A 48,420-nucleotide genomic window follows, 5' to 3' on the forward strand; every position below is an offset into this window, starting at 1 on the left:
GAACACCGCCGACAGCACCAGCGCGATGCCGATCAGCGCGCCGCTGATCTGGCCCATGCTCTTTTCCGTGGCCTCGACCGGGCCAAGCCCGTCCTCTTCCATCACCCGCTCGACGTTTTCGACCACGACGATGGCGTCGTCCACCAAAAGGCCGATGGCCAGCACCATCGCGAACATGGTCAGCGTGTTGACCGAATAGCCCAGGGCCGCCAGCATGCCGAAAGTGCCCAGCAGCACGACCGGAATCGCGATGATCGGGATCAGCGTCGCGCGCCAGTTCTGCAAGAAGATCAGGATGACCAGGAAAACCAGGCCGATGGCCTCGATCAGCGTGTGATAGACCTTTTCGATCGACAGTTCGACAAAGGGCGCGGTGTCATAGGCGATATGCACCTCGACCCCCTGGGGCAGGGCGCTTTTCAGCCCCTCCAGCGTGGCGCGCACGCCGCTTGCCGTCTCGACCGCATTGGCCCCCGTGGCCAGGTTCACGGCAAAGCCCGAGGCGTTCATGCCGTTGAAGCGCGAATCGCGGCCATAGCGGGTCTGGCCGATCTCGACCTGGGCCACGTCGCCCAGGCGCACGGTGGCGCCGTCCTCGCCGGTCTTCAGCAGGATGTTGCGGAAATCCTCGACCGAGGTAAGCTGGCTTTGCGCGGTGATGTTGGCGGTAAATTGCTGGCCTGTCACGACCGGCTGTTCCCCCAGCGCACCGACCGAAACGGTGCTGTTTTGCTGCGCGACAGCGGTGGTCAGGTCGGTGGGGGTCAACTGGAACTGCGCCAGCCGCAGCGGGTCCATCCAGATTCGCATGGCATAGCCCGAGCCGAAGACATTGACCCCGCCCACGCCCTCGGTGCGCTTGACCGGGCCTTCGACCACCTGTTCCAGCAGGTTGCCCAGCTCGATGGTGGAATGCTGCCCGGTGGTCGAGACCAGCGAGCCGACCATCAGGATCGACGAGGACGAGCGCGTGACCGAAACGCCGTCATTCTGCACCGCGGAGGGCAGGCGGCTTTCGACCGAGCGCACCTTGGATTGCACCTCGTTGAGCGCATCGACCGGGTCCACGCTGTCGTCGAAGGTCAGTTCAAGCGAACTGCGCCCGGTCGAGGATGACGAGACCGTGTAAAGCAGCCCGTCGAGCCCGGTCAGCGCATCCTCGATCGGTGTCGTGACCGAGTTCTGCACCGCCCGCGCCGTCGCGCCGGAATAATTGGCGCTGATGCGGATGGTGGTCGGCGCGATGTCGGGATATTGCGAAACCGGCAGGCTGATCAGCGACCAGGTGCCGATGAGCATGGTGACGATGGCCAGCACCCAGGCAAAGACCGGGCGGTGAATGAAGAATTGCGCCATGCCTAGCCTTCCCCGCGATCCGCGGCCTCGCGCACGACGCCCTGGGCGTCGATGACGACGGGGATGGTCGCGACCTCGGCGCCGGGGCGCAGGTCCTCCAGCCCGTCCACGATCAGCTCTTCGCCCGGACTGATGCCTTGGGTCACGATCCAGTTGTTGCGATAGCTGCCCTGCTCGCTCAGCGTGACCTGCTGGGCCTGGCCGTCGCGGGCGACAAAGGCGGTCAGCGTCCCGTCCGAGGCGCGGTTGGTGGCGCGCTGCGGCACCAGCACGGCGCGGGTGGTGCCCAGCGTCAGCTTGACGCGCAGGAACTGGCCCGGCAGGATCATCCGGTCGGGATTGTCGAATTTCAGCCGGATCGGCACGGTGCCGGTGGTGGGCGAAACCGTGATGCCAGGGCTGACGATGCGCCCTTCGCCCTGGTATTCCTCGCCAGTTTCCAGGATCAGTTGCGTAGCGACCGTGCCGTTGACCACCAAAAGCCCGGCCCGGATGCTTTCGCGCACACGCAGCATGCGGGCGCTGGATTCCGAAACGTCCACATAGATCGGGTCAAGCTGGGTGACGGTGGTCAGCGATTCGGACTGGTTGGCCGTCACCAGGTCGCCGACCGAAACCGCGGCGACATCGGCCACCCCGTCCAGCGGGCTTTTGATCTCGGTGCGCTGCAAGATCAGGCGGGCCGCGTCCCGCGCGGCTTCGCTCGATTTCAATTGGGCTTCGGCCTGTTTCAGCGCCACCTCGGCATCGGCGCGGTCCACGGCCGAGACGCCCGACCCCTCCAGCCGGCGATAGCGGGTGACGGTGTTCTGCGCCTGGGTCAGGCTGGCTTCGGCCCCGGCCACGGCGGCCTCGGCGGCAGCCAGGGCCGCGGCCGAGGTCTCGGGGTCCAGCCGGAACAGCACGTCGCCGGCCTTGACCGGCTTGCCCTGTTCATAGGCGATCTCGCGCACCTCGCCGCCGACCTGGGGGCGGATGCCGGTCTGCTGAAAGGCGATGGCGCGGCCGGGCAGGGTGACGGTATAGGGCACGTCCTCTTCGGCGGTGACGACCACGCCGACTTCGGTCGGCCCCTGCGGCCCGGCCCCGCCCGGCCCCTGCTGCGCGAAAGCCTGCCCTGCCAGCAGCATCGCCAGCGCCGCCCATCTCATGATCCCCTGCCCAAAGGCCATCTGCCGTTCCTTGCGGTTTGGTGGTCGGGACATTGTTTAGACGCCAAACCCCAATGGCAAGTAAACGGCGGGCCCATAACCGATCACGGATTCGCCAGCGGCCCGGCTTTCACCGTTTTCCAAATACTCCGGCAACCGGGCGGCCGGGCGCCGCGCCTCAGAAATCGACGCAAAGCCCTTTTTTCTCGTAATCGCCATAGCGCACCGGCTCGGGGCCGTCGCGGCCGCCCAGTTCGACCGGCAGGTCCTGGGGCTTGGCCTTGCGCCGGCGCTCTTCGGCCTCGGCCAGGGCGCGCTGCGCGGCGGGGGGCAGATCCTTGCGGTCGGTCATGGCGGTTTTCCTTGCTTCGCGCTAGACGGGGTCAATCTAGGCAAGGGACAGGCTTTGGACAAGTCACAGGGCAAACCGGTAAAGGATGCGGCGCGTGCGGGGGCCCTGCGCCTGCTGGCCGCCGTGGACGAGGGCGCGACGCTGGACGAGGCCGGCGCGCTCAACGACCGCCTGGCCCCGGCCGAGCGTGCCCGCGCCCGCCGGCTGGCGCTGGAGGTGCTGCGGCGCGAGGGTCGCGCCGACCTGGCGCTGGTGCCGATGCTGGCCCGCCGCCCGCGCCCCGAGATCATGCGCATCCTGCGCCTTGCCACCGTCGAGATGCTGGCTTTGGGCGAAGCGCCGCATGGCGCGGTGAATGCCGCGGTGGCGCTGGCCCGCGCCTCGGGGCGCAAGGGGCAGGCGGCGGCCGGCATGGTGAATGCGGTGCTGCGCAAGGTCGCGGTCGCTGGCGACGCCTGGGCGCGGCTTCCGCCGCAAAGGATGCCGCCCTGGCTGCGCGGGCCCGTCGTCTCTGCCTGGGGCGAGGATGCTGCCCGCGCCATCGAGGCCGCGCATGAGGCCGGCGCGGCCCTGGACCTGACGCCGAAATCCGGGGATTGCCCCGGCGAGGCGCTGCCTACCGGCTCGCATCGGCTGCCGTCCGGCACCCAGGTTTCCGCCCTGCCCGGCTATGCCGAAGGCGACTGGTGGGTGCAGGACGCCGCCGCCGCGCTGGCGGTGCGGGTGCTGGACCCCCGGCCGGGCGAGGTGGTCGCCGATCTTTGCGCCGCGCCGGGCGGCAAGACGTTGCAGCTTTCGGCCGCCGGGGCCACGGTGACGGCGGTGGACATCTCGGAGCCGCGCCTGGCGCGGGTGGCGGAAAACCTGGCCCGCTGCGGGCTTTCGGCGCATCTTGTCGCGGCCGACGCGCTGGACTGGCGGCCCGGCCAGCCGCTGGACGCGGTGCTGCTTGACGCGCCCTGTTCGGCCACCGGCACCATTCGCCGCCATCCCGAACTGCCGCGCATCCGCGACGGCGAGGGGCTGGCCGAACTGACCCGGTTGCAGGCCCGCCTGATCGACCATGCGCTGTCCTTGCTCAAGCCCGGCGGCCGCCTGGTCTATGCCACCTGCTCGCTTCTGCCGGCCGAGGGCGAGGCGCAGCTTGCCGCCGCCCTGGACCGCCATCCCGGCCTGGCGGTCGAGCCGCCCGCCGCGCCCGGCATCGAGCCGGGCTGGGTCACGCCCCAGGGCGGCTTGCGGCTGCGCCCGGACCTGTGGCCGGAACGCGGCGGCATGGACGGGTTCTTCATCGCGCGCTTGCGGAAATCCGCCGACCAGACCTAAGGTTGCGCCGTCCTAGTGAATGCGTTGCCCATGACCGAACGTTCCGCCGCGCCCAGGGGGTTCTTGCGCCGCCCCGAACCCAAAGCCATCGGCCATCCCGGCCGCGGCGAACAGATCGCCGCGGGCACGCTGCATCTGGGCGGCATCAGCCTTTGCGGCGATTTCTTCGCGGCCGAGCCGCCGCCCAGCCTGGCTGGGGAACTGCACGGGTTCGGCTGGCTGGACGATCTGGCGGCGGTGGGCACGCCGCGCGCCCGCGCCGTCGCCCAGGATCATGTCCTGCGCTGGATGCGCCGGCACCCCGAACCGCGGCCCGGCGCGCCGGAATGGGCGCCCGAGGTGGCGGGGCGGCGGCTGCTGCGCTGGATTTTCCACGCGGGGATGATCCTGCCGGGGCTGGATCGCGACGGGGCCGGCCCCTATTTCCACGCCCTCGACCAGCATCTGACCCATCTGCGCGACAGTTGGTATGACAGCACCGACGGGTTGTGGCGGCTGGAGGCGCTGGCGGGGCTGGCCATCGGCGCCATGTCGCTGCGCGACCGCCAGGCCATGGCCCAGCCGGCGCTGATCGCCCTGGCCGAAGAGGCCGATGCCATGGGCGTTGCGACCCTGTCCGAAGCCCGCTCGCCCGAAGCCCTGCTGGAGGCGATGGCGCTGCTGGTCTGGGCCCAGGAAATCGCCGAAGAGGTCGGGCTGGACGGCCCGCCCGAACTGGGTGCCACCATCGCCGAAATCGCGCCGATCCTGCGGGCGCTGCGCCATGCCGATGGCGGCCTGCCCAGCTTTCACGGCGGTGGCCGCGGCGCGGCCGGGCGGCTGGACCGCTGCCTGCGCGCGGCCCAGGGTCCGGCCTTGCCGGTCAGCGGGCTGGCCATGGGCTTTGTCCGCATGGCGCGGGCCCGCACCACGCTGAGCCTGGACGCGGCGCCTCCGCCTGGCGGTCCGGCGGCGGTGCGCGCCCATGCCTCGACCCTGGCCTTCGAACTGACGGTGGCGCGCCAGCCCTTGATCGTGAATTGCGGCCCCGGCGACGGTTTCGGCCCGCTTTGGGCCAGGGCCAGCCGCGCCACGCCCTGCCATTCGGCGCTGTGCCTGGCCGGCCTTTCGTCGTCGCGGCTGAACCCGAACCGGCAAGAGGGCGAGCCCGACATCCTGACCGAGCGCCCGGACCTGGTCTGGGCCGGCGATTGTGATGCGCTGGGCAACCTGACCGCGCCCGATTGCGGCCCGGCGCATTCGCCGGAACCTGCGCATCTGCTGGCCGGCCATGACGGCTGGCTGGCCAGCCACGGGCTGACGCATCTGCGCGAGCTTTGGCTTGATCCCGACGGCATGGCGCTGCGGGGCGAGGATTCGCTGGCGGCGCTGGACGCCAGCGCCCAGGCCCGCCTGGACCAGGCCCGCCCGGACGAGGGGCTGGATTTCGACATCCGCTTTCACCTGCATCCCGAAATCGAGGCCCGGCAAGAGGGGCAAGAGATCCACCTGACCCTGCCTGGGGGCGAGGAATGGCGGTTCAGCCATGACGGGGTCGGGCAGGCGCGGCTAGAGGCATCCTGCCTTCTGGACCGCGCCATGGCCGAGCCGCGCCCGTCGCGGCAGATGGTGATTTCCGCCCGCCTGCTGGGCCGGGCGATCCAGATCGGCTGGACCTTGGCGCGTTCCGGGGTTAGGTGACGCGCCATATCATCCATGCCACGGGACCCGAACCGATGACCGACCGCATTCCGCTGAAGCGCGCGCTGATTTCCGTTTCCGACAAGACCGGGCTGGTCGATTTCGCGCGGGCGCTTTCGGCGCGGGGGGTCGAGATCCTGTCGACCGGCGGCACCGCCAAGGCCCTGCGCGAGGCCGGGCTGGCCGTGGTGGACGTGGCCGACGTGACCGGCTTTCCGGAAATGATGGACGGCCGCGTCAAGACGCTGCACCCGGTGGTCCATGGCGGCCTGCTGGCGCTGCGCGACAATGACGAACACATGGCCGCCGCGAAATCGCACAGGATCGGCATGATCGACCTGCTGGTCGTGAACCTCTATCCGTTCGAGGCGACGGTGGCCAAGGGCGCCGCCTATGACGATTGCATCGAGAATATCGACATCGGCGGCCCGGCGATGATCCGCGCCGCCGCCAAGAACCACGCCTTCGTGACCGTGGTGGTCGATGTCCAGGACTACGCCGCCGTGCTGGCCGAACTGGACGCGGGCGACGACACCACCGGCCTTGGCTTTCGCCAGCGGCAGGCGCAGATCGCCTATGCCAGGACGGCGGCCTATGACGCGGCCGTCTCGACCTGGATGGCCGGGGCCATCGGCGAGGAAACGCCCCGCCGCCGCGCTTTTGCCGGCACCTTGGCGCAAAGCCTGCGCTATGGCGAGAACCCGCACCAGTCCGCCGCCTTCTACACGGACGGCTCGGACCGGCCGGGCGTCGCCACCGCGCGGCAATGGCAGGGCAAGGAACTTTCCTACAACAACATCAACGACACCGACGCCGCCTTTGAACTGGTGGCCGAGTTCGACCCGGCCCAAGGCCCGGCGGTGGCGATCATCAAGCACGCCAACCCCTGCGGCGTGGCCCGCGGCGACAGCGCCGTCGATGCCTATCGGCGCGCCTTCGACTGCGACCGCACCTCGGCCTTTGGCGGTATCATCGCGCTGAACACCACGCTTGATGGCGAAACCGCGCAGGCGATTGCCGAGATCTTTACCGAACTGGTCATCGCCCCCGACGCCACCGACGAGGCGAAGGCGGTCTTCGCCGCCAAGAAGAACCTGCGCCTCTTGACCACCGGCGGGCTGCCCGATCCGGCCGCGCGGGGGCTGGCCTTTCGCCAGGTCGCCGGCGGCTTCCTGGTGCAGGGCCGCGACAACGGCCGCATCCGGCGCGCCGACCTGAAGGTGGTGACGAAACGCCAGCCGACCGACCAGGAACTGGACGACCTGCTTTTCGCCTGGACCGTGGCCAAGCATGTGAAATCGAACGCCATCGTCTATGCCCGCGACCTGGCCACCGTCGGCATCGGCGCCGGCCAGATGAGCCGCGTCGATTCCACCCGCATCGGCAAGCGCAAGTCCGAGGACATGGCCGAGGCGCTGGGCCTTGCGCAGGCGCCGGCGATCGGTTCCTCGGTCGCCTCGGACGCCTTCTTCCCCTTCGCCGACGGGGTCGAGGCGCTGGCCCAGGCCGGCGCGCGGGCGGTGATCCAGCCCGGCGGCTCGATGCGCGACGCCGAGGTGATCGAGGCCGCAGACCGGCTGGGCCTGGCCATGGTCTTTACCGGCCAGCGGCATTTCCGTCACTGATGGCCGAGACCGCGACCCCCAAGCCGCGCAAAAGCCCGCCGGCCCGCAAGCGGCGCCCGAAAAAGCCGCAACCGCGCGTCTGGCGCAATGTGGCGCTGGTGGCCGGGCTGGTCTTTCTGCTGGACCAGGCGCTGAAATACCTGGTCGTGCATGTGCTGCGGCTGGACCAGCTGCGCGAGATCGACGTGATCGACCCCTGGCTGAACCTGCGCATGGCCTGGAACCAGGGCATGAATTTCGGCCTGTTCGCCAGCGATGTCGATGTGATGCGCTGGGTGCTGATCGCCATCGCCCTGGCCGTCTGCCTGTGGGTGGGGATCTGGGTCGGGCGGGCCAAGCCCTCGCGCTTTGCGCAAATCTCGGCCGGGCTGCTGATCGGGGGCGCGCTGGGCAATGTCGTGGACCGGCTGACCTATGGCGCGGTCGCGGATTTCCTGAACATGTCGCTGCCGGGCTGGCGCAACCCCTATAGCTTCAACGTGGCCGACATCGCCATCTTCCTGGGCGCGATGGGCCTGGTGCTGCTGCCGCCGGACAAGAAGCCGGCGAAAAAGCGCAAGGGCCCCGCCAAGCCGCGCCCGGCCCAGCCCCGCGCATCCCAGGCCCCGCCGCCGCCCCAGCCGCAAGGCGAAGCGGCACCGGACGACAAGGCCCGTGACGAAGGCGGCAATACGCGCTAAGAACGGCGCGGACGAACAAGAGGGACGCAAGATGCGGGCGATCGCGCTGACCATGACCATGCTGCTGCTGGCCGCCTGTAGCAGCGATCCGCGCCTGATGAACACCAGCGCCGGAGGCTCGGGCCCCGACGAGTTCTCGATCCTGCCCACCAAGCCCTTGCAGATGCCCGCCGACCTGAACGTGCTGCCGCCCCCGACGCCGGGCGGCGGCAATATCACCGACCCGACGCCCCATGCCGATGCGGTCCTGGCCCTGGGCGGCAATCCCGCGCAGCTTTCCGCGCAGGGGATCGGCGCGGCGGATGTCGGGCTGGTCAACCATGCCTCGCGGCTGGGCCGCGATCCGGCGATCCGCCAGACCCTGGCTGACGAGGATCTTGCCTGGCGCAGCCGGCATTCCCGCCGCGCGCTGGAGGTGCTGGCGCGGACCAATGTTTATTACCGCGCCTATGACCCGATGACGCTGGATAGCTGGGCGGAACTGGAACGCTGGCGCCCGACCGGCGCGCAGTTGCCCGCAGCCCCGCCCCGCGGCATGAGCGGCGGCAAGCCCGCGCGGCCCAGCCTGTTCGACCGGGTGCCGACCCTGCGCGACGACTAGCGCCCCCGCACCCCGATCACGCCGAGATGAGCGGGGACAGGCTTGCGCGCCCGCCCCCGCCAATGCAGGTTCAGGACGCGACCCCGAACCGGAGCCTGCCATGACCATATTGACCCGTCTTGCGCCCCTTGCCCTGGTGCTGGCCGCGGCCCCCGCCCTGGCCTATATGCCCAAGGGGATCAGCAATTTCACCCTGAACAACGGCCTTGAGGTCGTGGTGATCGAGGATCACCGCGCCCCCGTGGTCGTGCAGATGCTGTGGTATCGCATCGGTTCGGCCGACGAACAGCCGGGCAAGTCGGGCATCGCGCATTACCTGGAACACCTGATGTTCAAGGGCACCGACAAGCTGGGGCCGGGGGAACTCAGCCGGACAGTGACCGCGAATGGCGGCATGGACAATGCCTTTACCAGCTACGATTTCACCACCTATTTCCAGCGCATTGCCAGCGACCGCCTGCCGCTGGTGATGGAGATGGAGGCCGACCGCATGGCCAACCTGAAGATCGGCGAGGATGACTGGCAGGCCGAACGCCAGGTGGTTCTGGAAGAACGCTCGCAGCGCACCGACAGCGATCCCGGCGCGCAGTTTTCCGAGGAACGCAATGCGGTGCAGTTCTACAACCACCCCTATGGCCGCCCGGTGATCGGCTGGCGCCAGGAAATGGAGAGGCTGACGCGCGAAGACGCCATCGCCTGGTATGATGCGCATTACGCCCCCAACGCCGCGGTGCTGGTCATCGCCGGCGACGTGACGGCCGACAAGGTGCGCGAACTGGCCCAGGACCATTACGGGCCGGTGCCGCCCAAGCCCGATGCGGCGCGCAAGGCGCGCCCGCAGGAACCGATCCAGCGCTCGCCCCGCCGGATGGAGCGGGTGGACCCCCGCGTCGCCCAGCCGGTGATGATCCGCACCGCGATCGCGCCCGAGCGCAACCGGGGCGACCAGCAGACCGCCGCGGCGCTGAGCGTGCTGGCCGACCTGCTGGCGGGGTCCAGCCAGACTTCGGTCCTGGCCCGCGATCTGGTGCTGACCGGCAAGGCGCTTTACGTCAATGCGTTCTATGACGGGTTCGCGGTCGATCCCACCAGCTTCGCCCTCTCTATGGTGCCGGCGCCGGGTGTGTCGAATGCCGAGGCCGAGGCGGCGCTGGACGCGGCGCTGGCGAAGTTCTTGGCCGATGGCCCCGACCCGGCGCAACTGGAGCGCGTCAAGACCCGCCTGCGCGCCGCCCGCATCTATGCCCAGGATTCGGCGCATGGCCGGGCCTATGATTATGGCCAGGGTCTGGCCACGGGCCTGAGCATCGAGGACGTGAACGACTGGCCCGACATCCTGGCGGCCGTGACGCCCGATGACATTCGCGCCGCTGCGCAACGCGTTTTGGACAGCAAGGCCAGCGTGACCGGCTGGCTTTTGCCCGAGACGCTGCCTGACGCGCCGCAGCCGGTCTCTGCCGACGCCACCAATCCGGGGAAAGCCGAATGATCCGCGCCCTTGCCACCTTCGTTTTCGTCGCGCTGGCCAGCCTGCCGGCCCGCGCCATCGACATCCAGCAGATCACCTCGCCCGGCGGGACCCGCGCCTGGCTGGTCGAGGATCACTCGATCCCCTTTACCGCGCTGTCCCTGATGTTCCGCGGCGGCGCCAGCCTGGACGCGCCGGGCAAGCGCGGCGAGATGAGCCTGATGACCGCGCTTCTGGAAGAAGGCTCGGGCCAGATGGACTCGGTGCAATATGCCGAAGCGGTCGAGGGGCTGGGCGCGCAATTCCGCTTTGACGTGGGCGACGACGCGCTGACCGTCAGCGCCCGCATGCTGACCGAAAACCGCGACCAGGCGGCCGACCTGTTGCGCCAGGCCCTGGCCGAGCCGCGCTTTGATCCCGACGCGATCGAGCGGGTGCGGGCGCAGCTTCAGGCGGCGATCCGGGCCGAGGCGACCGATCCCAACGCCATCGCCAGCAAGGAACTGGCGCGGCTGGCCTGGGGGTCGCACCCCTATGCCACCTCGATCAACGGCACGCCGGAATCGGTTGCGGCCCTGACGCGGGACGACCTGATCGCGGCCAAGGACCGCATCCTGGCCCGCGACCGCATCGTGGTGGCCGCGGCCGGCGACATCACGGCCCAGGAACTGGGCCGGCTGGTCGACATGATCCTGGGCGAACTGCCCCAGCAGGGCAGCGCGCCGCTGCCCGGCAAGGCCGAATTGCAACTGACCGGCGGGGTCACGGTGATCGACTGGGACAGCCCGCAGACCGTGGTCAGCTTTGCCCAGCCCGGCCTGCCCATGTCGGACCCGGATTATTTCGCCGCTTTCGTCGCCGATCACATCCTGGGCGGCGGCGGCTTTTCGTCGCGGCTGATGGACGAGATCCGCGAAAAGCGCGGGCTGACCTATGGCGTCGGCACCGGCCTGGCCAATGGCGTCTATGGCGAGACCTGGCAGGGCGGCATGGCCAGCGCCAATGACAGGGTGGCCGAGGCGGTCGGGCTGATCCGCCAGGAATGGGACCGCTTTGCCGAAGGCGGCGTGACCGACCGGGAACTGGCCGATGCCAAGACCTATCTGACCGGCGAATACCCGCTGCGCTTCGACGGCAATGGCAAGATCGCCGGCATCCTGGCGGGGATGCAGCTAATCGGCCTGCCGGCGGATTACGTCAACACCCGCAACGGCAAGATCGAGACGGTGACCGCCCAGGACGTGCAGCGCGTGGCCCGCCGCCTGCTGCATTCCGACCAGATCCGCTTCGTGCTGGTCGGTCGGCCCGAAGGCGTGACCGCCGATTGACCGGCGCGGTCGCGGGGGTATTTGGAAAACGGAGAAAGCCTGGGCGGGCCGCGGGGGCGCGCGGTTCCGCCTAGCGAATCTGCCGGCGAGATGCTAGATCTGGGGGCATGAACAATCACGACCCCCAGATGCGCCCCGTGATCCGGCAACTGGACGAGGCTGCTGCCAACCGCATTGCCGCGGGCGAGGTGGTCGAGCGTCCGGCCTCGGCCGTCAAGGAACTGGTCGAGAACGCGCTGGATGCCGGGGCCGCGCGGGTGGATATCGCCATCGCCAAGGGCGGCAAGGCGCTGATCCGGGTCAGCGACGACGGCTGCGGCATGGCGGCGCAGGACCTGCCGCTGGCCCTGGCCCGGCATGCGACCAGCAAGATCGACGGCAGCGACCTGCTGGACATCCGCAGCTTCGGCTTTCGCGGCGAGGCGCTGCCCAGCCTGGGCGCGGTGGGCCGGCTGTCGATCACCAGCCGCGCCGCCGGCCATGACGGCGCGCAGATCGCCGTCGCGGGCGGGCGCATCGGCCCGGTCAAGCCGGCCGCCGGCAATCGCGGCACGATGGTGGAACTGCGCGACCTGTTCTTTGCCACGCCGGCGCGGCTGAAATTCCTGCGCAGCGACCGGGCCGAGACCCAGGCCGTGGCCGAGGCGGTCCGCCGCCTTGCCATGGCCGAGCCCTATGTCGCCTTCACCCTGACCGACGAGGACGAGGGCCGGGTGCTGTTTCGCGCCGATGCCGAGCAGGGCGAGCTGTTCGGCGCCTTGCAGACCCGGCTGGCCCGCGTCATGGGCCGCGATTTCATCGACAATGCGCTGCCGATCGACGCGACGCGCGACGGCATCACCCTGACCGGCTTTGCGGCGCTGCCGACCTATTCGCGCGGCGCGGCGGTGGCGCAGCATCTTTACGTCAATGGCCGGCCGGTGCGCGACAAGCTGCTGACCGGCGCGCTGCGGGCGGGCTATATGGACGTGCTGGCATCCGGCCGGCATCCGGCGGCGGTGCTGTTTCTGACCTGCGACCCGCATCAGGTCGACGTGAACGTGCATCCCGCCAAGGCCGAGGTCCGCTTTCGCGAACCCGGCATCGCCCGCGGCCTGGTGGTTTCGGCGCTGCGCCATGCGCTGGCGGGGGCGGGGCATCGCGCCTCGACGACCGTGGCGGCGGCGGCCTTGGGGGCGGCGCGTCCTGAAACCGCGCCGCCGCGCCCCTATCAGGCCGGCCATGCGGCCGTCCGCTCCTCGGCCCCGGCCATCGCCGCCAGCCTGGCCTTTCAGGCCCCCGGCTTTGCCGAGGCCCCGGCCGCGCGGGTCGAGCCGGCGCCCCAGGACGACGGCGCCACCGATGCACCGCTGGGCGCCGCCCGCGCGCAATTGCACCAGAACTGGATCGTCGCCCAGACTGCCGACGGCATCGTCATCGTCGATCAGCATGCCGCGCATGAGCGGCTGGTCTATGAACGGCTGAAGGCGCAGCGCGATGCGAACGGTATCGCCACCCAGGCGCTGCTGATCCCCGAGATCGTCGAACTGTCCGAAGCCGACGCCCACCGCATCCTGGCCATCGCCGATGAACTGGCGGCGCTGGGGCTGGTGATCGAACCCTTCGGCGGTGGCGCAGTCGCGGTGCGAGAGGTGCCGGCGCTGCTTCAGCGACTGAATGCCGCGGCCCTGATCCGCGACATCCTGGACGATCTGGCCGACCAGGGCGCCTCGGACCGGCTGCGGGCGCGGGTCGATGCGGTCCTGTCCTCGATGGCCTGCCATGGGTCGATCCGTTCGGGCCGGCGCATGACGGCGGACGAGATGAACGCGCTGTTGCGCGAGATGGAGCGGGTGCCGAAATCCGGCCAGTGCAACCATGGCCGGCCGACCTGGATCGAGCTGAAGCTGGCCGATATCGAGCGCCTTTTCGGGCGATGATCGTCTCGCACCGGCATCGCTATGTCTTTGGGCGCGGGCGCCGAGTTATTATTCCTGGCTGCGCGGTCAGGGGTTTGCGAATCCCCGGTGCGGCTGGCCAAGGCGACGACCTGCCGCAGCTTGAGACCCGGCTGGGCTTTCCCCTGCACCCGCTGCCGCATGAGAACCGTTCGGACCATGGCGACTGGCGCGCGGCCTATGACGCCGAAACCGCGGGCATCGTCGCGCGCGCCGCGGCCGAGGACATCGCCCGCTTCGGCTATCGCTTTGATCCCGATTGACCTGGGCGCCCGTCGGGGCGACAAATGCAAAGAGACCCGAGGTGCCGCCATGCTGGAAATCAGTCCCGACAAGATCGCCCATGTCATCATCCGCGCCCGCGAATATGACAGCGGGGTGAACCCCTGGGCGCATAGCGGGCATCGCACCGGCCACGGCACCCAGGCCGAGCTGGCCGAATTCATCGCCGGCCTGAACGAGGATGAACAGGCCAGCCTGGTCGCGGTCATGTGGATCGGCCGCGATACCTATGGACCCGAGGATCTGGACGAAGCGATCCAGACCGCCAAGGCCGAACGCAGCGCCCCGACCGAGGACTACCTGATGGGCGAGCCGCAACTTGCCGATTACCTGGAGGCCGGGATGGAGGCGCTGGGGATTTCCCCCGAAGAGGTCGAGGACGACCTGCAACGCCCGGTCTGAAAATCAGCCGCGCGCCAACCGGATCAGTTCGCCCGCATCGGTCAGGACCAGCAGCGCGCCGTCGGGCGCGATCTCGATGTCGCGGACCCGGCCGATGCCTTGCAGCAGGCGCTGTTCGCCGGTGACGCGGTCGCCCTGGATTTGCAGCCGCACCAGCGCCCCGGCCTGCAAGCCGCCGATCAGCGCATCGCCCGAAAGTTCGGGGAACATCGCGCCGTCATAGAACACCATGCCGCTGGGCGCGATGACCGGGTCCCAGTAATAGACCGGCTGCTCCATCCCCTCGTGCCGGGTGATTCCCTGCCCGATGGGGGCGCCGCTGTAGTCTTGACCATAGGTGATCACCGGCCAGCCATAGTTGCGACCGGCCTGGGGGCGGTTCAATTCGTCCCCGCCTTGCGGCCCATGCTCGACCGTCCAAAGCCTGCCCTGGCCGTCCAGGGCGGCCGCCTGGATGTTGCGATGGCCCCAGGACCAGATTTCAGGCCGGGCCTGGCTGTCCCGCAGCGGATTGCCGGCGGCTGGCCCCCCGGTTTCGGGGTCGATCCGCAGCACCTTGCCCAGATGGGTGGTCAGATCCTGCGCCAGTTGCCGCGGCTCGGGAAGCGAGCGTTCGCCGGTGGTGACGAATAGCTGGCCCTGGCCGTCAAAGACCAGGCGCGACCCGAAATGCAGGGTCGAGGCCCAGGCCGGTTCCTGCTGGAAGATCACCCGCATCTCTTCCAGCGCCAGGCCATCGGCAGACAGCCTTGCGGTGGCGACCGCGGTTGCATTGCGCCCCCCGCCCCGCGGCTGGGAAAAGCTGAACCAGACCTGCCGCGTGCGGCGGAAATCTGGGGCCACCGCCACGTCCAGCAGCCCGCCCTGGCCGCGCGCGTCCACCTGGGGCAAGCCCTTGATGGGCTGGGATAACTGCCCGTCGCGGTAAAGGCGCAGCTTTCCGGCGCGCTCGGTGATCAGCAAGCCGCCGTCGGGCAACAGCGCCATGCCCCAGGGATTGGCCAGCCCGCGGATCACCGGGCTAGGGACGATGGGGACCTGCTGGCGGATCTCGGGGGCGCGGGTCTGGCCGGGAAAGGCCGGCTCCTGTCCCTTGGCATTGGGCGGCTGGTCGTTCACCTGGGCCAGCACCGAGGCCGCGGGCCACAGGCAGGTCGCGGCGGCAAGGAACAGGGCGGCAGGGGCGCGTGGCGGCATCATGGGCACAGCTCCGGCTGACAGGGGTTTGCGGGGCAACGCCCCAGCCGCCGCTTGCGTTCCGCCAAGCGCCCGCAGGCCTGTCCGGTGCCTGGTCCCGAAAGCTGGCGGGGGCGCGCGGCCGGCCCGCCAGGCCCGGATCGTCCCCCGCATCGCCAGCCGATCAGGGGAAAGCGCCCGGCCGACCCGGCCAGGGCCGGCGGCGGCTGCGCAGCGGACCTTGGCCCGCGGCCTCGATCCGGGTGATGGCTTGGTCGATCGGCTCGACGATCACCGCCATGGCAAAGGCGGTGGCATGGATCATCCGTTCGGCATCCAGCGCCAGCGCGACATGGCCGGGCCAGAACAGTAGGTCGTTGCGGCGAATCGCCCCCTCGGCCAGGGGAAAGGCGGCTTCCTGCATGTCGCTGTCGCCGGGACAGGGCAGGGCGCAGGCCCCCAGCGCCGCCTGCACCAGGCCCGAGCAGTCGATGCCGTTGCGGCTGTTGCCGCCCCACAGATAGGGCGTGCCCAGAAAACGCGCGGCAACGGTCGCGGGGTCGTCGTCCGGCTGGTCGGCAACATGCTGCACCGGCACCCAGCCGCCTTGTGCCAGCCGGGCGAATTGGCCCTGCATGGCTGTGACGGATAGCCGCGCACCCAGCGACAACTGCGCCAGTTCCGGCGACTTCATGTCCGGCTGGGCATAGACATGGGTGGCGGGGGCGCTGACGCGGTGGGTGATCGCTGGCATCTCGGGGTCAAGATCCTCGGCCCGGACCCAGCCGCAATAGCCCTCCGCCGCCGCCTGGACGAAGGCCCAGCCCTGCCGCTGTTCCACCACCACCAGATCGGCGCCGAAATTCACTTGCCGGTCGCGCCCGCCTTGCGGCGCCCGGCACAGATCGGCCAAGGGCCGCGCCAGGCGCATCGGCCGGCCGGGCGTGTAGGCAGGCCGCTTCAGGATGCCGCGCAGGCTGTCCAGCGCGACGCGTTCGGTGGCGGGCGTCAGGCGGGGGTCGGAAGGCGTCATGACAGCAGGTCCGGCAAGGCGTGCAGGATGGCGCGCATGCCTTGGCCCGCGCCGCCCTTGGGCCGGCCCGGCGCGGCGACAGGCTGCCAGCCATAGATGTCGAAATGCGCATAACACCGCGCTTGCCCGGTAAAGCGGCGCAGGAACAGCGCCGCGGTGATCGCCCCGGCGAAGCCGCCCGACGGGGCATTGTCCAGATCGGCGATGGCGGGTTCGATCATCGCCTCATACGGCTCCCAGAAGGGCAGGCGCCAGACCGGGTCGGCATGGGCCAGGCCGGCACGCTGGATCGTCGCGGTCGAGCCGTCGTCGTCGCAAAACAGCGGCGCCAGATCGGGGCCAAGCGCGACACGGGCCGCCCCCGTCAGCGTCGCCATCGAGATCAGCAGGTCCGGCGCCTCTTCGTCCGCCAGCGCCAGCGCGTCAGCCAGGACCAGCCGCCCCTCGGCGTCGGTATTGTTGACTTCGACGGTGGGGCCCTTGCGGCTGGTCAGGATGTCGCCGGGCCGGAAGGCGTTGGCCGAAATGCCGTTTTCGACGGCCGGAATCAGCATGCGCAGCTGCATGTCGCGATGCAGCCCCAGCCGGGCCAGCGTCTCGGCCAGGCCCAGCACGTTCGCCGCGCCCCCCATGTCCTTTTTCATCAACGCCATCGAGGCGGGCGGCTTGATGTCCAGCCCGCCGGTGTCAAAGCAGACCCCCTTGCCGACCAGCGTCAGCCGCGGGCCGGTGCCGGGAAAACGGATGTCGATCAGCCGCGGCGGCTGCGCGCCCGCCCGGCCGACGGCGTGGATCATCGGAAAGTTCCGCGCGATAAGGTCATCGCCGCGAATCACCTCGATGGCGGCGCCATGGCGGATGGCCAGATTGCGCGCGGCCTGTTCCAGCTCGTCCGGGCCCATGTCTGATGCGGGGGTATTGATCAGGTCGCGGGCCAGGTATTCGCCGGCCGCCATGGCGATCAACCGCTCGCGGTCCAGCTCCTGGGGGCAGACAAGGCGGGCGGCCTGCGCCTCGATCCGCTTGTAACGGTCGAAACGGTATTGCGCGAAAAGCCAGCCCAGCACCGCCTGCGCCAGATCAAGGCCCTGCGGCCTGTTCGCCAGATGCCAGTTGCCTGCGGGCAGCGCGGCTGACGCGCGGGCCAGCGGGAAACGCTCGCGGCCGGGGGTTTCGCCGGCCTTCGGCTGCGGCCCAAGGCCGAACAGCGCGCCGCCCAGCCCACCTTCGGCCGAAGGCAGCAGGCAAAGCTGGCCCGGCTTGCCCGAAAAGCCCTGTGCCCTGGCCCAGTTTGCGGCCAGCGGCTCGACCTCGGGCGGGATTTCGGGGGCGGAATCGCCCGCCCGAACCAACCAAAGGGGCAGGGAAGGTGCTTCGGGATCGGCAAATTCGGGAATCATCGGCATGCTCTTCCTGTTTGTCCTATGCGGCAAACTAGCGCCGGGCGGCTGCGCTGCAAGGGCGCCCCGCTCAGGCGTGTTCCGGCAGGTCCCATAATTCGGTCAGCGAACGGTTTCCGATCCGTTCCAGCCGGCAGGTCGTCGCAGCCAGCGCGGCCGGGTCGCGGCGCTCGGCGCAGGCGCCGACATCGATGGCGACGCCTGCCAGGGTGACCAGCCCGACCTGCCACGCCAGCCGCGAAAGCTGGTCGGCGTGGGCTACGACGGCGCCGGGATCGCCCTGTTGCGAAGCGGCGACCGTGCAGCGCAACGCCAGGGCAAGCTGTTCCAGCGCGGCGCCGATGACTTGCGCGGCCGCCGGTTCGCCCAGTTCGTGGATGATCTGGTCGAGCCTTTGCACGTCGATCCGCGGCGGTTCGTCTACGGCCAGAATTGCGATCTTGGTCATTCCTGCTTCCATCTCGGGCCCTGTCATGCCGTGCAAACTGGCATCGATCCATCAAGAAAAGGTTATGGCGCGCATGCTAAACCACTCGAACTTTATCGGTTGCGCCGCTATCACTCGTTCGATCGGTAGATGAGGAAGTAATGAAAGAAGCACGTCCACTGCCGCTGTATCTGGTTCAGCGCTATCACGGCTGGCGCGCCACAGCCTTTGTCGAAAACCGGGTCTGGTACCGCCGACTTTCCGAGGATGGTCAGCACCCCCGAGCCATGGTTATCGCCTGCTGCGATTCGCGCGTGCATGTGACCTCGATCTTCGGTGCGGATACCGGCGAGTTCTTCATTCATCGCAATATCGCCAATCTGGTCCCGCCCTATGCGCCGGATGGCGAGCAGCACGGCACTTCGGCAGCGGTCGAGTATGCGGTCAAGACGCTGAAGGTCGCCCATGTCGTGGTCGTCGGCCATACGAATTGCGGTGGCGTCCAAGGGTGTCATGCCATGTGTTCGGGCCATGCGCCCGAGCTTGAGGAAAGAACCAGTTTCGTGGGACGCTGGATGGATATCCTGCGCCCAGGATATGAGCGCGTGGCGCCCTTGCCGAAAGAACAGCAGATTCGCGCGTTGGAGCGACAGGCGGTGCTGGTATCGCTTGAGAACCTGATGACCTTTCCGTTCGTCAGCGAGGCGGTCGAGACCGGAAACCTGTCCTTGCACGGCGTGTTGCACGATATCGCCGAGGGCACCTTGGAACAATACGACAACCAGGCTGGGGGTTTCGCGCCCGTCATCTGATCGCCATCCAGGACATGGTCGCACAGGTTCGCGGTGGTGGTGCCGCGACCTGGGCCGCGGCAGTTTCGGGATCAGTTCACGATGAATTCGGCATGAAGCGCCCCGGCTGCATGAACCGCCTTCAGGATGTCGATCATATCGCGAGGCCGGATGCCCAATGCATTCAGTCCCGCGACGACGTCCGACAAGGATGATTCGCCGGCCACCTCGGCAAAGCCTATGCCCGGTTCCTGGGTGATTTCCGCCTGGGTCCTGGGCACGACGACGGTTTCCCCCTCGGCGAACGGGTTCGGCTGCGACACGACGGGCGTTTCGCGGACCCGCAGCGTCAGGTTCCCCTGTGAAACGGCGACGCGCGAGATCCGCACGTCCTCGCCCATGACGATTGTGCCCGACTTGTGATCGATGACGACGCGTGCCGCGGTTTCGGGCTCGACCGTGATGTTTTCGATCTGCCCGATCAGCCGGGCTGGGTTCACCTTGCCCAGAACGGTCGAATCGATGGCGATGGTTCCCGAATCCATCAGTTCGGCAAGCCCGCGGCCCAGCGTTCGATTGATCGCGGCCTCGACGCGGGCCGCCGTCGTGAAGTCCGGATTTCGCAGCGCCAGCCGCAGGTTGGTCATTTGCGAGAAATCGAAGGCGACCTCGCGTTCCACCCTGGCGCCCGAAGGAATCGTGCCGGTCGTCGGCACCCCCTGGACCACGGATGCGGCCGCGCCGGACGCCTCGGCCCCGCCGGCCAGGACCGAGCCTTGGGCCACGGCGTAAATTTCGCCATCCGCGGCGTTCAGCGGCGTCATGACCAGCGTTCCGCCCAGCAGGCTTTTTGCGTCACCGATGGCGGCGACATTGATGTCGATTTGCGATCCGGCCCGCGCAAATGGCGGCAAGGTCGCGGTGACGATCACCGCCGCGACGTTCTTTGGCCTAAATGCTTCATCGGTGACGTTCACCCCCAGCCGTTCGAGCAAGCCTGCCATGATTTCTTCGGTAAAGGGCGAGTTTCTTAAGCTGTCGCCCGAGCCATTGAGTCCGACGACAAGCCCATATCCCACCAGGTCGTTTCCTCTGACGCCGTCTATATTCGCAAGATCCTTGATACGGACCGGGGCGCTGAACGCCGGACCGGCAAGGCCCAACAAAAGCAGGATAAGACATAGAAACCTCATGACAGGTAATCCGTCAAGCTAAGCTTGGACAGCCGGGCGGTCAGCGCGTAGAGGCTTTGAATCCTGGCTTCGGTCTCCTCCAGGGCGGTCGTGGTTTCATAGGGATCCGCACCCACCATGTTCGTGCGCGCCAGGGAAAGCGCGGTTATTTCGGCCGCGTTCCGCGCCTGCGCTTGCGTGATCGCAGCCTGCTGTTGCCCCAGGTCGGACCGCGCCGAGGTCAGGGTGATAGTTGCTTTGACCAGCCGCGCCCCCGCTTCGGAAAAGAGTTCCCGTAAGGTGTCGGTGCTGATCGCCGCGCCTGCTTCGGAGGCATAGGTGATGATCGCCATGCCTTTGAGAGTATCCCGTAGTTCCGAAGAATTTGCCGTCAGCTTGCTGTTGATGTGGCGATCCGGAGAGATCAGGAAACGGGTATCCCCGCTATCATCGCCTTGATAGAAGGTGTCGGCGAAACCGCCTGAGCCAGGCGCGGAGTCGAACCAGGCATCAATGCGGCCCGCGATCCCGGCGGCCGTTGTCGCGCCGGCGACGGCCGCATTCAAATCGGCCAGCATGGCTGTAAGCGCGCCGATCGGGGCGCTGTCGGACTTGCTTCCCGAAAACAGATACTGCCCGCCGGAACTGGTATTAAGCGCGGTAAGCATGGATTGGAAATCCTGCCTTGCGTTATCGGCCCGATTTCTCAAGTCCTGGTCGCTGGCAATGCTGGGCTCGCTTAGCAATCGGGGACCCAGTTCATCCACCACGGACTGCATCCGCTCAAGTACGGATTGCATGGTCGTGAAACGGTTCTGCCCTTCAGACGCGTTTTGCTGGAAGGTTTGCAACATTTTCATGCGCGATTCGATATGCGCAAGGCCAGAGATATCCCCGGCCAAAGCCTTTGGAATATCGGCTTTCACCCCTGTCATCAATTCCTCGGTCAACCGGTCGAGCCGGGTTTTCAAGCCGTGCTGGCCAAGGCGGAGTTGATAGGAGCGGGATAGATCACCGATGGAATGAAAGGAACTCATGTCAGCCTCAATATCGCGTCTAGCATGTCATTTGCGGCCTGAAAGACCTTGGCATTTGCGGCATATGCGCGCTCCAGGGAAAGCAGGTTTTCCATTTCCCTGTCGCTATCGACCCCCTCGGCAAGAAGCGCGGCCTGAAGGCCGGACTGGCGCGAACTGCCTTGCATGGCGGCGGCATCGGATCGGATGCGGTTTGTAGCGGCGCCTGAAGACAACTCGGCGGAAAGCGTTTGCAAGCTGCGCGGCGTGTCGGAAAGACTGCCCGATGCAGGCGGACGGGCGGCCGACAGGGCCGCGCCCAGCCGGTCGAGCAGCGCGCTTTCCCCCGAGTTTCCAGCGCTGCTTGCATTGATCCCGGCACGAATGCGCCATAATTCCCCGCCCGCATCGGGATTTGCAAGTGACGTCACTGCAATACGGCTGGCGAAGCCGGCTTCCTGGGCTGGATCGAACGCGCCTTGGGCGTCGGTAAACAGGCCGTGACTGGCCGCATTCAAGGACGGATCTATTGCCGGATCCGACAGCCGATCATAGAGATCGCGCGCGAAAGCGTCGATCTGCTGTTGATAACCAGAAGCGATCTGATCGCGGATCGCAAAATTTGCACCCAGGCTTCCGCCTTCGAACATGGCGAGCTGTGCGTCGCCGAGGGGTTTGCCGTTGAAGATGACCGTCGAAAGAGTGCCGTCAGCCAAGGACATTCCGGCCGTGATGCCCGAACTGGCGTCGAATTCGATCCGGGCGGGTTCCGTTCCGTCCAGAAGGATTGCGCCGGCGGGCGTGAACAGGGCGATGCGGCCGTTTTCGCGCGGCACCTCTTTGATCGGCAGGATATCGGCGATTTCGTCTGTCGCCGCCTGACGGGCATCAATCAAGGAAGAGGCATCCTTGCCCTGGGCTGTCAGGGTGACGATCTGGTCATTCAGTTTCGCCACTTGTTGCAGCGCATCATTCAGGCGCGAGACGTCGTTTTCGATCGCTTGATCGGCCTTGCCGCGTTGGGCCTGGATCGTTGCGGAAATGTGGTTGATCTTCTTGGCCAGGGCGGTGGCCGTATCCAGAACGCCTGCCAGCCGCACATCGCTGTCCGGGCGCGAGGCGGCGCTGGCCAGGGCCGATTCGAAGTCGGCCAGGTTTTGCCCCAGGGAAGAAGCCTCGGTCGTGCCGAAGGCTTGTTCCATGGCGGCATGAAACGCGGCTGCGGTTCGGGATGAGCCGACCTCTGCCAAGGCAAGACGGTTGTCGGCGACCAAGCCGGCGGTAAATATCCGGCTGACGCCGTCGATGCCCACGCCGCCATGCTGGGACAGGCGAGAGGACAGGTCGAGTTCCCGGCGCGCATAGCCGGGCGTCAGCGCGTTGGCAATGTTCGATGACACGATTTCGGTGCCGCGGGAGGCCGCGGTGAGACCGGAAACGGCGTTGGAGATTGCGGACGAAATGCTCATGGTCAAGCTCCGGTTTTGCGCGGGTGGCGTGAAGCCCCGGCCAAGTATCAGCGTTTGAGGTTCGCCGTTTCCTGCAACATCTCATCGACGGTCTGGATCACCTTGGCGTTCGAGGTATAGGCGCGCTGGGTCTGGATCAGATCGGTCAATTCGGCGGCCACGTCGGTGGTGGACGCTTCGCGCGCATAGCCTGCGATTGCGCCGGTGGGGCCGTCACCGGCGTCCCACAGATAGAAGCCGCCAGATTCGGGCGAGACCTTGTAGGTCTGATTATCCATGGCGATCAGGCCGTTGGGATTGGGAACGTCGACCAGCGGCACCTGATACAAGGGTCGGGTGAAGCCCGTGTCGTAGGTGGCCTGAAGATAGCCGTTCTCGTCGATTTCCAGCCCGGTGAGATTGCCGACGGGCGAGCCGTTCTTGGTGACGTTGGCGGGCGAGAAATTGGCGCTGAGCTGGGTGATTCCCTGGCTGTCGCCCTGACGGCCCAGGTTGATGGTCATTGGCCCGTTCGCGCCGGGAACCGTCAGAAAGCCGGTTGCCGGATCATAGGCCGTGCCGGCGATGGGGGTGACGCCGGCAAGCGTTCCGCCGCCGGTCTGGCTGTCGTTGAATTCGAGCGTATAGGTGCCGATCAGCGATTCGTCGGCCGGGGTCCCCGGATCGTTGACGATGGCGGAATCGCGAATCTCCATCGTCCAGCTGTTTGTTCGCATCCCGGCCGGCCCGGCGACATCGGGCGTGAACGAGAAGGTCATCCTTTCGGAACTGCCGAGATTGCCGAAATATTCCACCTCCATTTCCCAGGGATCGCCGGTATTGCCGCCAGCCGCGTCATCGGCCGGAAGGTTCATGCGCAGGTTGATCTGCGTCGTCGGGTCGGCTGCGGTCTGGCTGGGATTGACCAAGATGGGCTGCAACCCGGTGGCCGAATCGCGCGGCTGGCTGGGAATGGTGCCGTCGCTGTTCGCTGGCCATCCCATCAGGATCAGCCCGGAACTGGTGCGCAGATAGCCTTGGTCGTCGGTGCGAAATGCGCCGGTGGTGGTCATGACCAGTTCCCGCGGGCTGCCGGGGGCGGCACCCATAGAGGCGGAATTGATCACCGGCAGCATCCCGCGCCCCGAAATCGCGATGTCGGTCGGATGACCGGTGGGGACCAGGCTGCCATGCTGATCGACCACCCGGCTGGTCGTGGCCCGCACCCCGCCCGCGGTATAAAGCCCGCCGCCGCGGCCCTGGTTGATCACCATGCTTTCGAAGCTGGTATCCACCCGCTTGTAGCCATAAGTACTGGAGTTCGCGATATTGTCCGAGATGTTGGCCAGGCGCGTCGAATTGGCGGCAAGACCGGACACCCCGGCGCTGAGGGCAGATGAGATCGACATTCCATTGTCATCCTGTGTGAGTCGTTCTTGCTGGAACTGTACCGCCAGCGGGTTAACATGCCGCTAACAGCGGCGGGTGCGGGCGATCTATCTTAGTAAAATAACTTCGATCCGGTTGTTGTTGGGGTCCATCGGGTTGACCGAACGGTTGCGCCGGTCGGCATAAGAGGTGACGCGCTGGACGCGCCTGGCGTCGAAACCGGCGCCTTCCAGCAGGTTGCGCAATGCGTGGGCGCGGGCGTCAGAAAGCGCCCAGACCGGCGATTGGATCAGCATTTCAGGATAGGCGCGGACATGGCCGGTCAGGGCGACCTGGTTCTTGACCCGCCCCAGCACGCCCGAAAGAATGCCTGCCAGTTCCTGCATCGCTGGCGTAGGCTGGGCGCTGTCCCCGACGAAAAGCGGTTCGTCCATCAGGTCGGTCAACTCGATGACCAGCCCTTCATCGGTCATGCGCGTGACGACATGGCGCAGCAGATTGACCTTTTGCATGGACTCGGCGCCGCTGCCGGTCAGCTGGTCCTGGACGTGGCGGGCCATATCCTCGAAGCTGGCGGCCTGGGGCGACTGGGCGGCAAGCGTGTCGCGCGATGCGCCGGCGCCCTGGCCCGAATCGGTTTTGGCGTCCTGGACTTCGCCGCCGAAGGGGCCGTCGTGGCCGCTGCGCGTCGACTGGATCAGCGTCGGGTTGAAGTAATCCGCAAGCCCCTGGCGCTGCTTTTCCGTTGTGGCGTTGAGCAGCCACATCAGCAGGAAAAAGGCCATCATCGCGGTGACGAAATCGGCATAGGCGACCTTCCAGGCGCCGCCGTGATGGCCGCCCTCGCAGGAACCCTGCACCTTCTTGATGATGATCGGGGCACAGCCCCCGTTACCGGCCATGAGCCATTCCTTTCGCTGCCTGTCCGGAAGGTTCAGCTTTGCGGCGCAAAATACCAGTTAACGGCTCAAATGCCGCTTATTTCGCCGGCAACGGGCCGGCCCGCGATGGAAACAACCGGATAAATATCAGAATGTTATCTGGTTTGTCCGCCACCGGGCCATCCCTGCACCGCTCCGGGGCGGGCGCGCTGCCCCGGCGAATCGGTGCTGTTGCGCCACCTTGCGCCCGCCATGCGCGCCTATATTCTGCACCGATGCAAACCGAGGGCGCATATGACCTGTCCACCGGCGCGGGGCTGATCGCCTGTCCGCGCTGCGACGCGCTGCATGTCGAGCGCGAGCTGGAGCCGGGCGAGACCGCGCGCTGCCTGCGCTGCAACACGGTGCTGGCCAGTCCGCGCGCCGGCGCCTTTACCCGGATCATCGCGCTGTCCTTTGCCTCGCTGGTGCTGATGGTCGGGGCGGTGTTCTTTCCCTTCCTGGAAATCTCGCGCATGGGGTTCGGCAACCAGACCTCGCTGTTCGGGGTGGCGCTGGCCTTTTCGCATGGCGCGCTGATGCCGCTGACCGTGGCGGTGCTGGGCAGCATCGTCGGCCTGCCGGTGCTGCGGGCGCTGCTGCTGGTCTATACGCTGCTGCCCCTGTCGCGAAACCGGCCGCCCTTTGCCCATGCCGTCCCCGCCTTTCGCCTGTCCGAGACGCTGCGGCCGTGGTCCATGGCCGAGATCTTTGTCATCGGCACCGCCATCGCGCTGGTCAAGGTGGGCGGTCTGGCCAATATCAGCTTCGGCCCGGCCTTCTGGGCCTTTTGCGGGCTGATCCTGGTCAATGCCGCCAGCAACGCCTTTACCAGTGCCGCGACGATCTGGGACGCCATCGAGGACGCCGGCGTGGCCACCGACGGGCGCGAGATCGCCCCCGAGCCGCGGGCATGAGCGCGCCCGCCGATCCGCACCCCGCCGATGCGCCCATCCCCGAAGCTCCGGTGCTGACCGCGCATCGCGCCGGGCTGGTCGGCTGCCGCAGTTGCGGCCGGGCCTGGCCCGAGACCGAAACGACCTGCCGGCGCTGCGGCGGCGCGCTGGTGCCGCCCGACCGACGCTGCCTGAACGCGGTCTGGGCCTGGCTGCTGGCCGGGCTTATCTTCTATATCCCCGCGAACCTGTTTCCGATGCTCAAGACCTCGACCTTCGGCGGGCTGCGCGGCAACAGCGAATCCACCATCCTGGGCGGCGTGGTCGAGCTGATGCATTACGGCAACCATGGCATTGCCGCGATCATCTTCATCGCCTCTGTCATGGTGCCGGTCGGCAAGTTCATCGCCGTCGCCTGGCTGGCGGTGGTGGCGGGGCGGCCGGCGACGGTCGGGGCCGCCCACAAGCGGCTGGCGCTTTACGAGGTGGTCGAGTTCATCGGCCGCTGGTCGATGATCGACGTCTTCGTGGTGGCGATCCTGTCGGCGCTGGTGCAGCTTGGCTTCGTCGCCTCGATCCATCCCGGCCCTGCGGCGGTGTCCTTTGCGCTGTCGGTTGCCTTCACCATGCTTTCCGCGCAAAGCTTCGACCCAAGATTGATCTGGCGCGGCCTTCCGCTGCGCAGCCGCAAGGACCAGGAATGACCGACAGGCCCTCGCCCCCGCGCAGCGAAGCACCCCTGAAACCCGCCGAATCCGCCCGCAAGCCCGCGAACCGCGCCGTGCGGGCCGGGCTGCCGCTGATCTGGCTGGTGCCCATAGCGGCGCTGATCGTGACCCTGGGGGTCGGCTGGAACATGATCGCCGGGCGCGGCACGCTGGTTTCGGTCGCCTTCAAGGACGCAACCGGCATCACGCCGGGCGAAACGGCGCTGAAATTCCGCGAGATCACCGTCGGCAAGGTCGAATCGGTGCGCTTTACCGAGGATCTGCAACAGGTGCTGGTCAACATGCGCGTGGACAAGGACCTGGCCCCCTATATCGACAGCGAGGCGCAGTTCTGGATCGTGCGGCCGCAGGTCTCGGCCCAGGGCATCTCGCGGCTGGACACGGTGCTGACCGGCGCCTTCGTCGAGGGATTCTGGGACGACAAGCCGGATCAGCCGCAGATGCGCTTTCAGGGGCTGGACCGGCCGCCGCTGACCAGTTTCGGCCAACAGGGCACCTGGATCGTTCTGTCCACCGAACGCTCGCGCGGTATGACCGAGGGCGCACCGGTGATGTTCCGCGGGCTGCCGGTCGGGCAGATGCAGAACCTGCGCCTGGCCGAGGATGACGAAAGCGTGCTGGCCGATGTCTTCATCGCCGCGCCGCATGACCAGCGGCTGACCACCAGCACCGTTTTCTGGGACACGTCGGGATTTTCTGTCTCGCTGGGCGCGCGGGGGCTGTCGCTCAATGTGAACTCGCTGGCCTCGGTGCTGCAAGGCGGCGCGGAATTTGCCACGCTTGCCTCGGGCGGCGCCCCGGTCGAGGACGGCCATGTCTTCGCCCTGCAACCCGACGAGACCACGGCCCGCAGCAACCTGTTCCTGGACGACTCGCAGATGCTGCGGCTGACCATGCGCATCGCGGAATCGGTCAAGGGGCTGGAGACGGGGGCCAATGTCCAGTTCATGGGCCTGACCGTGGGGCGCGTGACCGATCTTGCCGCCAGGGTCGTCCCGGATGCCGAGGGGCGCGACCATGTCGAGCAAGAGGTGACGCTGGCCGTCACCCCGGCGCGCCTTGGCCTGCCCGGTGACACTACGCCCGAACAGGCGCTGGATTTCCTGGCCCGACAGGTCGATGGCGGCCTGCGCGCGCGCGTCGCCAGCGCCGGCTTTTTCGGAACCTCGCTGCAAGTCGAACTGGTCGAACTGCCCCAGGCCATGCCGGCGGCGCTGGACCGGGCGGCCCAGCCCCATCCGGTGATACCCTCGGTTCCCGGCGACGTTTCGGACTTCAGCGAAACCGCCCAGGGCTTCCTGGCCCGCATCGGCGACCTGCCCATGGAAGAGGCGCTGAAATCCATCACCGACATGATGAACAGCATCACCGCCATCGCCAGCAGCGAAGACACCCGCGCCATCCCCGGCGCCCTGCGCGGCACGCTAGAGGATGCGCAGGCCGCTGCCGGCGAGATCCGCCAGGTCACCACCGAATTGCGCGAATCCGGCGCGGTGGGCCAGGTGCGGCATATGGTGGACGAGGCTGCGGCCGCGGCCGAGGCGGTCAAGCTGGCGGCCGCCGACGTGCCGGCGATGGTCGACCAGATTGACGCCGCCGCCGTCAAGATCGAGGCGGTGGACTATGCCGCCATCGGCACCGAGGCCGAGGGCATCCTCAGGGATGTCCGGGCGCTTCTGGGCACCGAGGACGCCGAGCAATTGCCCAGGGACCTGTCGCAGACGCTGAAAGCCGCATCGGGCCTGCTCAACGACCTGCGCGACGGCAATGCGGCGGGCAGCCTGAACGCGGCGCTCGCCTCGGCCAGCACGGCGGCGCAGGACGTCTCGGCCGCGGCCCGCCGCCTGCCGCAGCTTTCCGCGCGGCTGGAAGCCCTGGCGGCGCGCGCCGATGCGGTGATCGCCGCCTATGGCGACCGCTCCAGCTTCAACACCGAAACCATCAACCTGATGCGCGAGATGCGCCGCGCCGCCAATGCCTTCGGGTCGCTGGCCCGCACCATCGAACGCAATCCGCAAGCCTTCATCCTGGGACGATAAGATGCGCCTGATCCTTGCCTCTGCCGCCTGTCTTGCCCTGCTTGGCGCCTGCTCGAACGGCGAAAAGACCGCGCGCTACCTGATCGACCCGCCCCTGGCGGGCGCGCGGGTGGCCGACCGGCTGGGCACGGTGGAACTCAAGGACGTGTCCTTGCCCGACTATGCCTCGGGCGACGAGGTCAGCTGGCAGACCGGCGACGGCGCCGTGCGCTCGAACACGAAACAGCTTTGGGCGGACAACCCGCAGCGGGCCTTCACCCTGGCGCTGGCGCGCAGCATCTCGGACCTTTCGGGCGCCACGGTCATCGCCGAGCCCTGGCCGCTGGCCGAACCGCCCCAGCGCCGGCTGGAGGTGCGGGTCGAAAAGGCGCTGGCGCAGGCCGACGGCAGCTATCGGCTGACCGGGCGCTATTTCGTCGCGGACGAGGGCGCGGGCGGCGCGAACCAGGCGCGCGGCTTCGACATTTCCGTGCCCTTGGCCGACCAAAGCCCCGCCGCCATCGCCCGCGCGCAATCCCAGGCCATCGCCCGGCTTGCCCGCCAGATCGCCACGCTTTCGGGACCCGGCCGGTCGATCCGCACCAGCACCGCGCCGCTGCCCGGCATGGACGACATCTTCTCGCAGCCCCTGCCGCCGCTGGAGGGCAGCTAAGCCCGGCTTTCACCGTTTTCCAAATACTCCGGGGGAACGCCTTGCGCGCCCCGTCAAGGGGCGGGCAGGGCGTGGGGGCAGAGCCCCCTGCTAGGGCCCGTCATCGGGCTCGAACTGGCCAAAGCGGCCGGCGGCAAAGACCAGCGGATGATCGCCGGGACCCGCCACGGTCACGCGCAGCACCCGCCCGATCAGCACCGAATGGTCCCCCGCCGCATGCACGGCATGGGCGGCGCAGTCGAAACGGGCCGCAACGCCGGGGATGACCGGCACCCCCTCCTCCGTCAGCGCGGTTTCCAGCCCGTCGAACTGCCGGCCGCCGCGGGTGAAACGCAAACAGGTTTCCAATTGCTCGGCGCCCAGCACATGCACGGACCAGGCCGCAGCCTCGGCAAAGGCTGCATGGCGGGCCGAGGCGCGGGCCGGGCACCACAAGACCAGGGGCGGCTCCAGCGAGACGCTGGAAAAGCTGTTCACCGTCATGCCCAGCGGCCCCTGCGGCCCGGCGGTCGTCACCACGGTCACGCCGGTGGCGAAACGCCCCAGCGCCTCGCGCAGCAGCCGCGCCTCGGCCGTGGCGGGGTGAAAGGTGATCTCGTCGGCCAGCCGGTCACGGGTCGCGGGGGGAAGACGGCTCATGTTCGCGCCCTGTCATCTGCGGGACAAGGCCAGCGGGTCCGGCCTTTTCCCCTTCTTCTTAGTCGGCGGGGGGCGGCGCATCAACCCGACCGCCGGGCATCATCATGCGCGGGGTCATGGCCGCCAGCATCTGCGCGTGCAGCGCCGGGGCCGCCACCATCAGCCCGTCGGTCAGCGGCTTGGGCGCATTGAACCGCATCGCCTCGCCGGACAGATCGCTGGCCAGGCAGCCGGCTCGGGCGGCGATCAGGCTGCCGGCCGCCACGTCCCATTCCCATGCGGGCCGTGTCGAAAGCGTGGCGTCGAACTGCCCCTCGGCGACCAGGCACAGCCGCCATGCCAGGGATGGTCGGAAGCTGTGCTTGAAAGGCGCCGCCTTGCCGCGCCAATATGCCGGGGCCAGCGACGCCTTGCTGGTCAGGACCCGCGCATCGCCAAGCCCCAAGCCCGAGGGCGCGATGGGCTTGCCGTCGCGCAATGCCGGCCCGTCGGCCATCGCCGCATAGGTCGTGCGCTGCGCCGGCAGATGCACCACCCCCGCCACCACCTGATGCCCGCTTGCGATGGCCAGCGAATGGGAAAATCCCACCTGCCCGTCGATAAAGGCACGGGTGCCGTCGATGGGGTCGATGATGAAGCAATGCCGGGCCTGAAGCCGGGCCGGATCGTCCGGGCTTTCCTCGCTCAGCCAGCCGTAATCGGGACGCGCGCCGCGCAGCAGGCGTTCCAGATGCGCGTTGACGGCCAGGTCGGCCTCGGTCACCGGGCCCGCGCCGCCGCCCTTGTCCCAGGCTTGCGGCGATTTCCGCCAGAAACGCAGCGCGATTTCGCCGGCTTCCTGCGCGGCCTGCTCCAGCAGGGCAAGGTCGTCACGCACCGGCAACCGTCATTCCTTCGACCAGAAGGCTGGGAACACGCATCGCCCGCCAGTCGGTCAGGTCGTTGGCGGCGGTCAGGCGCAGCAGCATGTCGCGCAGATTGCCGGCGATGGTGCATTCGTTGACGGCATAGGCGATCTCGCCGTTCTCGACCCAGAAGCCGCCGGCGCCGCGTGAATAATCCCCGGTCGTGCCGTTGATCGAGGCGCCCAGCATCGAGGTCACGACCATGCCGCGCCCCATTTCGCGGATCAGCTCTTGCGGCGTCTTGTCGCCGGGGGCCAGTTCCAGATTGGTCACGCCGGGCGAAGGCGGGCTGCCCGCGCCGCGCATGGCATTGGCGGTCGAGGCCATCCCCAGCTTGCGCCCGGTGGCCAGATCCAGCGTCCAGCCCTGCAAGACGCCGTCGGCCACGATCATCCGCGGCGCCGTCGCCAGCCCCTCGGCGTCGAACAGGCGCGATGAACCATAGCGCGGCCGGTGCGGGTCCTCGCGCAGGTCGAACCCCTTGGGCAGCACCTGTTCCCCCAGCGCATCGCGCAACCAGCTGGCGCCCCGCGCGACCGAAGCGCCGTTTGCCGCCCCGACCAGATGGCCGATCAGGCCCGAGGCCACGCGCTCGTCGAAAAGAATGGGGAATGCGCCGGTCGGCGGCTTTCTTGCCCCGCGCCGGGCCAGGGTGCGCTGCGCGGCAAGCCGGCCGATTTCCTCGGGCGGGGGCATGTCGGCGGCGTGGACGCGGCTTTCGCCGGCCCAGTCGCGTTCCATCCCCAAGCCTTCGCCGGTGATGGCGACCACGGACAGGCTGTGGCCGCTGCGCCCATATCCGGCCGAGAAACCGTTGCTGGCGGCCAGCCACATGCGCCGATGCGAATGGCTGGCGCTGGCGGCTTCGATCATGGAAATCCCATCGACCGCAAGCGCCGCCGCCTCGGCGCGCAGGGCCAGTTCCTGCAACGCTTCGGGCGTGGGCTCGGGGCCGTGGTCGTAAAGGTCCAAGGCGCCGCTGTCGGTGTCGCGGGCAAGCTGCCCCGGCTCGGCCAGGCCCAGCGTGTCGTCGACCGGCGCCTCGCGCGCCATGGCGACGGCGCGGGCGGCCATCTCTTCGATGGTGCGGTCCGAGCGGTCCGAGGCCGAGACGCAAGCCTGCCGCCCGCCCAGCAGCACCCGCAGCCCGATCTCGACCCCCTCGGCGCGCTCGGCATGTTCCAGCTTCCCGCCGCGCATGTCGACCGAGACGGCGGCGGCCTCCAGCGCAACGGCGTCGGCCTGCTCGGCCCCCGCCTTGCGCGCCGTGGTCAGAAGCTGCTGCGTCAAAGCCTCTAGTCGATGATATTCGGACATGGGTTCACCTTGAATGGGGCGGGGGGCCGGCCGGCCCCGCCACAAGATCCGCCGGGGCGGGCCGGGCGTTGGAACCCGTGCCCGCGGCCGGATTACTTGATCTGCTGGCCATTGGCGAAGATCGTGCCGTCTTCCCTGAACTCCAGCCTGGTTTCCAGCTTGTCTTCGCCCTCGGCGACCGGCTTGGCGAACATGGCCATCATCATGCGCACGCCCATGATCTGATCCTCGGGGATCAGGCCCATGGCGCCCAGCTTGTCGATCAGCCCGTTCACGCCCTCATAGGTGGCGTTGATCTCGCCGACCGGGGTGGTCATGTCGCCGCCTTCCGGTGCATTCAGCGCGCCCTGGGCGTTCACCTTGGCGCCCAATGCATCCAGCGCGACCTGGTTGATCGTGACCTCGACCGGCTCGAAGGGCTGCGGCTCGGCGGTCTCGGTCCCCTCGGCCGGCGCCTCTTGCGGGGCTGCTGCCAGGCCGGCCGGATCGAAGATGTCCTTGACCACCTTCATCTGTCCGGTCACGTCGATGTCCAGCGAGGCCGGGTCGCGCGGCAACTGGCCCTGGGCGTCGAACAGGTTCCAGATCGCATCGCCCAGCGTCAGACCAGCCAGGGAATAGGCGAACTTGAACGGCTGCGCGTCGTCGGACTGCATCACCGGAAGCTGCATGTCAAAGCTGCCGCTTTCGATGGCGTAATTGATCGGAAACGGCATGTCGGCCGCGGACAGTTCGAAACTGCCGGCATCCGAGCCCGCCTGATAAGCCATGCCGTCCTGCGACAGGCTATAGCTAAGGTCGAAGCCCTTGCCGTCAAACTTTCCCGCGCCGCTGGTCGGCTCGCCGGCTTCGTCGGTGCCGGCAAAGTCGAAGCTGGCGGCCAGCGCACCGGATTTCAGCACCCCGCTCATGACCAGGCCGGCCTTGAGCGCGGCGTTCATGTCCTCTTCGATCCGGGCGCCGTCGGGAACGGCCATCTCGCCGGTAAGGTCCAGATCGTCGAGATTGCCTTCGAAGCCGATCTTGTCGCCTTCCTCGTTGTCCACATTGCCCGAGAAGGTGATCTTGCCCGATTTCATCGTATAATCGTATTTTGCCGGCGATCCGGCGACGATGTGGAAGATGCCGGTGGATTCGGCAATGCCGACCTTGATCGGCAGCGGATGTTCCTTGTCGCCGCGCGTCATCGTGGTCAGCGTGATATCCATCGCCGGATAGTCGAAATCATGCGTCATGTCCTGGGCCGCGCCCGAGGTGATGATGACGTTGCCGGGCAGGGCGACGGCAAAGGGCAGGCTGTAGCTTTGCCCGTCGGGATCGGTGCCATGCGCCGTGCCGGTCATCTGGTCGGCAAAGACGGTCTTGACCTTGCCATCGCCGGTTTCGCTTAGCGTGACCTGGGGGATGCTGACGCTGACCTGGCTTTCGGGCATGCCGCCCTGGATCGTCAGGTCGGTCAGGGTCAGCGTATCGCCGGCCTTGTCGCGCTTGCCCTCGGTCACGCTATAGCCGACCGATTGGTAGTAATCGACCCAGGACTGCCACACCTGTTCCGAAGTCACGTCGGCAAGGGCCGGGCCGGTCATCGCAGCCAGCGCCAGAGCCGAGCTTGTCAGTCGCAGGTTCATTTCATAACACCTTTCCGGCGAGAATTGCATAGAAACGTCACTCCGGTTTCTGCCACAGCCGGAACGCGGGTCCAAGGAGGGAATGTTGATCACCAGGGAAATCGTCGGCGGGATCGGGCGCATCACCATTTCGCGCCCCGCCAAGGCCAATTCGCTGACCGGCGCCATGCTGGCGGAACTGACCGCCGCTTTCGACGCGCTGGCTGCCGATCCGGGCCTGCGCGCCGTGATCCTGACCGGCGAAGGCCGGGTGTTTTCCGCCGGCGCCGACCTGGACGAGGCGCGCGCCGGGCTGGCCCTGTCCCCGGAATGGGAACGGCTGTCGTCCCGCGTCGCCTCGATGCCCTGCCTGACCATCGCGGCGCTCAACGGCACGGCGGCGGGCGGGGCGTTGGGCATGGTGCTGGCCTGCGACCTGCGGCTGGCGGTGCCGGGGGCGAAGATCTTCTACCCGGTCATGCGCCTGGGCTTCCTGCCCCAGCCCAGCGACCCCTTGCGCCTGCGCGCGCTGGTCGGGCCGGCGCGGGCCAAGATGATCCTGATGGCCGGGCAAAAGATCCCCGCCGAAGAGGCGCTGGCCTGGGGGCTGATCGACCGCCTGGTCGCGCCCCAGGCGCTGCTGGACGAGGCCGAAGCGCTGGCCGCCGATGCCTGCGCCGCCGACGCCGCCCATGGTGCGGCGATCAAGCGGATGCTGGAATAGGGCAGGCGGCCGTCCGGTTCACGGCGCGGCGGGAAACAGGCCGCGCGGCGGACCGCCCGCCCGACCGTCAGGCATAGGCGGCTTGCTTGCCGAAATGCTGGCAAAGCATGTAATAGACCACCGGGCGGTATTTGTTGCGGTTCGAACTGCCGTATTTCGCCATCACCTCGTCGATGGCGGCCGACAGTTCAGGACCGTCCGGCAGGCCCAGCTTTTTCATCAGGTAGTTCGTCCTGATCCGCTCCAACTCGGACTTGTCCGAAGCGGCGACGGTTTCCGCGTCGGCATCGTAGATCGAGGGCCCGCAGCCGATGACCACCTGGGTCAGCAGGTCCATGTCGGGCGTCACGCCCAGCTTTTCCGTCATGTCGGCGGCGTATTTGGCGATCAGATCGTCGCGCTTGCTCATGCTCCGTCCCTCTCCTTCGGAATGCGCGTTTCCGGGAAAGCCTAACGCCGGGCTAATAAATATCAACCGAAACCTTGCCCTGCGGCGATTCAGCCGCGCAAGGCCGCGGCCAGCGCCGCGGAAATGCGGGCGCCGTCCTCGGCCGGCAATTGCGGCGGGGTCGTAAAGCTGTCGGTGCCGTCCTGAAGATAGGCTTGCGACGACACGTCATGCACATGGTGCATCGGCACGACATGGGCATGGGCATGGGCCACATGGATGCCGGTATAGAACAGCGCCACCCGCTCGACCGCGTAGATCGCCTTCATCTGGCGGGCCAGGCGCTGCGCGCAATCGGTGATGCGGGTGGCCAGATCCTGGGGCAGATCCTCGAACCAGGGATAGTGCCGCTTGGGGATGATCAGGCAATGGCCGGGGCGGATGGGATGCAGGTCCAGGAAGGCCAGGATATGCTCGTCCTCATGGACCCGGTGCGCCGGCAATTCGCCGCGCGCGATGCGGCAGAACAGGCAATCGTCGGACATTCGTCATCCCCCCTTGTTCAGGCCCGGCGGCTCAGTAGCGGTAATGTTCGGGCTTGAACGGGCCCTGCGGGGTCACGCCGATATAGGCGGCCTGTTCCTGCGACAGGGTAGTCAGCTTGACGCCGATCTTGTCCAGGTGCAGCCGGGCGACCTTTTCGTCAAGCGCCTTGGGCAGGATATAGACGCCGGGCGCGTAGTCGTCCCCCTTGGTCCACAGCTCGATCTGCGCCAGCACCTGGTTGGTGAAGCTGGCCGACATGACGAAGCTGGGATGGCCGGTGGCATTGCCCAGGTTCAGAAGCCGCCCTTCGGACAGCAGGATGATGCGATTGCCCGAGGGCATCTCGATCATGTCCACCTGGTCCTTGACGTTGGTCCACTTGTGGTTCTTTAGCGCGGCGACCTGAATTTCATTGTCGAAATGGCCGATATTGCCGACGATGGCCATGTCCTTCATCTCGCGCATATGCTCGATGCGGATCACGTCCTTGTTGCCGGTGGTGGTGACGAAGATATCGGCGCTGTCCACCACGTCTTCCAGCACCACGACCTCGAACCCGTCCATGGCGGCTTGCAGCGCGCAGATCGGATCGACCTCGGTCACTTTCACGCGCGCGCCTGCGCCGCGCAGGCTTGCGGCCGAGCCCTTGCCCACGTCGCCATAGCCGCAGACCACGGCGACCTTGCCGGCCATCATCACGTCGGTGGCGCGGCGGATGCCGTCCACCAGCGATTCCTTGCAGCCATATTTGTTGTCGAATTTCGACTTGGTGACGCTGTCGTTGACGTTGATCGCCGCAAAGGGCAGCAGGCCGCGCTTGTGCAGGTCGTAAAGCCGATGCACGCCCGTCGTGGTTTCCTCGGAAACGCCCTGGATGGCGTCGCGCTGGCGGGTGAACCAGCCGGGGGTTTCGGCCAGCCGCTTGCGGATCTGGGCAAACAGCGCCTCTTCCTCTTCGCTGGTGGGGGTGTCGATCAGGCCGGTCTCGCCCGCCTCGACCCGCGCGCCCAGCAGCACATACATGGTCGCGTCGCCGCCATCGTCCAGGATCATGTTCGCCGTGCCTTCCGCGAACTGGAAGATGCGGTCGGTATAGGACCAGTATTCCGGCAGCGTCTCGCCCTTGATGGCAAAGACCGGGATGCCGGCTTGCGCGATCGCCGCCGCGGCATGGTCCTGGGTCGAGAAGATGTTGCACGACGCCCAGCGGACCTCGGCCCCCAGCGCCACCAGCGTCTCGATCAGCACCGCGGTCTGCACGGTCATGTGCAGGCTGCCGGCGATGCGGGCGCCGGCCAGGGGCTTGGCGGCGCCATATTCGGCGCGCAACGCCATCAGGCCGGGCATCTCGGTTTCGGCGATGTCCAGCTCCTTGCGGCCGTAATCGGCCAGGGCGATGTCGCGGATGATGGAATCGGTCATGGGGCCCCTCGCGCCTGTGTCATGGGCGGGGCCTTAGCATCCCCGGCGCGGTCCTGCAAACCCAAGCGATCAGCCGTCGATTCCCGCCTCGGTGAAGAAGGTCTGCGGGCTGGCCCGGTCGCTGAACCCGATCCCCGAGGCGATGACGCAACTGGTTGCGTCCGGGCGCTCGAACACCAGGGTCCAGGTGCCCATCAGGTCGGATCCCCAAAGCGTGGTGCCCTGCGCGCCGTCGGCGATGCGGGTTTCGCCGAAATCGTGGCGCAAGGTGTTTTCCAGGTCGGCGTCGCGTTCGCACCAGGGCTGGTCTTCGGGCGCGCTGGCCGAGGCGGGCAGGGTGCGCGCGATCTCGCGCACCGCCCGCGGCTCCAGCCCCGCCATGGCGGACCAGCCGCGCGGATGGGCCAGGTTTTCCGCGCGGCTTTGGATCGCGGCCTGGGCGGACAGCGCCGGCACGGCCAGCAGCGCCGCCAGCAGCGCGGGCAGGATGCGGTGGGCCGAAGGTGTCTTCATCGTCTCAACCTTTCGCTTTCACGCGGTTCATTGGCAGGAAAACCCCGCAAAGCCGGCCGGGGTTCCCGAAAGGTTCCGGCCCGCACGGGCCAAGGCGATGGCGGCAGGGCCGCCGATGCCCTAGAAAGGCCCCAGGGCAAGACGCGCGGAGAAACAAGCGATGGCGATCCTGTTGGCCGATGTGGGCGGCACCAATGCGCGGATGGCGCTGGCATGCGAGGGCGTGCTGGCGCCCCGGACGATCACCCGCTTTCGCGGCGACGATTACGCAAGCTTCGACGCGGTGGTGATGGCCTATCTGGCCCAGCAGGGCAGCCCCCAGATCGACGCGGCCTGTATCGCCGTGGCCGGCCCGGTCTGGGGAGACGAGGCGCGGCTGACCAATCGCGACTGGAGCTTTTCCGCGGCGCGGCTGGGGGCGCTGTCGGGCGCGCCGCGCGTGCGGCTGATCAACGACCTGATGGCGCTTGGCTATGCCACGCCGGCGCTGGACGGTGCGGCGGCGGGATTCCTGCGCGTCCCGGCCCAAGGCGCGCTGTCGAACGGCCAGCGGCTGGTGGTCAATGCCGGCACCGGCTTCAATGTCTGCGCGGTCAAGGTGTCGCCCGAAGGCGGCATCGCCTGCCTTGCCGCCGAGGAAGGCCATACCCGCCTGCCCGTCTCGGTCGCCAGGCCGCTGGCCGAGGCGCTGGGGCAGGGCGCGGCCTCTGGTATCGGCTCGGTCGAGGAACTTTTCGCCGGCCGCGGCCTGGCCCGCCTGCACGCGCTGCGCAGCCGCATGCCCCAGGGCCGCCCCGAAGAGGTGGTCGCCGCCGCCGCCCGCCATGACGGCGAGGCCGAAGAGACGCTGCGCCTTTACGCCCGGCTGCTGGGGCTGCTTTGCCGCGAACTTGCCTTGCGATTCATGCCGATGGACGGGATGTTCCTGGCCGGCAGCGTCGCGCGCTCTTGCACCGAACGGTTCGAAATCTTCGAGCGCGCCTTTCTTTCCGACCCGCTGATGGCCGCGATTCCGCAGGCGGTGCCGATCGGGGTGATCCGCGACGATATGGCGGCGCTGCATGGCTGCCTGGCCGCGATCCGCTGAAAATCGCCAAGAAGCGGGCGGCTGCGCTGGATTTTATGCGCGCGGCCTGCGATGCTTGCGACAAAACCGCACAAGCAGGGCAGTCGGGCAATGAAAAGCTGGATCAAGGCAGGAACGGCGGCCGCAATCGTGCTGGGCGTCGGCGCGGGCATGGTGATGGCGCAATCCTCCGGCCCTTCTTCGTCCCTGCCTTTCTCGGGCTGGTTCGGCGGCGGCGATCCCAATGACGATTCGCCCGTCAACCTGGATTTCCAGGTCCAGGGCGGCGACGATGACCTGCTGCCGGCGATCCGGGCGACCTCGCTTCTGGTCGGCGCCCAGGCCGAGGGGCGGGTGACCGGACAGGACATGCTGGCCGCCGCGCGGGGCGATTACGCCCGCATCCTGGGGGTGCTTTACGACCAGGGCTATTATTCGGGCCTGATCGACATCACCCTGGACGGGGTCGAGGCGGCCAGCATCGCCCCCCTTGATGCGCCCGCAGGGGTGCGCCGGGTGGTGGTTTCGGTCCAGCCGGGGCCGCGCTTTCGCTATAGCCGGGCCGAAATCGCGCCCGTGGCGCCCGGAACCGACCTTCCCAGCGATTATCGCCGCGGCGAGATCGCCCGCACCGGCGACATGAAGAACGCCGCGACCGCCGGCGTGGCCGGGTGGCGCGATGTCGGCCATGCCAAGGCCGAGGTGGCCGATACCGAGATCGTCGCCGATCACGCCGCCAACCTGGTGGACAGCCGCATCCGCCTGGCGCCCGGCCCGGAACTGCGCTTTGGCCAGCTGACCATCCGCGGCCACGAGCGCATGAACCCGCGCCGGCTGCGCAAGATCGCCGGCTTTCCCGAAGGCGAGCGTTTCGACCCCGAGAAGCTGGAGGATGTCAGGAAGCGCCTGCGCCGCTCGGGCGTATTCTCGGCCATCACCCTGACCGAGGCGGATGCCGTCGGACCCGGCAACACGCTGGACGTGGACCTGTTGGTGACGGAACAGAAGCTGCGCCGGCTGGGCGCGGGCTTTGAATATTCCAATACCGACGGGCTGTCGCTGACCGGCTATTGGATCAACCGCAACCTGTTTCGCGGCGGCGAGCGGCTGCGCGTGGACGCCAGCGTCTCGGATATCGGCGGCGACACCGGGCGCGATTACAGCCTGGGGCTGCGCATCGACCGGCCCGCCACCATCACCGCCGACACCACCGGCTATGTGCTGGCCACCGTCGAAAGCCTTCAGGAAGAGGATTACGACCTTGACGCCGGCACCTTCGGCCTGGGCTTCACCTGGATTCCCAGCGACGAGCTGACCGCCGATATCGCCCTGCAATACCGGGCGCTGCGCGTGGACGACGATGGCGGCCGCACCGATTTCCGGCTGCTCGCCCTGCCGGCGACGGTTCTGTGGGACAAGCGCGACGAGCCGACGGATGCCAAGCGCGGCTATTGGCTGTCGGGCGGCATCACGCCCTTTGTGGGCTTGCAGGACGAAACCGGCTCGGGCGCGCAGGTCCTGGCCGAGGGGCGGGTCTATTACAGCTTCGGCACCGACGACCGCTTCACCCTGGCCGGCCGGGCGCGGCTGGGCACCGTGGTCGGCCCCGAGATCGAGGAAACGCCGCGCGACTATCTGTTCTGGTCCGGCGGCGGCGGCACGGTGCGCGGCCATTCCTATGAATCGCTGGGGGTCGAGGTGATCCCCGACGACAGCGGCGGCACGGTCCGCACCGGCGGCATGTCCATCGTCACCCTGACCGCCGAAACCCGCATCCAGGTCCGCGAACGCATCGGGCTGGCGCTGTTCGCCGATGCCGGCCGCGTCTGGGAAGACAGCGCCTTTTCCGGCCCCAGCGGCTGGCAGGCAGGCGCGGGCGCGGGCATACGCTATCGCACGCCGGTCGGGCCTTTGCGTTTCGACATCGCCGCGCCGGTCGGCGGGGGCGATGGCGATGACGGCGGGGTGCAGGTCTATATCGGTCTGGGGCAGGCGTTCTGATGCGTGATCTGGCTTACCGTCTTGTCGTCGCCCTGGCCTTGGTGCTGGCCCTTCCGCTGGCCGCGCTGGCGCAGGACAGCGCCGCCGAAATTTCGCAAGAGGTCGAGGACGACCGCGGCTTCATCACCCGCTTCCTGGAAGAAAAGCTGTCCGGCGCCGGCCGGCAGGTGGTGATCGAGGGGTTCCGCGGCGCGCTGTCCTCGCGCGCGACCTTTGACCGGATGACCATTGCCGATGATGACGGCATCTGGATCACGCTGGAAAACGGCGCGATGCAATGGACCCGCTCGGCGCTGCTGGCGCGGCGGGTCGAGATCGACGAGCTTTCGGCCGAGCGCATCATCCTGCCGCGCCTGCCCGGCACCGGCGACAACGCCGCGCCGCAGGCCGAGGCGCAAGAGTTTTCCCTGCCGCAACTGCCGGTTGGGGTGAATATCGACCGCATCGCCGTCGAACGCGTCGAACTGGGCCAGCCGATCATCGGGCAAGAGGCGGTGATCGCCATCGACGGGGCGATGAACCTGTCGGGGGGCGAGGGCGAGACCAGGCTGACCATCAACCGCGTGGACGGGCCGCGCGGCGAATTCGTTCTGGATGCAGGATTTTCCAACGAAACCCGCGTCCTGCGCCTGGACCTGCGCCTGGACGAGGATCGCGACGGGCTGTTTGCGAATGCGGTCAAGCTGCATGACCGGCCCGCGGTGCGGGCGGAAATCACCGGCGAAGGGCCGATGTCGGACTTTACCGCCGATCTTCAGCTTGCGACCGATGGCCAGCCGCGCGTGACCGGCACCGTCTCGGTCGATGCGGCCGAGCGTGACGGCGCGCCCGGCACCGCGTTTCGCGCCGAACTGGGCGGCGACGTGGCCGCGCTGGCCCCGCCGCACCACCGCGCCTTTTTCGGCAGCCAATCCCAGCTTCTGGCCGAGGGCTGGCGCGGCCAGGACGGCCGGCTGGTCGTCCCCTCGCTGCGGCTGACGACCGAGGCGCTGCGGCTGGACGGTGACCTGGCCACCACGGCGCGCGGCGCGCCGGAAAGCGCGCATCTGACGCTGCTGCTGGGCCAGGATGCGGGGGCTGCGCAATTGCCGGTGCTGCTGCCCTGGACCGACCGGCCAACCACGGTGCGCTCGGGCAGCCTGCGGCTGGATTACGACGCGACCAGGGGCTCGGGCTGGGTTCTCAAGGGCGTGGTCGGCGACATCGTCCGCGACGACATCACCCTGTCCGAATTGCGGCTGGACGGGCGCGGCCGCGTCGCCCTGACCGCCGAGCAGGCGCTGGAAGAGGTGCGCGGCTGGATCGCCTTTGGCATGGACGACCTGGAACCCAGCGATCCCGGCCTGGCGCAGGCTGTGGGGCGGGTGCTGAACGGCGGGCTGAACTTTGCCTTTGCGCCCGGCAACGCGCTGCGGCTTTGGGGCATGAACATCAATGGCGAGGATTTCGGCTTCAAGGGCGAAACCACCGTATCGGGGCTGCGCTCGGGTCTGACCCTGTCGGGCGACATCACCGCCGAGCATCGCGATATCGGGCGCTTCTCGACCCTGGCCGGGCGCGCGCTTGGCGGCGCGGCACAGGCCCATATCAAGGGCCGCTACGCGCTGCTGGGCAAGGGATTCGATGTCGAGGCGCAGGTTCTGGGCAACGATATCCGCATCGGCCAGGACCATGCCGACCGCATGTTGGCCGGGCAATCCCGCATCGAACTCAGCGCCCGGCGCGATACCTCGGGGATCGACCTGCGCAAGCTGACGGTGAATGCCCGCAACCTGACGGCCCAGGCCCAGGGGCGGCTGGACAGCTATTCCAGCACCCTGACCGCGACTGTCGAGATGCCGGACCTGTCGGTGGCGGACCCCGGCATGTCGGGCAGCGTCCGCAGCGAGGCGCGCGTGACCGGAGCCCAGGGTGCGCGCCGCGTCACGCTGACCGGCAAGGCGCAGGATCTTGTCATCGGCATCGCCGAACTGGACGGCGCGTTGAAGGGCGAAACCGACCTGCTGGTCGAGGCGGCGCAGGCGCAGGACGGCTTCGAGGTGCAGACCCTGCGGCTGACCAACCCGCAGCTTGACGCCCAGGGCCGGGGCAGCTTTGCGCCCGGCGCCATGGATGCCACGCTGAACCTGTCCATGCCTGACCTGGCGGTGCTGGGGCGCGGCCTTTCGGGCGGGCTGACGGCCGAGGCGACGGCGGTGGAACAGGGCGGCACCCGCCGGATCGAGCTGACCGGGCGCGGCACCGACCTGCGCCTGGGCCAGCAGGACGTGGACGGGGCGCTGACCGGCGTGACCGACCTGCGGCTGTCGGCCGAACAGCGCGGCGACGAGATCACCGTGCATGATTTCGACCTGACCAACCGGCAGATGCTGGCCACGGCGCAGGGCCGCATCGCCCCCAGCGGCACCGACATGCAGGGCCGGGTGGAAATCCGCTCGCTGGCCAGCTTTGGCCGCGGCTGGCGCGGCGCGCTGGCGGCGCAGGGCAGCTTCAAGGACGACGGCTCGGGCGCGCGGCGGCTGGACGTGACCGGCACCGGCACCGACCTGTCCTTTGGCCAGGCGCAGGTCGATGGCGCGCTGGTGGGCGAGACCCGGCTGGCGCTGCACGGGGTCGAGCGCGACGGCGTCTTCACCATCGAGACCGCGAGCGTCGAGAACCCGCGCCTGAACCTGGGCGCCGAGGGGCGGGTGGGGCAGGGGGCAACCGACCTGGCCGCCACCTTGCGCGCCGACGACCTGCGCTTTCTGGGCCGCGGCTTTCGCGGCTCGGTCAGCGCCTCGGGCCATGTCCTGGACCAGCAGGGCGGCGGGCGGCAGATCACCGCCAGCGGCCAGGCCCGCGGGCTGGGCGTCGGCAACCCGCAGGCCGATGCGGTGCTGGCGGGCGAGACCAGCTTCGACCTGGCCGCCGCGCAGCGCCCGGATGGCAGCCTGACCGTCAGCCGGCTGCGCGCCGGCAACGGCCAGTTCAGCGTCACCGGCGACGGCAGCCCGGCCGAAGGGCTGAACCTCGACGCCCGGCTGAACGACCTGGGCCTGGTGGTGCCGGGCTTTCCCGGCCCGGCGACGGTTTCAGGCAGCATTCGCAACACCGGCAACGTCTATGACGTGAACCTGACCGCAAACGGGCCGGGCGATACCCAGGCCCGCGTGACCGGCACGGCAGCGACGGACCTGTCCACCGCCGATATCGCCATCAACGGCAGCAGCGATGCCGCGGCGGCCAACCCGTTCCTGCGCACCCGCTCGATCGAGGGGCCGCTGAGCTTCGATCTGCGCCTGAACGGCCGGCCGGGGCTGGAATCGCTGTCGGGCCGGGTGGCGCTGACGGGCGGCCGGCTGGCCGAGCCGCGCTTTGGCCTGGCCGTGGGCAGCCTGAACGCCAATGCCGATTTCAACGCCGGCCGGATCGCCATCGATATCCGCGGCGCGGTCGAGGCGGGCGGCACCATCACCGTCACCGGCCCCATCGCCCTGGTGGGCGACCGGCAGATGAACCTGGACGTGCGGCTGGCCGACGTGGTGCTGCGCGACCCGAACCTTTATGAATCGCGCGTCAGCGGCGCGGTCAATGTCTCGGGGCCGCTGGGACAGGGGCCGTTGGTCTCGGGCCGCATCGACATCGGCCATACCGAACTGCGCATCCCCTCGACCGGGCTGGGCGGCGCCAAGGCGATCCCCGACATCATCCACCGTTCCGAGCGCCCGCCGCAGCGCCAGACCCGCGCCAAGGCCGGGCTGCTGGAATATCCCAGCGACGCCTCGCGCCAGGCCGGCATGGCGGCGCCCCCGGCCACGCCGCCGGCCAATCCGGCGCGTTTCGATCTGCTGATTTCCGCGCCGTCGCAGGTCTTTATCCGCGGTCGCGGCGTCGATGCCGAACTGGGCGGCGAGATTCGCCTGACCGGCAATGCCCGCCAGCCGATCCCCATCGGGCAGTTCGAACTGATCCGCGGCCGGGTCGATCTGCTGGGCAAGCGCTTCGACATGACCGAGGGGCTGATCGAGTTGCAGGGCAGCATGATCCCGGTGCTGCGGCTGGTGGCCGAGACGGTGCAGGACGACATCACCACCCGCATCATCATCGACGGCGAGGCGCAGGACCCCGACATCACCTTTGAATCCTCGCCCGAGATGCCGCAGGAAGAGGTGCTGTCGCAACTGCTGTTCGGCCGCGGGCTTGACAATATCAGCGCGCTGCAAGCCGCGCAGTTGGCCAGCGCCGTCGCCACCCTGGCCGGCCGCGGCGGCGAGGGGATCGTGGGCCGGCTGCGCGCCTCGACCGGGCTGGACGATCTGGACCTGGCGACGGATGACGACGGCAACGTCTCGGTCCGGGCGGGCAAATACCTGTCCGAGAACCTTTATACCGACGTGCAGGTCGGCGGCGACGGCAAGACCAAGCTGAACCTGAACCTGGACATGTCCGACACGCTGACCGCCCGAGGCTCGGTCGACAGCGAAGGGGAAAGCACCATCGGCCTGTTTTACGAACGCGACTATTGACCCCGCCCGCCAGATGCGCGGACGGGGCTTGATTATGGCCGCGCTGTTTATTAGCTAGCTAATGAATTGTCAGACAGTGGGGAAACGCGATGCCCGATCGCCCCTTTACGCTTGTGGAATCGCTTATCGAACTGACGCGCGTCTTGCGCGCCGCCTTTGAAAGCCGGGTCGAAAAGCACGGGCTGACCTATTCCCGCGCCCGGCTGCTGACCACCATCGGCCGCAACGAGGGCGCAAGCCAGGCCCAGCTTGCGGCGCTGCTGGGGATCGAGACGCCGACGCTGAAGCGGCTGCTGGACGCGCTGGAGGCGCAGGGCCTGACCGAGCGCCGCCCGATGCCCGAGGACCGCCGCAAGCATGCGATCTACCTGACCGAGGCGGCGCGGATCGAGCCGCTTTTGGGCTTTCGCGCCGAGGTGGACGTCGCCCTTGCCCACGGCATCGCGCCCCAGGACCTGGCGGTCACGCGCCGCACGCTGGCGCAGATGGCGCTGAACGCCGAAAGGCTGCGCCAGGGATGAGCGGGCCGCGAGCCGCGGCGGCGGCCGCCGCCCCGGCACCCCCTGCGGCCCCGGCCGCGCCGCCCTTCGTGCCGATGTCCTGGCCCGCCACGCTGGGCTATGTCGGCGCCTCGGTCACGATCGGGCTGACGCAGGGGCTGGCGCAGGGCTTTGTCAGCACCAACATCCCCCAGATCGCCGGGGACCTGGGCGCCACCACCACCCAGGCGACCTGGCTGATGGCGGCCTTCATGATCCCGCGCGCCTCGATGCCGCTGCTGCTGATCAAGATCCGCACCCAGTTCGGCCTGCGCCGCTTTGCCGAGGTGGCGATCCTGGTCTATCTGGCGGTGTCGCTGGCGGCCTTTGCCGTCTCGGACCTTCGCTCGGCGGTGGCGGTGCAATTCGTGGCCGGCATGGCCTCGGCACCGCTGTCCACGCTGGCCTTCATGTATATGCTGGAGCCGCTGCCGCCCCAATGGAAGATGCGGCTGGGCCTGCCGATGGTGCTGGCGATGGTGGCGGCCGGGCCGATGCTGGCGCGGGTGATCTCGCCCGCGCTGATGGGCGACCACGGCTGGGGCGGGCTTCACGCCATGGCGCTGGGGCTGGCGGCGGTGTCGCTGGGGCTGGTCTATGCGCTGCCGCTGACCTCGGCGCCGCGCGTCAAGGTGATCGCCGCCATGGACCTGGTCAGTTGGCTGCTGATCGCCACCGGCTTCGGGGGACTGACAGTGGGCTTCATCATGGGCGCGATCCATTGGTGGACCGACGTGGCCTGGCTGGGCTGGGTGCTGGCGCTGTCCATCGTGGCGCTGACCCTGGCCGTGGTGATCGAGCTGCACCGCAAGGCGCCGCTTCTGGACATCCGCTGGCTTGTCAGCCCCGCCATGCTGCACCTGACGGCGACGCTGCTGATCTTTCGGCTGGTCCTGTCCGAGCAAAGCGCCGGCGCGCCGCGCATGTTCCAGGTGCTGGGCGTGACCCAGGGCCAGCTTGTGCCGCTGTTCACGCTGATCTTTGCCGCAACGGTGCTGGGCGGGCTGGCGCTGATCCCGTTCATGAAGCCCGAGCGGGTGCCGCTGTTCCACATCATCGCGCTGGTGCTGATCGCCGCGGGCGCCTTCATGGACAGCCATGCCAGCATGGATACCCGGCCGGCGCAGATGATGCTGAGCCAGGCGATGATCGCCTTTGCCGGCTCGTTCTTCCTGGCGCCGGCGATGATGCGCGGGCTGCTATCGGCGCTGGCGCGCGGGCCGAACTATATCCTGTCCTTCGTCATCGTCTTCCTGTCCACGCAATCGCTGGGCGGGGCGATGGGGTCGGGGCTGTTCTCGACCCTGATCAACCACCGCCAGGCCCTGCACCTGCAAGTGCTGGCCGAGGAACTGACCGCCGCCGATCCGCTGACCGCGGCCCAGATCGCACAGCGCGGCGCGGCGCTGGCGCCGCAGATCGCCGACGCCGCGCAGCGCCAGGCGCAGGCGGTGGCGCAGTTGGCCCAGGATGCCAGCGCGCAAGCTTATGTCATGGCCTATAACGACGCCTATTTCCTGACCTTCCTGCTGGCGGCGGCGGCGCTTGCGGCGCTGCTTCTGCACCTGTTCCGCGACTGGCTGGTGGTGCGGATCGCGCCGCTGCCCCCCGCCGCCCAGACCCAAGCCGAGGCCGATTGATGACCAGAAACCACCTGATCCCGACCCTGATCGCGCTGGCCGCCGGCCTGGCCGGCCTGCTGATCGTGCTTTACGCCTGGCACCTGCCGCCGTTCCGCCCGGCGCATCCGCAGACCGAGAACGCCTATATCCGCGGCCAGTTGACCACCATCGCCCCGCAGCTTTCCGGCTATGTCGCGGCGGTCGAGGTGCGGGACTTCCAGACCGTCACCGGCGGCCAGGTCATCGCCCGCATCGACGACCGGCAACATCGCCAAAGGCTGGCCCAGGCCCAGGCCGCCCTACAAGGCGCCCAGGCGGCGCTGAAGATCCAGGAACAAAGCGTCCATTCCGCCCAGGCCAGCCTGCAATCGGCCCAAGCGGCGCTTTCCGCGGCCCAGGCGGCGCGGGACACGGCGGCATCGACCTGGGATCGCGCGCAGGCCCTGCAATCGCGCGGCGTGACCGCGCAAAGCGCGGCCGATCAAAGCGAATTGTCGCTACGCCAGGCCGAAGCCGCCGTCACCCAGGCCGAAAGCGCCATCGCGGTCGCGCGCGAGAATGTCAGCGGGGCCGAGGTCGGGCTGGCCGCCAAGCGCGCCGAAATCGCCTCGGCCCGCGCGGCGGTGGAACTGGCGCGGATCGACCTGGACAATACCGTGGTCCGCGCCCCCGCCGACGGGCGGCTGGGCCAGGTCGGCGTGCGCCTGGGCCAATATGTCACCGCCGGCACGGCGCTGGTCAGCCATGTCGGCCCCGAGGTCTGGGTCATCGCCAATTTCCGCGAAACGGAATTGCACGGCATCCGCCTTGGCGACCGCGCCAGTTTCACCGTAGACGCCATGCAGCACCGCGCCTTTACCGGCCGGGTCGAGGCGTTCTCGCCCGCAACGGCATCCGAGTTCAGCCTGCTGTCCGCGTCGAACGCCACCGGCAATTTCACCAAGGTGGCGCAGCGCCTGCCGGTGCGCATCGCCATCGATCCTGGGCAAGAGATGGCGGAGTATCTGGAACCGGGCCTGTCCGTGGTGGTGACGGTGGACGAAGGGGCTAGGCTGCGGACTCATAATTCCTCATCCACAGCCTTGAGCATGCCATGAGGACGGCGGCGAGGTAGTTTTCCGCCGTCTTCTCGTATCGGGTGGCGATCTTTCGGAACTGCTTGAGCTTGGAGAAGAACCTCTCCACGAGGTTGCGCTGGCGGTAGAGGACCGGATCGACCTGCCGCTGCACCTTGCGGTCGCGTTGGGTCGGGATATGGCCGCGTCCGCCGCGCGCCGCGATCAGGTCGAGCACGGCGCGGGCATCGTAGCCGCGATCGGCCACCACATCGCCGGGTCGAGGATGCGTC

43 protein-coding genes (1 of these 43 only partly in view) are annotated in these 48,420 nt (G+C 68.3%); 22 read left to right on the forward strand and 21 right to left on the reverse strand.

The window, feature by feature from the left end:
* From F3H32_RS10925 to F3H32_RS10935, 3 genes are all read right to left on the reverse strand, one after another.
* Positions 1–1,356: the start of an efflux RND transporter permease subunit gene (locus F3H32_RS10925; protein ID WP_149765887.1), read on the reverse strand. It extends 1,743 nt beyond the left edge of the window; only the first 1,356 of its 3,099 coding nucleotides appear in the window; it begins with the start codon at positions 1,354–1,356; its stop codon lies beyond the left edge, outside the window.
* 2 nt (positions 1,357–1,358) lie between these two features.
* A complete protein-coding gene (locus tag F3H32_RS10930) occupies positions 1,359–2,528 on the reverse strand; it encodes an efflux RND transporter periplasmic adaptor subunit (protein WP_149765888.1) in 1,170 nt (389 codons plus the stop codon).
* Positions 2,529–2,685: 157 nt separating this feature from the next.
* Complete coding sequence (locus tag F3H32_RS10935; RefSeq protein ID WP_115757268.1) at positions 2,686–2,859, reverse strand: DUF1674 domain-containing protein; 174 nt, start codon at positions 2,857–2,859, stop codon at positions 2,686–2,688.
* A 54-nt stretch (positions 2,860–2,913) separates the two neighbouring features.
* Here F3H32_RS10935 and F3H32_RS10940 point away from each other — a divergent pair, with 54 nt between their 5' ends.
* The 10 genes from F3H32_RS10940 (at position 2,914) to F3H32_RS10985 (ending at position 14,188) form a co-directional block, all read left to right on the forward strand.
* On the forward strand, positions 2,914–4,185 hold the full coding sequence (locus F3H32_RS10940) for an RsmB/NOP family class I SAM-dependent RNA methyltransferase (RefSeq protein WP_149765889.1): 1,272 nt from the start codon (positions 2,914–2,916) through the stop codon (positions 4,183–4,185).
* A gap of 30 nt (positions 4,186–4,215) precedes the next feature.
* A complete protein-coding gene (locus F3H32_RS10945; RefSeq protein ID WP_149765890.1) occupies positions 4,216–5,865 on the forward strand; it encodes a heparinase II/III family protein in 1,650 nt (549 codons plus the stop codon).
* Between the two features lie 35 nt (positions 5,866–5,900).
* The gene (gene purH, locus F3H32_RS10950) at positions 5,901–7,490 is read left to right on the forward strand and encodes a bifunctional phosphoribosylaminoimidazolecarboxamide formyltransferase/IMP cyclohydrolase (protein ID WP_149765923.1); all 1,590 of its coding nucleotides are present in this window, start codon (positions 5,901–5,903) and stop codon (positions 7,488–7,490) included.
* Positions 7,490–8,170 carry a signal peptidase II gene (gene lspA / locus F3H32_RS10955; protein WP_149765891.1) on the forward strand — a complete coding sequence of 227 codons (681 nt, stop codon included), beginning with the start codon at positions 7,490–7,492 and terminating at the stop codon, positions 8,168–8,170. The genes purH and lspA overlap by 1 nt, the downstream gene beginning before the upstream one ends.
* A 31-nt stretch (positions 8,171–8,201) precedes the next feature.
* Positions 8,202–8,771, forward strand: coding sequence for a DUF3035 domain-containing protein (locus F3H32_RS10960; protein WP_149765892.1), 570 nt, complete (start codon positions 8,202–8,204; stop codon positions 8,769–8,771).
* A 100-nt stretch (positions 8,772–8,871) separates the two neighbouring features.
* Positions 8,872–10,260 (forward strand): M16 family metallopeptidase, encoded by a 1,389-nt coding sequence (locus F3H32_RS10965; protein WP_149765893.1) that lies wholly within the window; start codon positions 8,872–8,874, stop codon positions 10,258–10,260.
* Complete coding sequence (locus tag F3H32_RS10970) at positions 10,257–11,567, forward strand: M16 family metallopeptidase (protein WP_149765894.1); 1,311 nt, start codon at positions 10,257–10,259, stop codon at positions 11,565–11,567. Before F3H32_RS10965 ends, F3H32_RS10970 begins: the two co-directional genes overlap by 4 nt.
* A gap of 107 nt (positions 11,568–11,674) precedes the next feature.
* The gene (gene mutL / locus F3H32_RS10975) at positions 11,675–13,486 is read left to right on the forward strand and encodes a DNA mismatch repair endonuclease MutL (protein WP_149765895.1); all 1,812 of its coding nucleotides are present in this window, start codon (positions 11,675–11,677) and stop codon (positions 13,484–13,486) included.
* A 74-nt stretch (positions 13,487–13,560) separates the two neighbouring features.
* Positions 13,561–13,767 (forward strand): hypothetical protein, encoded by a 207-nt coding sequence (locus F3H32_RS10980; RefSeq protein WP_223191418.1) that lies wholly within the window; start codon positions 13,561–13,563, stop codon positions 13,765–13,767.
* A 49-nt stretch (positions 13,768–13,816) separates the two neighbouring features.
* On the forward strand, positions 13,817–14,188 hold the full coding sequence (locus F3H32_RS10985; RefSeq protein ID WP_115757460.1) for a DUF3775 domain-containing protein: 372 nt from the start codon (positions 13,817–13,819) through the stop codon (positions 14,186–14,188).
* Positions 14,189–14,191: 3 nt separating this feature from the next.
* On the opposite strand, the gene F3H32_RS10990 is transcribed toward F3H32_RS10985, so the two are convergent.
* The 4 genes from F3H32_RS10990 to F3H32_RS11005 all read right to left on the reverse strand — a co-directional run bounded on the left by F3H32_RS10990 (position 14,192) and on the right by F3H32_RS11005 (position 18,245).
* Complete coding sequence (locus tag F3H32_RS10990) at positions 14,192–15,388, reverse strand: PQQ-dependent sugar dehydrogenase (RefSeq protein WP_149765896.1); 1,197 nt, start codon at positions 15,386–15,388, stop codon at positions 14,192–14,194.
* A gap of 160 nt (positions 15,389–15,548) precedes the next feature.
* Complete coding sequence (locus F3H32_RS10995) at positions 15,549–16,397, reverse strand: C40 family peptidase (protein ID WP_149765897.1); 849 nt, start codon at positions 16,395–16,397, stop codon at positions 15,549–15,551.
* Positions 16,394–17,797: a leucyl aminopeptidase family protein gene (locus F3H32_RS11000; protein WP_149765924.1), complete on the reverse strand. Its 1,404-nt coding sequence runs from the start codon at positions 17,795–17,797 to the stop codon at positions 16,394–16,396. Before F3H32_RS11000 ends, F3H32_RS10995 begins: the two co-directional genes overlap by 4 nt.
* Before the next feature lie 70 nt (positions 17,798–17,867).
* Positions 17,868–18,245 carry a hypothetical protein gene (locus F3H32_RS11005; RefSeq protein ID WP_188128647.1) on the reverse strand — a complete coding sequence of 126 codons (378 nt, stop codon included), beginning with the start codon at positions 18,243–18,245 and terminating at the stop codon, positions 17,868–17,870.
* 140 nt (positions 18,246–18,385) lie between these two features.
* On the opposite strand from F3H32_RS11005, the gene F3H32_RS11010 reads away from it, so the two are divergent.
* A complete protein-coding gene (locus F3H32_RS11010) occupies positions 18,386–19,036 on the forward strand; it encodes a carbonic anhydrase (RefSeq protein WP_115755707.1) in 651 nt (216 codons plus the stop codon).
* Between the two features lie 71 nt (positions 19,037–19,107).
* On the opposite strand, the gene F3H32_RS11015 is transcribed toward F3H32_RS11010, so the two are convergent.
* From F3H32_RS11015 to F3H32_RS11035, 5 genes are all read right to left on the reverse strand, one after another.
* Entirely contained in the window at positions 19,108–20,208 is a 1,101-nt protein-coding gene (locus F3H32_RS11015; RefSeq protein ID WP_149765898.1) for a flagellar basal body P-ring protein FlgI, read from the reverse strand.
* Positions 20,205–21,224 (reverse strand): flagellin N-terminal helical domain-containing protein, encoded by a 1,020-nt coding sequence (locus F3H32_RS11020; RefSeq protein ID WP_149765899.1) that lies wholly within the window; start codon positions 21,222–21,224, stop codon positions 20,205–20,207. Before F3H32_RS11020 ends, F3H32_RS11015 begins: the two co-directional genes overlap by 4 nt.
* The gene (flgK, locus tag F3H32_RS11025) at positions 21,221–22,672 is read right to left on the reverse strand and encodes a flagellar hook-associated protein FlgK (RefSeq protein WP_149765900.1); all 1,452 of its coding nucleotides are present in this window, start codon (positions 22,670–22,672) and stop codon (positions 21,221–21,223) included. The genes F3H32_RS11020 and flgK overlap by 4 nt, the downstream gene beginning before the upstream one ends.
* A 47-nt stretch (positions 22,673–22,719) precedes the next feature.
* Entirely contained in the window at positions 22,720–24,060 is a 1,341-nt protein-coding gene (locus tag F3H32_RS11030; protein WP_149765901.1) for a flagellar hook protein FlgE, read from the reverse strand.
* 87 nt (positions 24,061–24,147) lie between these two features.
* Positions 24,148–24,942 (reverse strand): flagellar motor protein MotB, encoded by a 795-nt coding sequence (locus F3H32_RS11035; RefSeq protein ID WP_149765902.1) that lies wholly within the window; start codon positions 24,940–24,942, stop codon positions 24,148–24,150.
* A 254-nt stretch (positions 24,943–25,196) separates the two neighbouring features.
* On the opposite strand from F3H32_RS11035, the gene F3H32_RS11040 reads away from it, so the two are divergent.
* From F3H32_RS11040 to F3H32_RS11055, 4 genes are read left to right on the forward strand one after another with little or no spacing between them, the layout of a single operon-like run.
* Positions 25,197–25,877, forward strand: a complete 681-nt coding sequence (locus tag F3H32_RS11040; protein ID WP_149765903.1) for a paraquat-inducible protein A — start codon at positions 25,197–25,199, stop codon at positions 25,875–25,877.
* Complete coding sequence (locus tag F3H32_RS11045) at positions 25,874–26,560, forward strand: paraquat-inducible protein A (protein WP_149765904.1); 687 nt, start codon at positions 25,874–25,876, stop codon at positions 26,558–26,560. The genes F3H32_RS11040 and F3H32_RS11045 overlap by 4 nt, the downstream gene beginning before the upstream one ends.
* Entirely contained in the window at positions 26,557–28,623 is a 2,067-nt protein-coding gene (locus F3H32_RS11050) for a PqiB family protein (protein ID WP_149765905.1), read from the forward strand. Before F3H32_RS11045 ends, F3H32_RS11050 begins: the two co-directional genes overlap by 4 nt.
* A 1-nt stretch (position 28,624) precedes the next feature.
* Entirely contained in the window at positions 28,625–29,275 is a 651-nt protein-coding gene (locus F3H32_RS11055; RefSeq protein WP_149765906.1) for a PqiC family protein, read from the forward strand.
* A 90-nt stretch (positions 29,276–29,365) separates the two neighbouring features.
* Here the strand turns inward: F3H32_RS11055 and F3H32_RS11060 are convergent, their stop codons facing one another.
* From F3H32_RS11060 to F3H32_RS11075, 4 genes are all read right to left on the reverse strand, one after another.
* Complete coding sequence (locus F3H32_RS11060) at positions 29,366–29,914, reverse strand: flavin reductase family protein (RefSeq protein WP_149765907.1); 549 nt, start codon at positions 29,912–29,914, stop codon at positions 29,366–29,368.
* A 58-nt stretch (positions 29,915–29,972) separates the two neighbouring features.
* Positions 29,973–30,797, reverse strand: a complete 825-nt coding sequence (locus F3H32_RS11065) for a 3'(2'),5'-bisphosphate nucleotidase CysQ (RefSeq protein WP_149765908.1) — start codon at positions 30,795–30,797, stop codon at positions 29,973–29,975.
* Positions 30,784–32,136 carry a TldD/PmbA family protein gene (locus F3H32_RS11070; protein WP_149765909.1) on the reverse strand — a complete coding sequence of 451 codons (1,353 nt, stop codon included), beginning with the start codon at positions 32,134–32,136 and terminating at the stop codon, positions 30,784–30,786. The genes F3H32_RS11065 and F3H32_RS11070 overlap by 14 nt, the downstream gene beginning before the upstream one ends.
* A 92-nt stretch (positions 32,137–32,228) precedes the next feature.
* Positions 32,229–33,764 (reverse strand): DUF2125 domain-containing protein, encoded by a 1,536-nt coding sequence (locus F3H32_RS11075; protein ID WP_149765910.1) that lies wholly within the window; start codon positions 33,762–33,764, stop codon positions 32,229–32,231.
* An 82-nt stretch (positions 33,765–33,846) separates the two neighbouring features.
* On the opposite strand from F3H32_RS11075, the gene F3H32_RS11080 reads away from it, so the two are divergent.
* Positions 33,847–34,467, forward strand: a complete 621-nt coding sequence (locus F3H32_RS11080) for an enoyl-CoA hydratase/isomerase family protein (RefSeq protein ID WP_149765911.1) — start codon at positions 33,847–33,849, stop codon at positions 34,465–34,467.
* Between the two features lie 67 nt (positions 34,468–34,534).
* Here the strand turns inward: F3H32_RS11080 and F3H32_RS11085 are convergent, their stop codons facing one another.
* From F3H32_RS11085 to F3H32_RS11100, 4 genes are all read right to left on the reverse strand, one after another.
* Positions 34,535–34,876 carry a DUF2853 family protein gene (locus F3H32_RS11085; protein ID WP_149765912.1) on the reverse strand — a complete coding sequence of 114 codons (342 nt, stop codon included), beginning with the start codon at positions 34,874–34,876 and terminating at the stop codon, positions 34,535–34,537.
* Between the two features lie 89 nt (positions 34,877–34,965).
* A complete protein-coding gene (locus tag F3H32_RS11090; RefSeq protein ID WP_149765913.1) occupies positions 34,966–35,400 on the reverse strand; it encodes an HIT family protein in 435 nt (144 codons plus the stop codon).
* 31 nt (positions 35,401–35,431) lie between these two features.
* Positions 35,432–36,823, reverse strand: a complete 1,392-nt coding sequence (gene ahcY, locus F3H32_RS11095) for an adenosylhomocysteinase (protein ID WP_149765914.1) — start codon at positions 36,821–36,823, stop codon at positions 35,432–35,434.
* Positions 36,824–36,892: 69 nt separating this feature from the next.
* Positions 36,893–37,336, reverse strand: a complete 444-nt coding sequence (locus F3H32_RS11100) for a hypothetical protein (RefSeq protein WP_149765915.1) — start codon at positions 37,334–37,336, stop codon at positions 36,893–36,895.
* 160 nt (positions 37,337–37,496) lie between these two features.
* Here F3H32_RS11100 and F3H32_RS11105 point away from each other — a divergent pair, with 160 nt between their 5' ends.
* The 6 genes from F3H32_RS11105 (at position 37,497) to F3H32_RS11130 (ending at position 48,169) form a co-directional block, all read left to right on the forward strand.
* Complete coding sequence (locus tag F3H32_RS11105; RefSeq protein ID WP_149765916.1) at positions 37,497–38,423, forward strand: glucokinase; 927 nt, start codon at positions 37,497–37,499, stop codon at positions 38,421–38,423.
* A 90-nt stretch (positions 38,424–38,513) separates the two neighbouring features.
* A complete protein-coding gene (locus F3H32_RS11110; protein ID WP_149765917.1) occupies positions 38,514–40,403 on the forward strand; it encodes an autotransporter assembly complex protein TamA in 1,890 nt (629 codons plus the stop codon).
* Entirely contained in the window at positions 40,403–44,911 is a 4,509-nt protein-coding gene (locus F3H32_RS11115) for a translocation/assembly module TamB domain-containing protein (protein ID WP_149765918.1), read from the forward strand. The genes F3H32_RS11110 and F3H32_RS11115 overlap by 1 nt, the downstream gene beginning before the upstream one ends.
* Before the next feature lie 89 nt (positions 44,912–45,000).
* Positions 45,001–45,432, forward strand: a complete 432-nt coding sequence (locus F3H32_RS11120; RefSeq protein WP_149765919.1) for a MarR family winged helix-turn-helix transcriptional regulator — start codon at positions 45,001–45,003, stop codon at positions 45,430–45,432.
* Positions 45,429–47,090 carry an efflux MFS transporter permease gene (locus F3H32_RS11125; protein ID WP_149765920.1) on the forward strand — a complete coding sequence of 554 codons (1,662 nt, stop codon included), beginning with the start codon at positions 45,429–45,431 and terminating at the stop codon, positions 47,088–47,090. The genes F3H32_RS11120 and F3H32_RS11125 overlap by 4 nt, the downstream gene beginning before the upstream one ends.
* Complete coding sequence (locus F3H32_RS11130; protein WP_149765921.1) at positions 47,090–48,169, forward strand: HlyD family secretion protein; 1,080 nt, start codon at positions 47,090–47,092, stop codon at positions 48,167–48,169. The genes F3H32_RS11125 and F3H32_RS11130 overlap by 1 nt, the downstream gene beginning before the upstream one ends.
* Here the strand turns inward: F3H32_RS11130 and F3H32_RS17880 are convergent.
* Positions 48,120–48,420 (reverse strand): transposase (locus F3H32_RS17880; protein WP_223191419.1); only part of this gene is annotated, 301 nt, incomplete at its 5' end. The two genes, F3H32_RS11130 and F3H32_RS17880, sit on opposite strands and share 50 nt — an antisense overlap.

Source organism: Paracoccus thiocyanatus, assembly GCF_900156255.1.
Classification (GTDB): Bacteria; Pseudomonadota; Alphaproteobacteria; order Rhodobacterales; family Rhodobacteraceae; genus Paracoccus; species Paracoccus thiocyanatus.

Bases quoted from the DNA above. Each gene is read 5' to 3' on its own strand.
- F3H32_RS11010 (WP_115755707.1), top strand. From the start codon at position 18,386: ATGAAAGAAGCACGTCCACTGCCGCTGTATCTGGTTCAGCGCTATCAC.
- F3H32_RS10960 (WP_149765892.1), top strand. From the start codon at position 8,202: ATGCGGGCGATCGCGCTGACCATGACCATGCTGCTGCTGGCCGCCTGT.
- F3H32_RS11070 (WP_149765909.1), bottom strand. From the start codon at position 32,136: ATGTCCGAATATCATCGACTAGAGGCTTTGACGCAGCAGCTTCTGACC.
- F3H32_RS11115 (WP_149765918.1), top strand. From the start codon at position 40,403: ATGCGTGATCTGGCTTACCGTCTTGTCGTCGCCCTGGCCTTGGTGCTG.
- purH (WP_149765923.1), top strand. From the start codon at position 5,901: ATGACCGACCGCATTCCGCTGAAGCGCGCGCTGATTTCCGTTTCCGAC.
- F3H32_RS11105 (WP_149765916.1), top strand. From the start codon at position 37,497: ATGGCGATCCTGTTGGCCGATGTGGGCGGCACCAATGCGCGGATGGCG.
- lspA (WP_149765891.1), top strand. From the start codon at position 7,490: ATGGCCGAGACCGCGACCCCCAAGCCGCGCAAAAGCCCGCCGGCCCGC.
- F3H32_RS11055 (WP_149765906.1), top strand. From the start codon at position 28,625: ATGCGCCTGATCCTTGCCTCTGCCGCCTGTCTTGCCCTGCTTGGCGCC.
- F3H32_RS11015 (WP_149765898.1), bottom strand. From the start codon at position 20,208: ATGAGGTTTCTATGTCTTATCCTGCTTTTGTTGGGCCTTGCCGGTCCG.
- F3H32_RS10930 (WP_149765888.1), bottom strand. From the start codon at position 2,528: ATGGCCTTTGGGCAGGGGATCATGAGATGGGCGGCGCTGGCGATGCTG.
- F3H32_RS11005 (WP_188128647.1), bottom strand. From the start codon at position 18,245: ATGACCAAGATCGCAATTCTGGCCGTAGACGAACCGCCGCGGATCGAC.
- F3H32_RS11030 (WP_149765901.1), bottom strand. From the start codon at position 24,060: ATGTCGATCTCATCTGCCCTCAGCGCCGGGGTGTCCGGTCTTGCCGCC.
- F3H32_RS11080 (WP_149765911.1), top strand. From the start codon at position 33,847: ATGTTGATCACCAGGGAAATCGTCGGCGGGATCGGGCGCATCACCATT.
- F3H32_RS10985 (WP_115757460.1), top strand. From the start codon at position 13,817: ATGCTGGAAATCAGTCCCGACAAGATCGCCCATGTCATCATCCGCGCC.
- F3H32_RS10935 (WP_115757268.1), bottom strand. From the start codon at position 2,859: ATGACCGACCGCAAGGATCTGCCCCCCGCCGCGCAGCGCGCCCTGGCC.
- F3H32_RS11000 (WP_149765924.1), bottom strand. From the start codon at position 17,797: ATGATTCCCGAATTTGCCGATCCCGAAGCACCTTCCCTGCCCCTTTGG.
- F3H32_RS11100 (WP_149765915.1), bottom strand. From the start codon at position 37,336: ATGAAGACACCTTCGGCCCACCGCATCCTGCCCGCGCTGCTGGCGGCG.
- mutL (WP_149765895.1), top strand. From the start codon at position 11,675: ATGAACAATCACGACCCCCAGATGCGCCCCGTGATCCGGCAACTGGAC.
- F3H32_RS11045 (WP_149765904.1), top strand. From the start codon at position 25,874: ATGAGCGCGCCCGCCGATCCGCACCCCGCCGATGCGCCCATCCCCGAA.
- flgK (WP_149765900.1), bottom strand. From the start codon at position 22,672: ATGAGCATTTCGTCCGCAATCTCCAACGCCGTTTCCGGTCTCACCGCG.
- F3H32_RS11120 (WP_149765919.1), top strand. From the start codon at position 45,001: ATGCCCGATCGCCCCTTTACGCTTGTGGAATCGCTTATCGAACTGACG.
- ahcY (WP_149765914.1), bottom strand. From the start codon at position 36,823: ATGACCGATTCCATCATCCGCGACATCGCCCTGGCCGATTACGGCCGC.
- F3H32_RS10995 (WP_149765897.1), bottom strand. From the start codon at position 16,397: ATGACGCCTTCCGACCCCCGCCTGACGCCCGCCACCGAACGCGTCGCG.
- F3H32_RS11020 (WP_149765899.1), bottom strand. From the start codon at position 21,224: ATGAGTTCCTTTCATTCCATCGGTGATCTATCCCGCTCCTATCAACTC.
- F3H32_RS11060 (WP_149765907.1), bottom strand. From the start codon at position 29,914: ATGAGCCGTCTTCCCCCCGCGACCCGTGACCGGCTGGCCGACGAGATC.
- F3H32_RS11050 (WP_149765905.1), top strand. From the start codon at position 26,557: ATGACCGACAGGCCCTCGCCCCCGCGCAGCGAAGCACCCCTGAAACCC.
- F3H32_RS11110 (WP_149765917.1), top strand. From the start codon at position 38,514: ATGAAAAGCTGGATCAAGGCAGGAACGGCGGCCGCAATCGTGCTGGGC.
- F3H32_RS11130 (WP_149765921.1), top strand. From the start codon at position 47,090: ATGACCAGAAACCACCTGATCCCGACCCTGATCGCGCTGGCCGCCGGC.
- F3H32_RS11090 (WP_149765913.1), bottom strand. From the start codon at position 35,400: ATGTCCGACGATTGCCTGTTCTGCCGCATCGCGCGCGGCGAATTGCCG.
- F3H32_RS11125 (WP_149765920.1), top strand. From the start codon at position 45,429: ATGAGCGGGCCGCGAGCCGCGGCGGCGGCCGCCGCCCCGGCACCCCCT.
- F3H32_RS10970 (WP_149765894.1), top strand. From the start codon at position 10,257: ATGATCCGCGCCCTTGCCACCTTCGTTTTCGTCGCGCTGGCCAGCCTG.
- F3H32_RS10965 (WP_149765893.1), top strand. From the start codon at position 8,872: ATGACCATATTGACCCGTCTTGCGCCCCTTGCCCTGGTGCTGGCCGCG.
- F3H32_RS10945 (WP_149765890.1), top strand. From the start codon at position 4,216: ATGACCGAACGTTCCGCCGCGCCCAGGGGGTTCTTGCGCCGCCCCGAA.
- F3H32_RS11035 (WP_149765902.1), bottom strand. From the start codon at position 24,942: ATGGCCGGTAACGGGGGCTGTGCCCCGATCATCATCAAGAAGGTGCAG.
- F3H32_RS10990 (WP_149765896.1), bottom strand. From the start codon at position 15,388: ATGATGCCGCCACGCGCCCCTGCCGCCCTGTTCCTTGCCGCCGCGACC.
- F3H32_RS11040 (WP_149765903.1), top strand. From the start codon at position 25,197: ATGCAAACCGAGGGCGCATATGACCTGTCCACCGGCGCGGGGCTGATC.
- F3H32_RS11085 (WP_149765912.1), bottom strand. From the start codon at position 34,876: ATGAGCAAGCGCGACGATCTGATCGCCAAATACGCCGCCGACATGACG.
- F3H32_RS11075 (WP_149765910.1), bottom strand. From the start codon at position 33,764: ATGAACCTGCGACTGACAAGCTCGGCTCTGGCGCTGGCTGCGATGACC.